Origin of the sequence: Roseibium sp. Sym1, from assembly GCF_027359675.1 — a bacterium.
Taxonomy (GTDB): domain Bacteria; phylum Pseudomonadota; class Alphaproteobacteria; order Rhizobiales; family Stappiaceae; genus Roseibium.
In genome coordinates this window covers 57672-114190 of sequence record NZ_CP114789.1, presented here as the reverse complement: position 1 = coordinate 114190, position 56519 = coordinate 57672, and the positions used below count along the sequence as shown (strand labels likewise).

The following is a 56519-nucleotide window of genomic DNA, read 5'->3' as shown; positions in this document are numbered from 1 at the left end:
GACGTCGGTCACCGTGAGCCGATGCTCCCAGCTGTCACCGAAGTCATAGAGGTAATTGATCGTCGTCTTGCGAGGCTTCAGTATGTCGCGCAGACGCACCGTGGCCGCCTCCCTGCGTGGCTCCGTTCCCCAATTTTCGTCCATCGGCAGGCCGTATCTTTGCTTGTCGACGGTGAACTCCCAGAGATGGTGGTCGAACCAGCCCATCACGGCCTGGATAACGTCGTGCAGCACTTTCAGGGTGATTGAGGTCGGCACTTCGACCTCGCGCCAGATCAGGGGATCGGTGTCCTGCAATTCGATGCGGACCGTTGCGATCTCGTTTATGCTGTCGGATGCGGCGGTTTTTGGTGATTTGCTCATGCCGCCGATCTCGCAGATTTCGTCTGCCAGTTCCAGGGTAGCAGTTCCTCGACCTGGGATACGGGCGTTTCGGCGATGCGGCCGAGGACATCGGCAAGCCAGGCTTGCGGGTCGACATCGTTGAGCTTTGCCGTGTTGAGCAGCGTCGCCATGAAGGCGGCGCGGTCGGCACCGCGATCCGATCCCGCGAACAGCCATGACTTCCTTCCGAGGGCAAAGCCTCGCAAGGCCCGTTCGGCCGCATTGTTCGTCAGGCAGATCCGGCCGTCGTGAAGGAAGGTGGTGAAGCCGTCCCAACGCTTGAGTATGTAATCAATTGCCTCGGCAACCGAGGAGCTGCGCGACAGCTTGCTCCGCTCAGACCGCAGCCATTCCTCAAGACCTTCAGCAAGCGGAACGCTGTCCCCGCGCCGCCGCTCCAGGCGTTCGCCTGCGTTGAGCCCGTTGATCTCGCGCTCGATGTCGAACAGGGCATCGATGCGCTTGACCGCCTCCAGCGCTATCGGTGAGATCGGTGCAGCGTTCTTCCTGCGCCTGGCGTTGGCGGCGATATCGGCAAGCACGAAGAACTTGCGGCGCGCATGTGACCAACACAGCGCCTGGGTCAGCGGACCAGGATCACGGTCCACCTTGAACAGCGGATTGTAGCCGCTGTAGGCGTCAGCTTGCAGAATACCGGTGAAGCTCTTCAGATGGCGCTCGGGATGTTCCTGGCGCCGGTTGCGAGAGGCATAATAAAGGGCTGCCGGCGGAGCCGTCCCTTTGGCATTCGGGCCGCCGAATGGGCGATCGTCGCGGACATAGGTCCAGATGCGGCCGGTATCGGCCTTGCCCTTGGCCAGGATCGGCACGGTGGTGTCGTCGCCGTGCAACCTCTCGGCACTCAGCACATGCGCTTCGATCAGCGAATGGATCGGCTTGAGTGCCCCCGCGCAGGCGCCGACCTGGTCGGCCAGCGTCGACAGGCTGAGATCGATGCCCTCGCGCCAATAACGCTCACTTTGCCGGTTCAGCGGCTGATGCTGTGCAAACTTCTCAAACAAGATCATCGCCAGGAGGTTCGGACCGGCAAAGCCGCGCGGCGTCACATGGAACGGAGCCGGTGGCTGGGTGATCTTCTCGCACTCCCGGCAGGTGAACTTCTCCCGCACGGTCTGGATCACCTTCCACTGGCGCGGGATCACTTCCAGCGTCTCGGTGACATCCTCACCGAGCTTCGCCAGCTTTGCGGACCCGCAGCACGGGCAACTCTCCGGTGCGGCGACAACAACACGCTCGCGCGGCAGATGCTCCGGAAACGGTTTCTTTGACGGACGTCGGCGTTCAAACGCTTTGATGGTCGATGTTCGCGCCGAGACCTCAGCCGCCAGCTCGTCCTGGGCTGCATCGGCCTCCAGCTCTTCGAGCTGTAATTCCAACTGTTCCAGAAGACGGGCCTTGCGCTCAGAACGGTGTCCGTGGATCTCCCGCTTGAGCTTCTCGATCTCCAGCTTCAGCCGGGCGATCAGGACTTCCGAGTGCGAGTTCACCGCCTGCGCACGGGTGGCGAGTGCCTCAGCTTCACGGCGAGCCGCACGCTCTGCGAGGATCATCGCGTGTGCACTGGCAAGGTCGTCGGGAAGGTCTTCGGCCGCATCGAGCATGGCTGGATGGAATCACATTCGTACCCACCACGCCAGCGCTTTCCACTATCCGGCCGAGCTCGGCCGCCAGGTTTTTTGCGGCATCCGCCAATCGATGCCTTCCAGCAGATATCCGAGTTGGGCCGGGGTGATGGACACCGTGCCGTCCGTCGCCGATGGCCAGATGAACCGGCCGCGTTCCAGCTTCTTCGTGAACAGGCAGGCCCCTTGTCCATCGTGCCAGATCACCTTGATCAAGCCGCCGCTCCGGCCGCGGAAGACAAACAGGTGGCCGCTCATAGGATCATGCCTCAGTGTCTCCTGAACCATCAGCGACAGGCCGGGAAAGCCTCTGCGCATATCCGTATGGCCTGTCGCGAGCCAGACCTTCACACCGCTCGGGACCGGGATCATCGCCGCTCCAGGAGATCGAGAATGCGTCCCAGAGCTTCCGTGTCGATATCACTGTCGACCCGGACCCGTTTACCCCGGCCCAGATCGATCGTTACAACGCTCGGCTTGCGACGCGCACGTTGCGGCGGTGTCGGTTCCGGCGACTGATCCGGAGCCAACAGAGACCGCGCATCGGAAATTGTCACCGGGATAAATTGCGGAGCAGGCGAAGGTGCGGGTGTTGCACGGTCCGTCGACGCCCGACCGTCGGAGATCGTGCAGAGTTGTTTGCGCCACCTAAATAACTGGCTCACGTGGCAACCCGCCGCCCGGGCAATCTCCGACACGCTTGCTCCAGGTTCAAGGCACGCCGCGACAAGCCGCTCCTTATCTTCCTGCGACCACCGCCGGCGGCGCTCCACCGACGTGATCACCTCAATATGCTGATTGGTCATATGACTACTCCTCTTATGTTCGTTTACAAGAGGTGGAGACACAACTTCCCCGCCGCCTTGAGGCGGATGCGGCTAATCAACACCGTTGAACAAAGCAGGAGGCAAGGCATTTCGACGACGGTTGGCATACTCTTATTCGCGGGTTGATTACCGCATTTCCGTTTGTTCGTCTGGGGCTGCCTCGGTCTAGTGTCGGGCGTAGAATAAATCTGCCACATAGGAGTATCGAGGGTTCCCCACCGCGGCCCTGCCTCCAACTTTGATCAACAGATAATGTTTTCCAAGAGGACCTGATCGGACGTGCAGCAGGCCTGTTTCAAGGTTTACTGAGGGGCTCTACTTCTTGCCCGATCGCCCATATGAAGGCGGCCATTTCTCGCGCGATGGCTGTCACGGCGACTGTCTTGGCCTTGCCGGCACTTATCAGTCTTCGATATCGAGTGCACAGCCTCACTTGCCCTTTCCAAGCAATCACGCAGACCGACTTCGGCAGGCCTGCCAGTCTCGCGCTGATTGTGGGGCTGATCCGTGCTGGATAACGGTATGTCCAGGCCCCCTCAATCAGCGCTCGGCGCGCCCGAGCATTGCCTGCTTTAGTGATCCCTCCGCGTCTGACGCGATCGCCCGTTGAACTTTCTGTAGGGACGAGTCCGAGATAAGCCATCAACTGCCGTGGGCTGTCGAACCGACGGACATCTCCAATTTCGACCACCAACGTAACGGCTGTCATGAACGCCACCCCGCGCATCGCCTGGTACGCGGCGACCACTGGGGCCATTGACCACGAGGAAGAAGTTTCTCCAATCAGTTTGTTCAGTCGATCAAGACGAACTCCGGCGTCCTCAACGGTCTGACAATATTCGGCGAGCAATATTTGATGCGCGGGATGATCGAACGCTTGAGATGCCAGCCACCGTCCATGCGCGCGGGTCCAGGCTTTCCGTCCTGCATAGTATCGGCCATGGCGGAGTAAGAACGAATTGAGTTGTTGTCGCGCCTGTTTTTGTGCCTCGAAAGCCGCGTCGCGGGCACGGACGAGGTCGCGAACTGCTTCATGCGCTTCATCCGGCACCCAGACAGGTGTCAACTCGCCAGCTCGATGGAGCCTCGCAAGACTGATAGCATCGCGACGATTGGTTTTTACGCGATCACCGGCACGCTTTGGTACCAATGACGGCGCGACAACACTGCATTCGTGACCCAATTCAACGATTTGCCTATAGAGCCCATACCCGGTAGGGCCGGCTTCATAGCAGAAGTGGAGCTTTGCCCCACGCTTAGCCAATTTCTTGACCATTGCTGCTACCGAAGATGGTTCCGAGGATATGTCGCCCAGAAACCGTACCTCGCCATTGCGCTCGCCGTCGGCAATCGCCACCGAAATCTTCAACTTTGATGTGTCTAGGCCGATGAAAGCTGCGTGCTCGTTTGTCATGTCTTCCCTCGCTGGTCGGTAGGTCGCCCTGGCCAATTCCAGAGCCCACACAATCTACAGCGTGGGTAAGCGGCCCTCGCCAACGAACATACGGTCTAGTGCTATCACTAGGACTGGCAGTCTTCAGCCTACGCCAGCAAGACGGCCTTCACCGGAGGGGTACTGAGCGGTGGACGATCGGGGATAAGCAACTTCAGAACGAACACAGCAACACAAGTAGTCGCAACCACCTGAACGAGAAATATGCCGAGATACCTTACGTCTCTGAGAAACGCCATGTTCTTCGCCCAGAAACCGAAAACTTCTGAATAAAACAATCCGGTCGACCAAATATCGGCACCGGGAAAGATAAAGAAAAACAGCGACACGGCACAGACATACAACCCGACCGAAATCATCGGATGTGAAACACAGGAGTCGGTCAGCTTCTTTAGAATCGGCTTTGGGCTGTTTTCAATAGGTACTTTGTTCTTCATCGCCGGTATTTTGATCGAACTTCGAGGATTGATCCTATGCATCTAGAAGGTGTCCGAGGTGTTTCACAGGTGTCAAAATGCCGCCCGCTCCAACAAACCGGAGATGTGTTCAAGCGGACTTTCTGGGTTAACCGTCAACCTGTTGTTGGATGTCTCAATCCGGTTCATTCGAACGTCGATTGCTCGCGCTGGCCTTCTGCGTTGGAGCTGATCTTGCGTCGTCAGCTGTACAACTTGCGATTAGAGTTTCTGGCCGATCAAGGGTAAGTCGCTGCACGACCCACCGCGGGGTTCCAATTAGTTTTGTGGCTTCGCGTTGAGTGCACAGGTTGGTCCCATTCTACTCAATATGCTCTTTGCTGGGTTTAGAAGATTGATTTGACGAAATGTTACCACCAACTCGAGCCGTGCTCAGTCGGTGCCGGGCGCGTTTCTTTTCACGAAATCTTGAAACACTTTCAGCGTCTCTTCGCTGACATGATGCTCGATACCCTCCGCGTCTTGCTCGGCCACTTCTGCGGAAATTCCTAGTGTAACCAGGAAATCGACGACAATCCTGTGCCTCTTGCGGCAGGCTTCCGCCAGTTGGCGGCCCGCCTCAGTCAAACGTATATCGCGGTAGCGCTCCTTAAGGATAAGACCTTCTCGCTTCAGCCTAGCAAGATTTTTCGATACCGTCGGCTGCGCAACGCCAAGCCGTTCGGCAATTTCTACCGGACGCGCAGACCCGTTCAGGTGGATCAGTTCCGCGATGAGTTCCACATAGTCCTCGACCATTTCACTCTGGTGCGCGGTGCGCACAGCCTCGAACCCGCTGGCCTGTTCATCGACACTTCTATCGGACACCTTGGGTGAAGGACCGGTCATGAATGGAACACATCCTCTTTGTTTTCATGGTGATTGTGTATGCCGTGAAATTAGTCACTTGACAATGCGTTAGATCATCCTAAGAAATTTAGCCTAGTCTAAATATAATAGGCGCAGCTATGAAAACTCTCCTTGCCAGCGCAGCGATCTGCCTTGTTCCGCTAACCGCGCAAGCCACCGCAATCAAAGAAGCCCCCTGGGCTCCACGTGCAGCCGCTTATCGGCACACCTTGTTTCTGGGAAACCTTTCCCCAGTCCCCTGGGAGAAAATTGAAGCCAGCTGGAACCGCGCCGTTCCAGGCAGCTCACTGCCGTATGCCGCGGTTTCCAGAGCAAGTGACGAGGAAGCCGCTGCTCTTAACAGTGCTCTTCAAGTGCAGGACAGGCAGGCGCTGTTTGAAGCGGCAACGGTCATCGTTGCTCAGGGGATACTGCGTCACCTGGAAAATGCGGATGCCAGGCTCGGAACTCCAGAAGCAGCCACTGAGTTGGCCAAGGCCGAAACGCTTTACCGCGCCTTTGAAGATGCTATTCGCGCCGCCGATGAGCCTGCCGCTCGCCAGCTTGGCAGGGCATGGCTCATCCTAAACTCGTCCCTGGGCAGTGGCGGCGTTCTGGGCCAAGGCGGACAGGAAAGCAACAAGGCAGAATTCGCAAACGCCCGCAAAGATGTTTCCGATTACATTCGTACCAACTACTTGCCGGCAGAATTTGCAACTCGTGACAAGCTGGCTCCTGTTCCGGAAACGGTTTTCCTTTCTGGACCGGAAGTGAAACTGCCCGCAACATTGCCTCCGGGATCAAACATCGCCGATCAAAGCGAGCTGCCGCGCCTTATTCTTCAATTCGAGGAAGCCGGTGAAGACGAAGCCAACCTGCCGCTTGTCGCTTATGGCGACATGCTGTTTGACAGTCCTGAGATCTTCGGCGGTCCGGCGCAGGAACTTGGGATTGCCTGTTCCACCTGCCATAACAGATCTGACATCAACAGGGAGTTCTTCATTCCGGGCCTCAGCTATCGCCCCGGGGGGATGGATGTCGACGGTGCTTTCTTCAATCCGATGTTCAATGACCGGAAGGACGATCACCTCGATACGCCGTCGATGCGCGGTATACGGTTCACCGCGCCTTATGGCCGTGACGGACGCGAACCCAGTCTTCGCCGTTTCATCCGCAACGTGATCGTAACCGAATTTGCCGGCAAGGAGCCGACCCCGTTCCAGCTTGATGCGCTAGTCGCCTATGTCCGTGAGTTCGACTGGCTGCCGAATCCGCAAATCGACCGGGCAGGCCGGCTGACCGGCAAGGCCTCCGACGCGGCGAAGCAGGGTGAAGCCATCTTCAACACAGATTTTCCAGGACTGAACGGCAAGTCCTGCGCGTCCTGCCACACGCCGGATCAGAATTTCACGGATGGTCTGACACACGATATCGGCAGCTCAGAGCCGCCTTTCCCCGGAGGCACAGCCACAGCCTTCGAAACGCCAACGCTGCGCAACATTAACTTCACCGCCCCCTATATGCATGACGGTTCGCTGCCGACGCTGGCCAGCGTTGTGGATTGGTTCAACGACACCAGGAATCTTGGGTTGGACGAAGAGCAACGAGCAGACCTGACGGCGTATCTGGAAGCCATCGGCGATGGCGAAGAGCCCTATCAGCGCTTTGAAGGCCGTGACAGTGTCTTCCGCCTGTCCTGGGAAGAGCTGACTACTTTCGCGTCAACCCTGGACACTCTTCTGCCCGCCCATGATGCCCAGAATATCGCGTTGCTCATCGATACGGTTGCGCCGGATCTTGCAGCCGACGCCAGCGTGATGACCAATCAGGCGGCAAAATCCGAAATCTATGAACTCAGCGCCATCCTAAGGACCGTGGGCGATGCCAGCGCTGAAGGTGACTGGGGCGAGGCGGAACAGCAATGGCAAAAGTTCAAGACCATGCAGGCCGCAATTGACGAGAGGATGTTTTGATGCTGAACCGCCGCACGTTCTTGGCCGCTGCCTCCGCCAGCTTCGTCCTGCCGGCTTTTGCCGCCGAGGAGGGTCTGACCTTGGCCTTCATACCGCAGGAGAACCCGGAAAAGCTTCTGGGAGATATCAAAGTCATCACCGGCTGGCTTTCGGAGCAAATGGGTGTCCCCGTCACCGGTTTCGTCACTTTTGACCATGCAGCCGCCGTCGAGGCGCTCCGAAACGGCGATGCAGACATTTCCTTCATGGGCGCCCTGCCATTTGTTCTCGCGGAAGATCAGCTCGGAGCGGTACCGCTTTTGTCGGAAGTCTACCGGGGTCAGCCCAGCTACTCCGGACGAGTCTTCGTCCGCAAGGACAGCGGCATTGAAACCCTTGCCGATCTCAAGGGGCGTGACATTGCCTTCGCAGACCCTGTATCGGAATCCGGTTATATCTATCCGCTGGATCTGTTTGTCCGCGAGGGCATGATTGCCGATGCGGCGGATGCCGACAGCTTCTTCGGCAGGAAATTCTTTGCCGGTGGATACCAGCAGGCGATGCAGGCCATGGCAAACGGATTGGTCGATGCCGCCGGAGCGAGCCAATATGCGGACCTCTTTTTAACACCGGACCAGCAGGCAGAAGTCAGGGTTCTGGCGGAATCGGAACAGATCCCGAGTCATGCGGTCATTGCACGCCCCGGCCTTGATGCCGGATTGCAGGCAAAGTTCGTTAAGGTGATGCTCAGCCTGAACGATCCGGAAAACCGCTACCTGCTGGCCTATCTCTACGGCCCGGACGGTTACGTTACCGCTGACCCGGAAGTCTATGAAGGCGTTCGCGAAACCGCGCGGCGCTATGGTTTCCTGAAATGAGTGTTGCCGCCGCCCTTTGCGATGTTACGCATCAGTTCGATGAGCAACCAGCCCTGTCGAATATCTCCCTGACCCTGAAGGAAGGAGAGACCGTTGCATTTCTGGGGCCGTCAGGGGCGGGAAAGTCAACCCTGCTGGCACTTCTCGACGGGCGGTTGCGGAACTGGCGCGGTACCGCAGAAGTTCTGGAGACACCTTACTCTGCGACAGCACGTCCCCCGAGAGATGCAAGATCGGAAGTCGGCTTCATTTTCCAGGAATTCGCGCTGGTTGACCGGTTGAGCGTTTACCAGAACGTGATGAACGGAAGGCTTGGCCGGATGCGGACCTGGCAATCGCTCTGGAGCCGCTTCGGTGAACGCGATCACCTTGTCGTCTCCGGTGTTCTGGAGGATACCGGATTGACCGATCTGGCCGCGCGCCGCGCGGACAAACTCTCCGGCGGACAACGGCAACGCACCGCCATCGCACGGTGTCTGGCGCAGGAACCGAAACTGATCCTGGCAGACGAACCGGTCAGCAATCTCGACCCGGCCAATGCCGAGAAAATTCTCGGCCTGATTACAGGTGCTGCCCGCAAACGCGGCATTACCGTCGTTTTCAGCTCGCATCAGCCGGAGCTGTCGCAGCGATTTGCAGACCGCGTCATTGGCCTGCGTGACGGCAAGCTTCTCTTCGACTGTCCTTCGGCTCAGGTGAGTGCAGCCGACATTTCCGAGCTTTATCACGGGACAGCTCCGGGCGCCGAACTGCGTGTGGTGAGCTAATGTCACGCGCCGTGACCTGGTTGGTTCTGGCCGCGGCCATCTTGTGGTCTCTTGGAAGCGCCGATATGGGATTGGAAAAGCTCCCCGGTGCAATGGCGCGACTGAGCGAATTCCTTGGCCGTATGCTGCCGCCAGACATGTCCATTTGGCCGGAAGTTCTTCAAGGCTTGGCAGAGACCCTGCGCATTGCCATTCTAGGTACCTTCTTCGCCGTCCTGTTTTCCGTAGTTCTTGGCATTTTGGCAGCGGAAACACTGGTTCCGTCGGCGATCTGGCGGCCCGTCCGATCGCTGCTTGCGATCGTGCGGGCAATTCCGCTGATCCTGGTTGCCATGCTGATGGTCGGTGCAGTCGGCCTTGGACCGTTGCCCGGTATCCTGGCAGTGACATTTCACGCAACGGGCATGCTGGCGAAATTTTACGCTGAGGCGATCGATACCGTCTCGCCCGAACCGGTGAAGGCACTGGAAAGCGCGGGCGCCAACAGATTACAGCAACTGCGCTGGGGGATCTGGCCGCAAATGGCGCCGGTGGTTCTGCGCGATACCGTCTTCCGGTTCGAACTGAATTTGCGCGAGAGCCTGATCCTCGGCGTCGTCGGCGCAGGCGGCATCGGTCTATATATTCAGACCTACGTCCGCTCGTTTCAGTACGACAAGGCAGCGACGGTGACGCTGGCGATCATCATTCTTGTGCTGCTATCAGAAGCCGTGAACACCGCTTTGCAGAAACGCTTCTCCTGATTAGATGTGCAGCTTTTCGAACTGATCATGATGTCCAAAGAAGCTGCGACCCTAAAAACGCAACTAATTCCGAAGCCTAATCAGCGGGCTCCTTCCTCACTGTTCTGCGCATCAATTAAGACCGCGGTCCCAGAGGAAGGCTCCAGGACGTCTAGAGTAAACCGTTACTTCCTTGGTACGCTGGCAACAGTGGTCACGCGGGCGTCGTCAATCCCGGTCCAAAGCGCGGCGGAATACGGAGATTGACGTTTAATGTATCGGTACGGCGTCGAATACCAAGGCAGAACTGTTTCAGCTTGGTTGTCCAATATCATGTCCCCGTAGTCCGTGCGGACTGTCAGCACAGCATGACCACCATTCTGGAGGTCCTTTGCGACGGTGATTAGCAGAGTGCTGCGCGGCCATCCCGCATTTAGAAGCTCTCGTTGCTTTTCAAGGACATATTCCTCACAATCTCCATATCCGTCGTCTGGGTAGGTCCAATACTCTGGTTTGCCATAGAGATCGTCATCGGTCATTGGCCGAACACGACGATTTACATCCGTGTTAATCGCGAGCAATTCCTGCCATCTTTCTTCCGTCAATTTTACGACGACCGGCTCATAGCGTTCATTTGAACAAGCACCAATGTTGTCTCGGCAAAACTGTACGTATCCGATGGGTGCTTTGACGTCTTGTTTCATGTCCATAAAGCGCCCGGTATCGGCTGACGCAGACGCGGAAGAAGTTACCAACAATGCCAGAAAAGTTGTTGGCAGAAGTATATTTTGTAGTCTTTTCATCCCAAAGCCCTCCCTTAAGGCTGGCTTCACGATGTCATCTTGAATTTTATTTTAATAAAAGCTTCTCAGTAAGTATTGAGTCAAATAAAAAGAAATATAAACTAATATTTGAATTACATTTTACTATAATTCTAATTAGACTTGTCTAAAATTTTATCTTTCTCCTGCAACAAACTGATATGCTTACATTTCTTCCGTTGATGGTCCTTGAATTAAATAAAGGAGGATTTGGCGTGCACCCTGACAATCGAGAGCTTAAAAAGAAATCCAGAAGGCAATTCAGGTGAATATTTCGGCAAGTTTTTTGAAGGCAGAGCAACCCATTGATTGGATCGCCGCGACCAAACGAGGTTCCACAGCATACGTCCAACAACTACAGGCGGCCTGATCCCGCTCGTGACAATTCAACCTTTTTGAGAATGGCCTTACGGCCGAAAAAGACGGCCCTCGCAGAGGGCCTCTCACTGCTACCTTGGAAAAACAATCCAACACAGTTCCAACGTCGTATGTACAGTACCGATATGTTGGCTGGGTATAGTCGATGGACGCACTTGAAGAATGGATCAGAGTAAATTCGTACTTGGTATACGGGATACTATTTTTTTATTGTGCGATGAAAAGTGGGGCTCTGCCGCTGTTTGCTGCTATCTTTGCCAGCACTGATGATCTTTCGATATTTGCAGTATCTGCGGCATCCTTTCTTGGCGGATACTTAGGTGATGAAGCACGGTTTTATCTTGCGCGGCGATATGGTGACTATTTGACAAGCCGGCTGCCAAGATTAGGTGTGATTGTCAAACGAGCTGAAGGCTTGCTTGCGAGGCACGGAGCCAAATACATTTTTTTGTACCGATATCCAAAAGGTATGCGAACGATCGGCGCATTTCCGGTCGGGTTAAGCAATATGTCCTGGTTGCGTTTCACTGTTTTCAACGCAGGATCCGCTGCCTTGTGGACCACGTTGCTAGTTGCGTTTGGATATGTGTTTGGTGTTGCGATAGTAGAGACTGTAGAACGTAATTGGGGCTGGCTTAGCGTTGTCGCGATAGGGGTATTCGCACCTTTGGTTTGGCTTGTGTATCGCAATAATTTGACGAGTGCGCAAAAGGGATTAAGAACTCCCTAGTGTCAAAAACAAAAAATAACCACTTTTCCGGACAATCAAATGTACGGTCGATGTGCTCGCATTTGTAACAGCTCTGTTCTGTCCTTGTTGCGAGAGAACCAGAAGACCTCAACGATTCCTATTGCGAGGAAACCGAACAATGAACGTTGCCCTCCTGAGATGCGAGTATTCTAGCGAAATGTCAGGTAGTTATGCGTCCGGAGATATTTGAACCGGCACAATTCGCCCGGAGGATCCTGAGTGTGAGCATGACAATTTTCATGCTTCTGCTCGCGGGATGTGTAGGTTCGTCAATTGAAATGGAATCGCGCGGAGAAATTGCAATTCCACATGAGGTCAAGGCGTTGATGCGCAACAAAGGGGTCGAGGGATCAGATCCCGTCTTCATCCGAATTTTCAAACAGGAAAGTGAGCTTGAGGTTTGGAAAAAAAGGCGCGCCGGTGATTATGTTCTTCTAAAAACATACGAGATGTGTCGTTGGTCCGGCGATCTGGGTCCCAAACGAGCCGAGGGTGATCGCCAGGCACCTGAAGGCATATATGAAGTCACGCTGGGGAGGCTTAATCCCAACTCTAAGTATTTCCTTTCATTTGATTTGGGGTATCCGAACAAACTTGAACGCGCGAAGGGTTACTCTGGAACTGCGCTCATGGTCCACGGAGCCTGCTCGTCTTCCGGGTGCTTCGCAATCACAGACGAGCAAATCACCGAAGTGTATGCTCTAGTTCGGGACGCATTGCGCGCCGGGCAACCTTCCGTGCAGGTGCAATCACTCCCTTTTCGTATGACACCTGAAAATCTTGCGAGGCACTACGACAATCCAAACCTCAGTTTCTGGCTGGATCTCAAAGAAGCTTCCACCACGTTCGAAGTCCTGCGGCGTCCGCCAGAATTCCGGTTTTGTGAAGGAAGATATCGTTTTGGCGCAGCAAAAAACCCAGGAGCTGACTACGGCCCCCTTGGACAGTGCCCGCAGTTGGAACCACCACCGCAAAAAGTTTCAGAAAAGATCGCTGCTGACCTAAGCTCAGTTGAACAACTTCGGGAAGGGGGCGGCAATATCGTAAGTTCTTACGCCGACGGTGGAATGCACTCTAGGTTTCGAAATGTTCTTTTGGAAAAGGGAGCTGAATTCCTCGCGAGGAAAACATCGAGTAGCGCCGTACCGGTTAGCAGACCAAAGGCAGCACTGTCCGACCCATACAGACCTTTGCTGTCTCAGCAATGACTTTTTGGTGTTGTGAAGGATGTAATCGGAGCCTCGGCCTTAGCGAAGCATTCGCGCAACGGGCAGAATGATAACGAGGAGCAATGGCTGGTGAACCAAGTATATCAATAAACTGTTTCGCCCCATCCAAGACAGGATCCTGGTCAGTTTGGTATTGTGCAGATCAGGAAATGAGCGTGAATCGCCGTTTTTGATATAAAAAATCTTGGCTAGAAAAATGCCGATCAAGGTCAATCCGGCCCATGGCAGAATTGGAACGAAATCGTTGCTGGGTGGGGGGGAACTAGACACGCCAATCCATGCGAGCCACCGGGTGTTGAACAGTTCCAATTTTACGAACTGCGGCAGGATGAGTAAGCCGGTTCCCGAGATTAGTGAGACCAGGGCGGGCAAATTTAGAAATAAAACACCAAAAAGAGAAGAAACCGCAATCGCGTGCAAGATGCCGAAAAAAATGTAAGTCTGCGGAAACGCGATCCACGTGACCAATGAAATCGAAATCGCAGCTGCACCGATCATCGTCACACGTCTTACAAATCTGCTAAACTTGAGCCCTTTTCTGTGCGCAAGGACAAGGCTCACGCCGACCAGAAACATGAAGGTTCCGGCGAGCAAGCGGCCGAATGCAAGCCATACAGGATGGAACGCGAATCCGTCGATTAATCCCGAAAACTCCAGATCCCAAACAATATGAAAAAGCACAACGCCAAAAATAGCGATACCTCGCACGGTATCGATCAGCAAAACTCGCTGATTTGATAGACTTTCGTCATCATTGTCTGGACTAATCATTTCGCTCGTAGTTAAACCTTTTTCGGCCTCAGAAAACGTGCGTAGTTAATCATTTTTCCTAACCGGGAAGACCTGCAATCCCAGTTTGGTGGACCGACTCAGAATTCTAAGTCAACGAGTGGTGCTGAAAAACCCCGATCAATTTTTGCTACGATTGCTTAACTATTCTGGGTCGTCAAAGTCCACCAAGCACCTGACGATGGCCAAAGATACAGTTTTGTCGCAAAGTTTTCTTCTGCGGTTTTATCTAGTCTGATAACCTGTATGGCGTTCATATTGTCTCAGCAATATCGGTTAGAGTTGATTTAGTCGTCCAAAATGCAGCGCATCCAGCTCCAGCTCGCTCGAGTTCAGGTTTCCCCTTTCCATGCCAGAAGCCGCATAGCATTTGCGGTGACGAGTACTGTTGCGCCTGTGTCGGCAAGGATTGCTGGCCAAAGACCGGTTACACCTGCGACGGTCGTCACCAAAAACAACGCTTTCAGGCCCAGAGCCATCCCCACGTTCAGTTTAATGTTCCTCATCACCGCATGAGACAGGCTTATCATCTGGGCAACGTCCATCACCCGCCCATGCAATATGGCTGCGTCGGCAGTTTCAAGTGCCACATCCGTGCCGCCTCCCATGGCGATACCGATATCCGCGGCGGCCAGAGCCGGCGCGTCGTTGATGCCGTCTCCCACTTTGGCAACTTTCAGGCCGTCCGCGCGTAGTTCATCGACGATCCGTTGCTTGTCCTGCGGTAGAAGGTCCGCGCGCGGCTCGATGCCGAGAGCGTCTGCAATCGCCGTGGCCGTTCGGGTGTTATCACCCGTCAGCATCAGCGTGCGAATTCCCCGCGCCTTTAAGGAAGCGAGGCCGTCTATCGCATCTGTCCTTGGTTCGTCACGCATGGCGAAAAGAGCGGAAACCTTGTTGTCTACAAGCAGCACTGAAACAGTTTTGCCCTCGGCATTGAACGCATCGGCAACCGCAATCTGATTGTCAGTCATGCTGACCCGGTCGCGAGCAGCGGTCGCGGATCCAAGAAAAACCGACACACCGCCGACTCGGCCTTCGACGCCCTTTCCGGGGACCGCGCGTGCTTGGGATGCAGGCGGAATGGGTGCCTTCTCGGAGTCAGCCTTTTGCAGAATTGCGAGAGCAAGCGGATGGTTCGATCCTTGCTCCAACGCGGCTGCAAGGCTCAGCGACCGCTGATCGCTGCTCCCAAACGACCTGATGTCGGTAACCACCGGCCGGCCTTCTGTGAGGGTTCCGGTTTTGTCGAAAGCCACCGCCGTTATCGCTGAAAAACCCTCAAGCACGGCGCCGCCTTTCATCAGCAGGCCGCGCCGGGCCCCGCTCGCCAGACCGGCGGCAACCGCCGCAGGGGTGGAAATGACCAGGGCGCAAGGGCAGCCAATCAGGAGAATGGCGAGCCCCTTGTAGATCCAGTCGCTCCAGTCGGCGCCGGCCAAGACCGGCGGCACGGACGCAATCAACGCTCCCAGGACAAGAACTCCTGGCGTGTAGTAGCGCGAGAAACGCTCAATGAACCGCTCGGTCGGCGCCTTGCTTTCCTGCGCCTCCTCGACCAGCCGGACCACCCGGGCGATCGTATTGTCCTCGGCGGTGGCGGCGACCCTGACGCGCAACACTCCGTCAATGCTGATCGTGCCAGCAAAAACCGTGTCACCCTCCGCCTTGCGCCCGGGCACACTCTCGCCGGTAACCGGCGCCTCGTTTATCTCGGACGAACCCTCAAGGATTTTCCCGTCTGCGGGAATTCGATCGCCTGGCCTCACAACGATGACGTCGCCAACCGAAAGACTATCTGCGGGCACTTCCGAGATCGCATTGCCCTGTTCGAGTTGGGCAGTCTTCGGCACCAAATCGGCGAGGTCAGCGATACTCGCGCGCGCACGCCCGGCGGCAACGCCCTCCAGCATCTCACCGACCAGAAACAACAAGACGACAACGGCAGCTTCCTCGGTGGCCCCAATTAGCACCGCTCCAACCGCCGCGACAGTCATCAGCGTTTCGATTGAAAACGGGCTGCCCAAGGTCGCGGCCACATACGCACGGCGCGCCACCGGGACGAGGCCGACTAGCATGGCCAGCAGGAAAGCCCAGGGCCCCGCTGCCGGTATGAGTCGCCCGATAGAAAAAGCGGCGACAAGGAGAATGCCGCAGGCCATCGTCAGCAAGGCCTTGCGCGTCCGCCACCATGGCCGCTCTGTGTTGTGGCTCGCATGGTTCCGCGAAACGGCTTCTACCGTCGGCGCCTCGGGGTCTACGTCCCTTAAAGCCGGGGATTCGTCAAACGGCGTGATGCCGTAGCCGAGGCGTCTCACTCGTTGCATGACCTGATTGTCGGAAACCGTGCCGTCATGGCTGATCACCAAACTTGCTCCAGGCACGGACACGGCCACCTCCCCGATGCCGGGCAAGCGGCGTAAAGCGGTGTCGATCTTTGACGCACACGAGGCACAATCCATGCCCTCGACTCGGAAACGGGTTATCAGATTTGAACTGTCGGGGGTAATAGTCATTTTCGACCTCTTGCATTTTCGCTCTACAAGATAGTCTCTCTAGTAGCTAGAGCTTCAAGAGGTGTAGACGGACTTTTCTCAATCAGTCAGCTTTGTCAAAGTGCTGGCGTTTCAAATTTCATTTTCCGTTTTCGCAGTTATGGATTTCTTGAGAATTTATCTGTAAGTATTGCGAATGCGTAACTGGGTCTTAACCATACTGATTGTGTTTTATACGGGGCTTCATTCCGCCGCCGCAGTTGGTGCTGCCCAGACAGCCGGGGAGCCGGTGCTTCCAGACCAAAAAGCAGTTCAAAACGCCTCGATCGTGTCCGAAACACTCACGTCGCATAACCTCAGGTGCTGCAATCGAACGAGCAACCAAGCAAAGTCTCAAAAACTAGCCAAGTGTGGAGTCGATTGCGTGTCAATTGCGGGTTCGTTGGAACCGAGATTTTTGAAGGCGGAATTGGTTTTGGAAGATACTGTATTGCTTGGCCTTTTTTCCAAAGATCCAAAGCCAGAAGACAGGCCTCCAAGAATTTACTGACACGTGGCAGCTTTATCGCTGCAAAGCTTCCTGCGATCGTTAGTAATTTTTTGGAGAAAAGCGATGATTACTCGTCGTAATTTACTCATTGGCTCCGTCGGAGCAGTTGGAGCCTTTGTCATGCCTGCTTATGCACATGACAAGAAACAGTTCAAGATCGACCCCAAATTCGAACCGCAATCCGTACGATACTTTTCCTATCCTCCTGGGACGATAGTTGTCGATACGAAAAATCATTTCCTCTACCTCGTTCAGAGTTTCGGCAGGGCGCGCCGCTATGGAATTGGTGTCGGCAAAGCGGGATTGTCGCTGAAAGGGGAGGCGGTAATAAAACGCAAGGCGGAGTGGCCAAGCTGGCGTCCCACCGCAAACATGATACGTCGTAACCCCGGCAAATATCGGAAATACGCAAATGGTGTCCCTGGTGGACCGAATAACCCTCTTGGATCAAGAGCGCTTTACCTTTATCGAAACGGCCGGGACACCATGTACCGGATCCATGGAACCACCGAACCTTCCTCTATCGGTCGATCCGTCTCTAACGGCTGCGTTCGGATGATCAATACTCATGTTGAAGATCTCTATGAACGCGTGCCTTTAGGCACAAGAGTGGTCGTTTTGTGAGTACCCAATAGCCGAAAACTCTGGTCAGGCACGTGGCTGCATCCGGCGCGTGCCTTTACAAATGAGGGCTGCATTAGCCCAAGAAGACAGAAACCCAAGTACGAGCTTTGGACGATCATTTGTCGAGCGTTTCATCTGACCGCTTTGATCGACTTTTACGTATGGAGAGAAAGGGGCTCCGTGGGAATCTCTGCAATATTACCCGCTAAGAGATTTTTGGTGTGACGGAAAACAGATGATTTCCGCGTAGCGGTTCGGCGGGTCGAAATCGACGGGGTGACTGGGCAATTATTTGCGCGACAAACCCTGTCGGAATGTGAGACTGTGCGGCAACACGGAATTTGAGGTTTGTCGTGCATGTTGATCGGTTACATGCGGGTATCGAGCGGTGATGAGCGGCAGTCGGTTGCCTTGCAGCGCGACGCCCTGCTCGCGGCCGGGGTCGATCAGCGTCACCTGCATCAGGATCGCGCTTCGGGCGCGCGCGACGATCGGCCGGGGCTGAAGGCTTGCCTTGCGGAATTGTGCGAGGGTGACGTGCTGGTCGTTTGGAAGCTCGACCGTCTGGGCCGATCACTCTCCCACCTGATCAGAATCGTTGAGGATCTGAAGATGCGCGGGGTCGCCTTCCGCTCTTTGACGGAAGCTATCGACACGACGAATTCGCACGGTGCGTTCCTGTTCAACCTGTTTGGCACGCTCGCCGAATACGAGAGAGTGCTGATCACGGAGCGGGTCAACGCTGGACTGGCGGCGGCACGCCGGCGCGGTCGCAAGGGCGGTAGGCCACCGACGATCGACACCGAAAAGGTTGAGCAGATTCTGGCGGCGCTGGAAGCCGGCGCCAGCAAGGCGTCGGTGTGTCGGACATTCAAGGTGCCGCGCTCGACTCTCATCGATACATTGCGGCGAACCGGATGGACCGGACCGGGCAAAGAAGATGAGCCTGCTCCCCCAGTTTGAGAGCGGGTGTGACCGATGGCCTTCCTCGACGCGCAGTCGCGCACCGTTCTGTTCGACCCACCCGATGTTTATGAAGAGGCCCTCGCGCGCTATGCGCTGTCCGCTGAGGACATCGCTTTCGCCAGGGCGCATCGCCGATCGCATAATCGTCTGGGTTTTGCCATCCAACTCGCCCTGGTGCGTGATCTCGGTCGTCCGCTCCGCGCTGGGGAAGTTCCGCCTCAGGCAGTCGTCTCCGTTGTCGCCGACCAGTTGGGCATCGACGCTGCGGTGTTCGCACTCTATGCCCAGCGGGAGGAAACCCGTCGAGAACATACGCGGGAGATTGTCGTCGCACTGGATCTCCGGCCCGTCCGGGCGAGCGATTATCGATCCCTGATCACCGCGGCGGCACGCGAGGCAGCCGCTACCGAACAAGGCGAGCCGATCACCAAGGCCGTGATCGAAGCCCTGAAGGAGAGGAAGCTGCTCGTTCCTGTGCCGGAACTGCTGATACGTCTGGCGATGGCGGGCCGGGCGGCAGCGCGACGACAGGCTTATCGCGGCTTGATCCGGGGCATGGAGCAACCGTCCATCGAGGCGCTTGATCAGCTTCTCATCGATCGGTCCGGCGATCGGAGCCATCTCGGCTGGATTGCGGAAGCGCCGGAGGGGACGAAACTGAAAAACCTCAAGGGCCTGATTGCCCGGCTTGAGGTTCTGCGTTCGGCGGCGATTTCCGATGAGCGACGTAAAACGATCCATGCCAACCGCTATGGCATCATCGCCCGGGACGCCCGCATTCTGCATGCCCGTGAGATACGACGCCTTACATCCGAGCGCCGCTACGCCACGCTGACGGCGTTCGTCATCGAGAGGCAGGCGGCAATCACCGACCTTGCGATCGACATGTTCTGCAAACTGATCGGCAGCACCCGGCGCAAGGCTGAACTGAGCCGCACAGAACGCCGGCTGAAAGAAGCCGAGATTCTTGATGGGGTGGCGCTCGATCATCTCAAGCTTGGCGAGGCGCTTCTGGCCGCCCGTGAGAACAACACCGATCTCGCATCCGCAATTGCAGTCTCACTCGGCTGGGACGGATTGACCGCCAGCGTGGCCGCAGCCAGGTCCGTCGTGCGCCCCGATCGCAGCGACGAATTCGATGAGCTCATAGAGCGGCACAAATCGCTGCGAAAGCTGGGCAGGCTCATGTTCGGCGCGTTCTCTTTCCGGTCGTTTCGTCCCGATGATCCGGTTTTGAAGGCAGTGGATCATCTGCGTGCGCTCTACAGTGGCAGGAAACTACCCGCGCAGGTGCCGTTCGCGTTCATGACGCGCAAGTGGCGGCGACGTGTGCGCTCGGACGGTGTCACCATCGACCTTCGGGCTTGGGAAGTGGCGGTACTCGTTCACCTTCGGGAGCGCCTGCGGGCCGGTGACATATGGGTTGATGGCAGCCGAGCATGGCGCAGTTTCGAGGATTATCTTCTGCCTCGACCGATCTTTGCCCTGATGCGCGCCGAAGGCCGGCTCGGGCTTGCCATCCCTGACAGCTTTGCCGAATGGCGAGCCGAACGCACCGCCACGCTCGACGCGAAACTCAAAGAGCTGGCAAGGGCGGCGGCCGCCAACGCCATTCCGGATGCGGCTATTTCCGACAAGGGTTTGTCGGTCTCCCCGATCCGCGAGGAGGAGCGTGACGGGATCGTCGCGCTCAGCCGGCGTCTTTACATCCTCGTTCCCCGGATCAGGATCACCAGCCTGCTTGCCGAGGTCCACAGCTGGACCAGGTTCCTTGACAGCTTCACACACTATCGCACCGGCGAGACGGCGAACGACGAGCCGGCGCTGATGGCCGCTATCCTTGCCGACGCCACCAACGCCGGTGCTGAACGCATGGCGGAAAGCTCACGCGGCGTCACGATCCACCAGATGATGCTGATGGTAGATAGGCATCTGCGCTCGGAAACCTATGCTACGGCGACCGCCGTGCTGGTCGATGCGCAGCAGGCTCATCCCTTCGCCGCGGTCTGGGGCGACGGTCATATCTCCTCCTCGGACGGGCAGTTCTTTCCGGCAGGCGGGCGCGGTGAAGCCAGCCTCGAATACAATGCAAAATACGGCAAAAGACCAGGTGCTTCGGTCTATGGCTTCCTGTCCAATCGTTTCGCCTCCTTCTTCTCCCGGATGATCCAGGCGTCCGAGAGCGAAGCGCCCTACGTGCTCGACGGCCTCCTTCACAACGAAAGCTCCGTCGAAATCCATGAGCATGCAACCGATACCGCCGGCGCGACCGAAACGACATTCGCTATGTTCCATGGCTTCGGCTATAGGCTCATTCCTCGTATCCGCAATCTCGGCAATCGCAGGCTCTTCGTCATCGATCCCGACGCGGCGTACGACCCGCTCGGGGCGCTGATCTCGGGAGCCGTCAACATGGATGTCATCGAGCAGCACTGGGATGAGGTCTTGCGGCTGAAGTCATCGATTGGCGCGGGCCTCGTGCCGCCGTCCGTCATCCTCAAGAAGCTTGCCGCATCGCCTCGGCAAAATCGGCTCAATCAGGCGCTACGCGAAATGGGCCGGATTGAACGCTCGATCTTCATCTGCGACTGGTTGCTCGACACCAAGCTCCGGCGCAGATCGCATGCCATCCTCAACAAGGGTGAAAGCCGTCACGCCCTTGCCCGGGCGGTCTTCCTCCACCAGCTTGGCGAGCTGCGCAACCGCGTGGCGGAAACCATGGCCTATCGGGCGTCAGGTCTCAACCTCGTCGTCAACGCCATTATCCTGTGGAACACCGTCTATCTCAGCCGCGCTGTCGATTATGTCCGCACCCAGGGCATCGATATTCCCGCCGAGCTGCTCTCCCAAGTCGCACCACTTCCCTGGGCTCATATCGCACTCACCGGCGACTATCTCTGGAACGAAATTGACCGACCCCTCGAACGCTTCAGGCCGATCCGCGCTAACCGTTTCAATCCAAACAACTTCGCTTTCCCTTAGCGGGTATTATTGCAGAAATGCCCACGGAGCCCCTTCGCGCGGAGCAGCGGGGGAGAGGGTGGCAAGGGGATAAAAACGGAGGGGGTTCGCCCGCCCGAGGCAAAGCCGAAAGGGCGTCGTGTCAGCGGCGCTCCTGCACAAAGCGCTGCCCCAAGGCTGCGCGAAGGAAGGACGGGGAGACCGTTTTTTCCCCTTGTGAGGGAGAGGGGGCAGCGCTCCTCTTTCCCTCATCAAAGAAACAGACAGGACGCCTCCGGCGTCACTGCTTTATCCTGGCCTAGGCCGGCAAACCGCTGATGCTGATTACTGTGAAGAGCAGTAGGGGAGGGGAAAGGCCGCCCCGATACGAGGCAGGGCGGCCTCCGTAGGCACGCGACAAGAAAGGGCTAGAGACTTGCCACGACCTGACTTGATCAACAGCCAATATGGGTCGATCGGGCGAGGCTGTAAATGTTCCGAACGGATTTTGCCTGCGATGAAACTGATTTGAGGCGAAGCCGCAGCGCAACCGATCGTCACCCGAATGGGCGGAGACAGTGTCTGCTGGCTCCGTGCCGAAGGCATAGAGCGGGGTCGCAAAGCGATGCGCCAAAGCAGCTATCCAGGGTAGACTTTCGAGGCACCATCTTTAATTGTCCCGGAGGAACAACGATGAAATTCCAGTGTGGTTGGTGGCAATGGCAGGTTTCGGACTCGAGCAGTGGGTAAGCTATCTCGGACTTGAACGCGTTGTAGACCCAGACAAAGATCATCCGGTTTATCGCAAGCCGCTCGACGGAAATATCATCGATCTCAGCCAACTGGATCTGCTGGTCGCGCAAAGGCTGCGTGACCTGCGAACCGACAGACAACTTGCGCAAGCCAAAGTGGCCATGCTGCTAGGGGTGAAGGAGGCAACCTACGCCCGCTACGAAAACGCCTCATCCTTGATGACCGTCGGACGCCTGCTCCACGTTTTCGAAGTCCTGAATATCACCCCGGAAGAGTTCTTCGATCCTCTCGTCAACGAACAGCCCTCTCACTCCAAAGCCGAGTCACGCGAAGCCCTGAGAGACCAGCTGATGGAGGAAACGGTCGACCACCTGAAAAAGCTCGACGATACGACCTTGAAGATGGTGCATGATCTTGTGCTTGCGATGGAGCCCCGGACGATCGAGAAGCAGAAAGGGAATGGCGCGGCGAAAGCCGCGCCATAACTTGCACTCAATGGGTTGGCTCTGGTTTCCACCGCGCGCCGGCCGCCATTGGCGAATAGCCGGCGCTCATGCGGCGTCCTTCCCCCCTTCTGGCGAAGGCACCGCTCGGATCGATCGGCGCCAGTCCGAGATCCGAGAAGGACAATGAAGAACATCGGAGCTTTCAGCATAGCGCCGCCCCTCTTTAAAGGGCGGGAAAGCGGGAATTCTCGACACAGTTTTGACGGATAATGGGAAGCCGCAGGAGGCTTAGCATAGCGCCGCGAAGCGGAAGCCGGGGCCGACTTCCCCCGCCAAAACCGTTCCGCATCACCAGGCCAAAAGCAATGTCTAACCATCGGATGTGTGCCGGACCTGACTGCATTCAGTGAAGCGTCGGGGCAGGGTCCGACAGGAGCTTCACCGCGTTCTTCACGACCTTGCGAAGCTTTCGCCAATCGGGAAGGTCGCCTTCATTGACGCGTTCCTCGATCGCCGTCAGGATCCAGCCAACGCAGGCGATATCTTCGAAAGCGCGGTATTTATCCGAGCGATGGAAGCAAGCGACAATACGAGGCCGTGCGCCTTCGTCGGTTTTGGGGATCTGCGCAACCAGGTCCTGCGCTTCGCGATAAGCATTGACTACTCTCTTACGTTCATCAGGACCGGCTTGCGTGATCATTCCGACAGTCCAAACCAGCGTTTTCGAAAGGTCGACTACTTCGTCTATCATGGCGTGATCATCCTTCCCGTTGCAACGGATTCAGAAGGGTACCATCCTCTTTCTAGACGCGCAAAGAGCAGATCTGCAGCTTTTGATCGCGTCGCCTGACGCCTTCATCTGGGAAAGTCCTGATTTGCCGACGGGCTCGCTCTGCGCTATATTCTTTCCTTAGGAGACCGCAAATGCTCTTGAAGAAGTTTGACGAGAACAAGGAAGCCCTGAAGCAGATCGGCCGCGAAGCGATTGCCGAGAGCCGTCGCTTGGGACTGCCGATCTCCGCTCGTGACCTCCAGAATGAGGCCGAGGATCAGGCAACATTTGAGCAGAGAAAGCGCATTTCTGCCGCCTGAGGTCGTCACTCTTTGTCCCAGCCAACCTGTATCGTTCTCGGCGGTCCCAACGGATCGGGCAAGTCATCGGCGTATGCCAAGCTGCAGCTCGACGGTGCTTGGGTCAACGCTGATGAGATTGCCAAACAGCTCACAGGATCCAGGGATGGCCGGGCAGCCGCCATGGCAGCGGGGAGGGCGGCACTCATGAAGATCCGTGAGATGATCGAGACCCGGCAGTCGTTCGTCTTTGAGACCACCTTGAGCAGCCAACAGTCAATCAATCTGATGAGCCGAGCCCAGGCGACTGGGTACTATGTCGGCCTCTACTACGTCGCCCTGGATTCAGTTGAGCTCAACATCGAACGTGTTCAGCGTCGGGTAGAGAAGGGCGGCCACGACATTCCGGAAGACATCATCCGACGGCGCCATGAAGGATCGCTGCGGATGCTGTCTAGCGCCCTCAGATACGCTGATGAGGCGCTGCTGATAGACAACAGCGGTATCGAGCCCCGGGAGATTTTCCGCGTCTGTGCTGGCGTGATCGTCGGGTCTGACGTTGATCGTCGCAATCCGCTGCACAGGCTTTTCGAAGGTCGGGTTATGGAAGCCTATGACGTCGTAAGGGTAGGGGAGACGTACCGTCTTCGAACCGCGATCGAGTAGGGGCTGGTGCCCTGGATGAAGGGTACCGTGTAACAGCGCAATAATACCCAACGCGCCGGGCATTGGAACGAGCCGCCCTAGTGGGGCGGCTCGGCGCTGATCAGCGCATCGAATGCGGCCTCTTCTTCGGCAAGCTTCGCTTTGGCCGCCGCCAGCTCGGCTGCGATCTGCTGACGCTCGGCCTGGTCGATGGACGCTGCAAGCTCGGCGCGCAGTTCGTTGATGTGGTCGTAAGTGGTCATCGTCAGCTCCTTTGAATGAAAACAAAGGTGCGGGACCGACAAGGGAGGGTTTGGGTCAATGACCGCCGGAGGGGGCCTGCGGGGCGGGGGGGGAGCCGATTTCGTTGCGCAGCGGCGAAATTGGGGGGACCGCGCATCATTGACGCAAACCCTGCCTTGTCGGTGAAATTGGATGATGTTGAGAGAGAATAAACCTCTCCGTATTCGTCGGCTCCTTTCTTTCGGAACCGGTGACTCCGCTCAGCGTTCTGGCGGCGGAGGGGCAGCGATGACAGATAATTCTCACGTATTCAGGCAGCTCGCCTGTAGCGACATGGTTCGCAAGGCGGCACAGGCCAATCATCAACCGATACTGAATGACGGCCGCATCGACGCCCTGTTACAGCGGCTTTCTCACGCTGAACAGGATCCACACGGAAAGCAACAAAAAGAAGTCCGTACCGAAACTCGGACTAGTCGCCTTGCGGGCCGTGTTACGGGGACCCATATAGCTTGGTAGTTGACGTGCGTACCCCTCCTCCCAGTCCGCGCGTCGGCTGTTCCCCTCTGGAGGTTATTGACCCCCACACCTTAAGGGCCGCGGCTTTCCGCTGGCCCTTTTTCTTTAAGGAACAGCCAATCATCCATAGGCTCGGTTTCACCCTTGGGCAGAAGGAGGTTCAGCCTGCAGTATTCCCTCTCCACGAGCGTGTTGAGGCAGCGAAAATCACGCCAGATGGAGGCGAGGAAGGCAGCGCTCGCAATGGGCCGGTCAATGACTTGTTCCAGCTTCCTCGTCAAAGCCGCGCTTGTGCGTTTCAAATGCGATGAAGCATAGGGATCTTCGCATATTGCGGTGGTGATTGTGTGTATCTGCCTGACTGATCTGACTGTCTGCGCAGTTTTCAGATAAGCAGAAAAGCTCTGTCCCATAGATAGCTCCATACCGCCCCCCGAAGCTAACGCAAAAGCCCCCCGATTCTATGGGGGCGACTGCCCTCGTGGTTAAGCAGCAGTTACCATGACCCGCGTAGCTTAATCAGCCGCAGGTGGCTCCAACAACACGACCAGATGCGGGATCCGTCTCGATCGTCACCCGATCTTCTCGGAAGTCCTGGGTCACCATGTCGCCTAGCTGGATCTGACGAACGGTCTTCGCGCCGGAAAGCTGCATGGCCTCTGCGTCCGTCGGCTTGGGCTTGCCTACGAGGGCTCCAGCGGCTTCAGCATTGCATGGTGCTGAAGCCGTGGAGGGGGCGCTTCCGTCTGCGCTGCAGGCGTATAAGGCCAAAGCTACGCCGGCGATGATCAATGGCGCGGAATAGGGCAGTGACTTCATTGGGGCTCTCCTTGCTATCAAGCTCTACAAGGAGTTCAGAATTGGCTTTTTCGTGTCACTGCCGTCATAGCGAGATGAATTAACCTCACGGCCGATACGATAAAACTCGAGCTGGCTGTCCATCTGGTTTTCAAGAAGGAAGGCTTTCGCGTCAGCACCCTGAACAGAGGCATCCAACCAGGTCTTGTAGACCGATGGATCCAGCATGACGGGCATCCGCGTATGAATGTGCGCAATGTGGTCGACGGCTGGCGCTGTGATGATCGTGCAGCTGGTGACGCCTAGCTTGTCGTTATGCGCCCATAGTCCGGCGAAGGAGAAAGGCTTTCCGTCAGGGAGCTGCAACAGCCAGGGGTCTTTCTTGCCGTCCTCTTCGCTTGTGGTCCATTCGAAATAGCCATCGGCGGGGATGAGGCAGCGCTTCGACTTGAAGGGTCCGCGGAATGCCCCTGAAGTGTCGACGGTCTCGATCCTCGCATTGAACATCGCGGCCTTCGGCAATTCCTTGGCGAAGAAGGGCACGAGCCACCAGCGCCCGCAGTCGATTTCGAGGTCACCGGCTTTGTCCTTGTGGGCGAAATGGACGTTCTGTGTCGGCGCGATGTTGTAGCGCGCCGGCATGTTCGACGGAGGCGGGGCCTCAGCGTGGATATTGTAAAGGGCGTGGATTTCGGCCCAGGTCATCGTATTGGTGAAGCGGCCACACATGCCACTGTCCCTTGCTGCTGATATCGACGCCGACGGCGTTGTAGCACATACAGCTATAACGCTTGGTGCCCACAATTGCGGTGAGAGGAGCAAATCTCAATGGGTGAAGCATGGACCATAGAGGTTCAAGAGCTGGCCTCATGAGTGGCCAGATTTAATTTAATCCACATCCATATACGGGCTTCAGGTTAAGTGGAGAAAGGGCTCAACCCGCCCATCTGAAAGTCTATTTTCTCTTTTATATCAACATGTTAGTAAAAATCGCATAAGCATAATTATGGAATATTTTTGACTATTTGGTCAATTTCCTACTGCTGGATTGGCTCGCCAAACGGGACGACAGGGCCGTGAACGGCCAGGCCCCCCAAAAAACCTAACTACACAAGCCGCTGTTCGCTCTTCGACGCTTTCGGCCCAAACCTGTCTTCCATGCATTGCTTGAATGCTACAGGGCAGCTTTCTCATATCTGCCGTTCGTTATCTTGCAGCAACCTCTGCTCGGGCCACCGCAGGCAACATCCGGCGTCAATGTCGCATAAGAGAGATCAGAACTCCGGCCGGCATGCTAACTTGCGGGGGCAAGACCTATTTGAATGGCCCAAAATGACATCCATATCGACGCGCGCTCATAGTGCGGATGCCCACAAGCACGGTGTGCTTTTCGTCTTTGCGGCCGGGGTTCTGTGGTCGACAGTCGGCATTGGTATTCGCATGATCGACGATGCCGTTGTGTGGCAGATTCTGCTGTATAGGTCGATCAGCATGTCGCTGTTTCTTTACATTCTTATTCGAATGCGGTCGGGCGAAAGCCCCTTTGTTCAAATCCGCCGAATTGGTTCCCCCGTTGTTGTCGCAGGGCTTTCACTGGTTGCGGCCTATAGCGGTGGGATCTACTCAATTCAGAACACGTCAGTCGCGAATGCCATGCTGCTTTTTGCGACAGCACCGTTTATGGCAGCTGTTCTGGGATGGATCGTTCTGCGTGAACGTGTGCGCTTTGCAACCTGGATTGCGATTGTTGTTGCCATTGGAGGGATCGCGATCATGGTTGCCGACAAATCCGGCAGCGTCGCCCTTAAGGGCAGTCTGGCGGCCCTTGGATCGGCGTTCGGTTTCGCTGCCTTCACCGTGGCGTTACGATGGGGCCGAACAGGTGAGATGCTGCCGGCGGTCTTCCTTTCGGGCCTCTTCGCGTTCGCCATCACCCTGGCGATCTGCTTTGGCCTCGGGCTCTCCGTCGTTTTGAGCCCGAATGACGGCTTCATTTCCATGGGAATGGGGGGGGCAAGTCGGTGCCGGTCTGATCCTCTACACGCTGGGCTCACGTAGCCTCCCGGCAGCAGAGCTTGCCTTGTTGTCTCTGGCTGAAGTCCTGCTCGGTCCTCTTTGGGTTTGGCTCTTTCTGGGCGAAACGGCGAGCGTCAACACTCTGATCGGCGGCCTGGTTCTCCTCGTGGCCATCGCTGGGAACGCCTTGTCAGGCAAGCGACGAAAACCTCCGCCTATCACCGCTCCATAGCGACAGCGGGAATCGGGGCCTGACGGCACGCACAGGTATCACCCAACGCTGGCACTTTCTCGCCGTTTGCCCGGGCAAGCTTCCAATGGCCGTGCATCACGATCAGGGTTTCGTGGGCTTGGATTGGTTGGATCCAAAGCGCCGGTGACTTTTCCCATCTCCGGCAAGGCGTTGATGGCAATTTGAACTGTAATTCCGCCTTCAGACTAAATGTTAAGAAAGCAATAACAAAGAAAGTATGCATATTGTCGAAAAATGTTAAAAAGTTGACATTTTACGCAATTCCTATCGAAAGAGCATTGGCGACTAGAGAAAAGTCGTGCAAAAACTCTACCAAATCACACAATTATTGGTTGCAATCAACTTTATATTGAAATCCAAAGATTAAATACGATAAAACTGCCACGCTTTTTTTGTGATAACGGCGGCTTATTTGATTTTTACTGACAAAATTCACCTAAAGTAATTTTTCATTAATTTCACTTGGTGTATTTGATTGTTTATGGGCATTTTTTGAGATCAGGGAGGCTTGGGGTCAATACGCTCCTTTTCAGCTTTCCCTTGGAGCATCTCAGAGATTGATATTTAGTAACCGAGCAAAATATTGAAGGCGGCTGCAAATAAACGGCCTTCAACGTCAAGTGAAACCGGTCTAGTCGAATTACTTTTCATTCGGTGAGAGGACACAATGAGCATTACGGCAAATCAACCAAGCGGAAACCAGGCATCCAGCAGGTCTTTCGGCATTGGAACCAAGATCTTATCTGTGGTGGGCATATGTCTAGTCGGATTAGTCCTTGTGGCGGCAATCGGTCTTTGGCAGCTGAACCAGATCGGCTTGCTCATCAACAATGTTGCCAACAAAGACATCCCGCTTACCAGTGCGGTAACTCAAATCACTACCCACCAGTTGGACCAATCCATCAATCTGGAGCGAGCCTTTCGGGCCGGAGTGATGATGAAGGAGCACGCAAAAGCCCGCGCAGATTTTGACAAGGCACGCATGACTTTTCTGAAATACGCCGAGATGGTTGATCGCGAAATTCTGGAAGCTCAGGACCTGGCGATGACCGCTGAACAAGCCTCGCACTCCGAAAAGCTGAAGTCCGAATTTCAAATGGTTTATGAGGCATTCGATCAAATAGGCGCTGAGCACAAGGCATATGACAAGCATGCTCTTGAAGCCTTCGAACTGGTCGAGGCTGGAGAGATAGACCTTGCGCTTGCGCTGCTGCCAGGGATTGAAAAAGAAGAAAACAACTTGAACCATGAGCTTGAAGCCCTGGTGCAGGAACTGCAATCGTTCACCTTGGACGCGGCGCGCGAGGCGCTTGAAGCTGAAAAAACAGCGTTAAAAGCCATTCTAGCTATAGCGGTTTTTGTCTTCGTGGCCGCGCTCGGCATCGCCTCCTTCGTTATTCGAAAAGCCATCACGCGACCGCTGAATGAAGTTGTCCTAGGCATAAACGCCTTGACGGCGGGTGACTTCACAATGGACGTCAAAGTCCATGCCAAGGATGAAATTGGAGCCGTGGCGACAGCCTATCAAACGTTCCGGGAAACGATGATCCGCTCAAAGGAACTGGAAGAAGAGCAACGGCGCCAAAGCCAGATTGAGCAAGACCGTCAGAAAAGGATGACCGACGCCTCCAGCCGATTTGCCGCAAATATTGGCACCATCGTGGAAACGGTGTCCTCAGCGTCAACCGAACTGCAAACCACGGCCCAGTCGATGTCCAGCATCGCAGAAGAAACCAGCAGCCAGGCAACATCCGTGGCAGCCGCCACCGAGGAGGCCACGACGAACGTGGCGACGGTTTCCTCTGCAACCGAGGAACTTTCTAGCTCAATCGGAGAAATCAACTCTCGTATTTCTCAAGCAACTGACATTTCCAAACAAGCCGTAGACGAAGTGTCAAAGACCGAGGGGCAAATCGGTCAGCTTGCCGAGACCGCTGAAAAGATCGGCGAAGTGATCTCAATGATCTCGGACATTGCGGAGCAGACGAACCTCTTGGCACTGAACGCGACAATCGAATCTGCCCGGGCAGGCGAAGCTGGCAAAGGGTTCGCAGTGGTCGCAAGCGAGGTGAAGGTCCTGGCCGGTCAAACAGCGAAGGCGACCGAAAATATTGCCGGCCTCATTAAAGAAATTCAGGACCAGACTAACACTTCTGTGGCTTCCGTCACTGATATCGGCCGTATCATTTCGCAGATCAACGAAACGTCGATTGAAATTGCTGCTGCGATGGATCAGCAGGACATGGCAACACGGGAAATCGCCCAAAACGTCACGGAAGCGGCAGCAGGAACGCAGGCCGTATCTGAAAACATTGCCGGGGTCACTCAAGCATCACAGGAAACCGGGGCCGCAGCGAGCCAGGTGACAATGGCAGCAGGGGAACTTTCAAATCAATCGTCCCGACTTAAGATAGAGGTAGACGGCTTTCTCGCAGAGATTCAGTCGGCCTAAATCGACGAGGCGCATGTAAGCTAAAACGACTCCGGGCCAAGAAATAGAATTCTGAATATAATCATTGGCGAAACCAGTTTCAGCATAATGAACAATTAGACCCCAAATGTTTATCTGGAGTTTGGACAAATAAATGTCATTTCTTTAATTAAGAAACACAAAAAAATTCTACTCAATTGAAGCCGGCATGAATTCCAGATTGTTTAGGCAGGTAGAAATGGGCAGGAAAAAACTCAACATCATGATTATTGACGGTAACAACGAGGACCTCAAACTCCTTTGCAACGAGATACCTCGCTATTCCGAACGTCACAGGTTCGAATTCAGAACGCGTGTAGCCTCGCATGGGAAAGCCGGTCTGCAAATCGTTTCGTCCTTGCTGGGAACTCCAGATCAGATAGACATAATTCTTTTTGACATAAGCACGACACGACAAGAGGATTTAGATGCTCTTGAACGCTTAAGTAGCATCGCTTTAACCGAAAAAATGTTCGTTTTTCTTATGTCAAATAATCTTGACGATGATATACTATGCATAGCCAAAGCAAACAGAGCCATTGCCATCGAGAAAAAGCCAAATTCTCAATATAAAATCGACCTTGTAATTGACCGAATGGTGAGTGTCTGTACGGAAATTACTACAGAATCCTATGTTTTAGATTGTTAGCGTGGCGCTTAATCTTTTCGGCAAAGTCGAGGGGCTGCTTTTCCTTAACGTTTTCTTGGCTAGGCCGTGTGGGCAAAGAGCAGGCTGTGTAATCAAAATTGCATTAATAGTTGCACCCAGTGCAAGCGTGCCATTTTTTGGCGTCCGCTTGGCGTCTGACCTGAGACCCGAGTTTCTTCCGGCTTAGCGCGGAGTCCTTCGGTTGAGTGGAGTGCGACCCAACATGCCCTCAGCCATCGGAACATCTCTTTCCTAATTCAATCGCCTTCCTGTGTTTCAGCATAGTCAGCCATACGATCCCGGAAAGATGATGTCCTGATCGACCAGAATATTGAAATTGTATCCCGGCCGGATCTGAAGTGTCGGCTGGACATCGAGGTTCTTGTTGATAGTCCGCTCCACCACCCGGCCGAACACTTCCGCGAAGTTGCGGCGGGCGGCATCTGAGGCCGTGTCCTGGGTGGAAAGCGTAGAGCTCTCCGGAACAGCCATATCAATTCCAGTTCCGATAATTGCGAGAAGCGCTGCGGACCCAAAGGTGCGCAGGTAATGGTTGTTCACCTTGTCCTTGAAACCGCCATAACCTTCGCCGTCAACGCCCCCCATGGAGCCGATCTGCAAGGTAGCTCCATTTGGGAAGATGATATCTGTCCAGACGACGAGCACGCGCTTCTGACCGAACGACACATCGGAATCATACCGGCCGAACAGTTTGGTTCCTTGAGGGATCAAAAGCAGATGGCCGGTTGCGCTATCATAGACGTTCTGTCTGACCTGGCCGGTGATACGGCCGGGAAGGTCCGAATTGATGCCTGTGATGAGCGTTGCCGGGATCACCGAGCCACGCTTCAATTCATAGGGTGACTGCTGCGGAACAACGCGGTTCGCCAGATATCCGGCTTCCGAGATGTCCTGATTGAAGAAGTCCTGTTTGCCGAATTGTCCGTTTGGATCCGCATTGGCAGACCCGCCTTGCGCCGCCTGCAGGGCAGCGGACAGAAGATCCGGAGAAGACGGGCTGCGCGTAAAGGCCCCGTTTCCTGTCTGATTGCCCTGGATGGTCTGCGATCCTTGCCCCTGCCCCTCCAGGTCATCGATATTCACGACGATTGGACTGTCATAAGCCGCGTCAATTGATTGCAGCCGCTTCATCCGTTGCCGCTGCAACTCCTGCATTTCCTGCTCTTCGTTGCGGCGCTTCATCCTTTCGCGCCAATCTATCTCCGTTTCCTGCGGTTCGATTACAGCGTCCGGTGAGGCGGGTCGCTGCTGAAACGGATTGCTATACGGCTTCTGCGCTTGCACGATTTCCGGTTTGGCAACTTCAACTGGTTCCGGCCGAACCGGCGTTATTGGTTGCCCTGGGGGATCGATCACGCCGTTGCTGATGCCGGCCTTGAGCTGATCCGCAAAACCGCTCGCCGGCGATCCACCTCCATCCTCAACAACGCTGCCGCCGGACGTGATGCCACGGGTCGCAAGGCCATAGATGATCACGACGCCGAAAACGACAACGAGTCCGATGAATAGAAATATCGGCAGCCGGTTTAAGCGACGAATCTTGGGAGCCTCATCGTCGGCGCGAATGTCGTCGCCCGCCAGATGCACATTGGAATCCGAATTGCTCATGAGTGCACGCCTCTAGACTGTTCTGGTCAAAACGGAAACCGGACTTGTCGGAGACGCGCCGGTTGCCGTTGCCTGATAAGTCCTCGCCAGCTCGATGGTTGGCGTGGTGAGGCGAACGAAGATCTGCCCGGCATCGGAATCGACCGTGTAAGCAAGGGGAATGATCGTGTCGCCCGATGGCTGTTGGTCGGCCTCGGCGACCGCGTAACCCCATCCGCGCAGAGAGCTTTCGAGGGCAAGGCCGAACTGGGAATTGTCAGCCTTGAGGAATATGGTTCCCGTTCCAGCTCCGACATGTTCAGAGAGTTTTGCAACCATGTCGCCGGCGACGATGCTTGCAGCGGAAGGCGACAGATTGGCAGCGTCAACGCTTGTAGTCGGGTTGAACCAGCCACTTTGCGTCATGCAGCCGGCCATGGGAGTGACCAGCGCCGAAATGCCGATGGCTTTCAGAATTGAGCGGCGAGTGTGCAACATGATCAGCCTCCCCTATTGATGCGAACTTTTTGCTGGCTGTAACCAACACCGGACACGAGCACCGCCTGGTCGATCGTGTAGTCCACGATCATGAGGGTGCCCTTCAGGCGATAGTTGACGATCTGGTTCTGTCCCCCGGAGGTGATGTAAAGAACCGGTGCATCCCCGGACGCCATTCCTGAGGGAAACTGGATGTAAGTTTTGGTGCCGTCCGAATAGACACGTGTCGGCCGCCAGCGGGCTTGCCCGTGAACGTGGTATTTGAAGTCCAGGTTTTCGGCAGGGACGCCGGCGCCGGGGATGATGCTTGCTTCAAGCTGGCGATTGGCCGCTTCGAATTTGGCCTGTATGTCTTCAGGGTAATCGAAGCCCACCCGGGCCATGTAACGGTGACTGTCGCTTTGAAGTTTGATCTGATAGGTGCGCCTCGATGTCGTCACCACCATGGATGTGACAAGCCCGGGTTCAGTCGGCTTGATGATCAAGTGAACTGAATTTCCCCCCGGTCCCCCCGATGTTGCCGGATCCACCTTCCAGCGAACCGTATCCCCGACCATGACGTTGCGAACGGCTTCCCCAGGCTGCAGCTCCACGTCGCAGACCTGCAGGGGAGCGCAAACCACTGTTGGCTGGACCTGGCCGTAGAGATAGATCACCTTGCCGTCCGGACCTTTGGTAATGACGCCGCGGCCGTTGCGCCAGTCGCTTGAAAGCCCGAGGGCGCGCAGCTCCTTTGCCGTGTAGTCGGCAGCCAAAGCTTGAACAGGTAGGACGGTGCCAGCGGCCGCAGCCACGAACATGCACACGCCCGCGTGCAGTCTGATTTTCTGGAACATAACTTTCACTCTCTGAGCGTGTGATTTGCTTACAATTGCGCGGTCCAATCGAAGTCCTTGAGATAAAGACCGATTGGATTTAGCCTGATGATAGCTTCATCCTGTGGTGGCGATAGAGTCACGGCCGCAACTCCGCGCCAGCGCTTCGTCTGAAGCTCTTTGCCCTTCCTGTCCCGTTCGATCTCGGTCCAGTCGATCTGATAGGATTGATTGGAGAGGGGCACGATGCTCGTCACCTCGACTGACACGGTGCGGGATTGCGCCCGATCGAACGGAGAGTTCGTCCGGTAGAAGTTGTTGACCTTTTGGGTGGCAACGTCCGTCTGCCGCAGCATCGCGTAAACTCGGTCGATGTATCCTTTGGCGACAACCGTGTCCGGCGTAACAGAGCGGAAATTAGTGATCCAGGCTCCGAGCATGGAACGGACAACGCGCTCATCGGCGTATTCAATCTGAGCAGGGAAGCCACCGATCGCGGGTGTGCCGAGCTTGTCCACCTCTACGATATAAGGAACGAGCTTGACTTGCGTGCTCTGGTAGAGCGCGAACCCAAAGCCGATGATCGCCATCGCCATAGCGAGCAGGCCGATACCCTGCCAAACGCGAGCGGTGCGTACGTATGATCCGTAGCGCTCGTTCCATTCCATCCGAGCGGCAAGATAGGGATTATCGATTGGAGTATGTTTTGCCATCTAGGTGCCTATTGCTCAGGAGGATTTGGGCGAAGACCCGCCGCCAGTTGGTTTGTTTGGAAGGGATTGCTTCAGCTTGTGATTGGCGAGACCTAGCGTTGAAGACCCGTGAGCGCTCGGCGCTCCGGTCAACTTGTCCGCGGCTGCGGAGGCTAGGGCTTTTCCGCCTGTGCCAAATGCAGCCGCAACACTGCGGGCTGGCGAGTGCCCGGCATCGGACGCTGCTCTCCCAGCTTGATAAGAACTCGACGCCAATCCGGCCGCGCCGATCCCGGCTCCGGCAATTCCCCCCGCCACGCTGGCAGTTTGCCGGAATGCCGCGCCAGCGTAGTAGGATGTCCCTTGTCCGGATCTAATGACTTCCATACCGCTGCCGGCAGACACTCCTTGAACCACGCCCTGGACGATGTTCGGAACGAAGATTGAAAGCGCGAACATCGCCAACGCAATAGCTGCCAGCATGCCGGGACCAGATGCGGTTGTCGTCATGGTCGGATCCGCCGCCAGGTTCGTCAAAAGACTTGAACCGGTCTTGGCGATGATGCTGAGGGCCATCAATTTCATGCCGATGCTGAACGCGTAGATCAGATAGCGAACGGCAAAGTCTTTAGTGTAGGACGAGCCGCCCAAACCGAGCATGATCATGCCGGCGATAAGCCCGATGTACATTTCTACGATGACAGAGAGCAAAACTGCCGCAAACAACGCCATGCAAAGGAGAACGATGAGGCCGGAGCCGGCAAGCATCAATGCTTGAGCAATGGCAGTCCAATCCAGATTTTGAATTTGCTCATTCAGGATGCCGTTGACCTGCAAACCTGTATCGAAGAGGTCGGCAGGGGAGAGTTTACCCGAGACACTTCCGCTTCCGATCCCCCAAAGGCTATCAACGATGTCCTTTGCTAGCTGTGGGCCTTGGGTCAGCACGAATGCGAAAAAGCCGATAAAAATGATCCGTTTGACCAATTCTGTCGCCCAGACCTCCAGAGAGGCTGCGTTCACGCCTAGCCAGACAGCCGCCAAGCCGATCTCGATCGTGGCAAGCAGCCAGAAGAGAGATGTTGCGCCGCTAATGAGCGTGGACTCCCAGCTCTTTGCGGCGTTTGCCAAACTGTTTTGAACAGTATCCAGCGCCCCGCCGCTCTGGGCAAATCCAGTCGAGGCGAATATGCTTGCGAACACCATTCCCAAAACGAGTGTTCCCAAAAGTGGTCCGAACTTTCCCCTGGCCATAGTCACAGCCCCCTACTTACTTACCACTGAGGTTTGAAATCCTGCCCGCTGCCCGGTTCAATATCGGGCGCCTTGAAGAATTCTTTGGCGGCCTTCTGGGAAGCTTCACGCTTTGCTTTTGCTTCCTCCGCCAACTCAACTTGGCGTCTCAGCAGTTCGGTAACTTCGGGATCGGTTTTCGGTACGATCACGTATGTTGCGCCCGCACCGGCAACAGCCGCGAGAAGCGCGATCAACACAACGATAGGAAGTTTGAATGTCATATGTTTACCACTGAGGTTTGAAGTCTTGCCCGTTCCCAGAAGAGACGTTCGGGTTTTTGAAGAACTGATCTGAGGCTGCTTTGGTGTGATCGCGTGCCGTCTGTTCAGACTGGTACCAGGTCCCCATCATGGTCATCTGCTGTGAGACAAGACCGCGAAGCTTCTGCATCTGTTCAACTTGCTGAGCGGCAATCTCGTGGCCAACCTGCAGGGCCTGCTTTTGTCCCTCGGCCGACTGAGAATGCTGCCGTAGCTGGCGCATGGTGTCCTCTTCGGTCGCGAATTGATCGGAGGTGTATCCGGCCGCCTTCAGCGTCGAGGAGATCGTGTCCCGGTTCGTATCCGACCAGCCTTGATACATGGTCGAGAACGACTGCCCATCCGGCAGGCCGTTCTTCGCGAACTCCGCGTAGCTCTGGAACCGCTGTTTCAGCGTGTCGTCCAGATTGCCCATTGAGAACGCCATGGCCTGACCCTTTTGAACCAGGCTCTGCAGTTGACCGAGGTTTTGCTCAACCTCGCCCCATACCTGCATCGGCAGCGACAACGTGTTCTGCAGCATGTTTTCGTAGATCGAGATCTGGTTTTCGATCATCTGGATCTGGTTGCCGATTTGCTGCACCTGATTGGCGATCTGCTCGGCGTTCTGACCGCCGAGTGCAATGAGCTCGCTGTTGTTGAGGATCTGCGTGAACTCGGTCGCGCCGGTGATACCGCCGCCGCCGGCATGGGCCGGTCCTGCAAGGCCGATCACACAAAGAACGCTGGCGAGCGATTTAGACAAGAAGCTGTTCGGCATTGTCGATTCCTCTTTGCTTGAGCCATTCGGCGGGCCATTTTTCGCCGTAGTGGAGGTGAAGTTCATCGATCCGCTTGAGATCGTCCTTAGCTGATGCGCCGACGAAGGACAGTGTGATCGGGCCGAGCGCCATGTTGAACAGCCGGCGACCGTCTGGGGACGTGACGTAGTATTCTCGCTTCGGGATCGCCGAGGCGATGATTTCGATCTGCTGTTCGTTGAAGCCGAGCTTTTCGTAGAATTCGCGCGTTCCGGACACCCGGGCTTCGCCGTTGGGCAGGCAAACTTTGGTCGGGCAGCTTTCCTTCAGAACGTCGATGATGCCGGAACGATCGGCATCCGAGATCGATTGCGTTGCCAGGACCACCGCGCAATTGGCCTTGCGCAGAACCTTCAGCCATTCCCGGATCTTGTCGCGGAAGACCGGATGGCCAAGCATCAGCCAGGCCTCGTCCAGGATGAGCAGACTTGGGTTCCCAGTCAGGCGTTTTTCGATCCGGCGGAAGAGATAAAGCAGGACCGGGATCAGGTTCCGGTCGCCCATGTTCATCAGCTCTTCGATCTCGAAGGTCTGGAACCTGGAGAGGGACAGGCCGTCCGCTTCGGCATCGAGGAGCGCGCCCATCGGGCCGTCCACAGTGTAATATTGCAGCGCGTCCTTGATTTCCCGGTTCTGGACGCCCGACACGAAGTCGGTCAACGACCGGCGCTGAGACTTCGACATCAAGTCGATCTGCGTGGTGATGGCGTTGCGGTGCTCCGGCAAAACCTTCACGCCCTGCATTTCGATCAGGGTTTCCAGCCACTCGGCAGCAAACGCCTTGTCGGTATCGTCCTCAAGGGATGAGAGCGGTGCAAAGGCCAGCGTCTCCGACTTGCCGACGTCATAGTGATCCGCGCCAACGGCAAGCGTGAGCGGATACATCGACTTGCCCTTGTCGAAGACGAACACCTGCGCATTCAGATAGCGAAAGAATTGAGCTACGATCAGCGCGAGAAGCGTCGATTTACCTGAACCTGTCGGTCCGAAGATCAGCGTATGCCCCAAATCCCCGACATGAAGATTGAAGCGGAAGGGCGATGAGCCGGACGCTACCTGCATGAGCGGCGGGCATCCAATCGGATAAAACGGGCACGGCGCTTCCGGCGATCCGGCCCAGACCGAATTCAGCGGAGCCAGGTCCGCGAGATTGCGCGTGCTCACCAGAGGTTCGCGAACGTTGGCATAGGAAACGCCCGGCAGGCTTCCCAGGAACGCTTCGGTCGTATTCAGGGTTTCGATGCGACTGCCAAACCCTTCGTTCTGGATAAGCCGGCGCACCGCCTCGCATTTCTCCTGAAGCCGCGCCTGGTTCGTGTCGAAGAGCACGATGACAGGCGTGTAATGGCCGAAGGCGACGAGCTGCGAGCTTGCCTCGGCAATCGCGTCTTCGGTTTCCCCGACCATCATCATGGCATCCTGGTCGAGCGATCCGGAGTTTGTCTTGAAGAGCTGGTCCATCAGCGGCCGCACCTTCTGAAGCCACTTCTTGCGCGTCTTTTCCAGAACAGCTCGCGCCTCGATCGGATCCAGGAAGATGAAACGGCTGGACCAACGATAGGTGATCGGCATCAGATCGAGGGCGTTGAGGATCCCCGGCCAGCTTTCAGCCGGAAACCCGTCGATCGCCACCACGCCGACATAACGACCATCGATGATGGGGTTGAGGCCGTGATGGAATTCCGCCGTCACCAGATAGTCGAGATACATCGCAATGTCCGGCAACCTGATCGGATGGTTTTCTCCGATCAGCGCGAAGCGGGCGAACTGCAGCAGATCATCATACCGGCCGCGCCTCTCCCCTTCCCTCCCCACTTCTCTTTCTGGCACTTCATGCGTTTCCATGCGCCGGATCGAGACGACATTGGCCATGTACTGCTCGAACTCGCGGATGGTGGTCTTGAAATACTCAAGCGTCCGGGAGGCAAAAGACGTGTTCCGGCTGGCTTCGTCCGAATAGATGTACTTCACCAGCTTGGACTTGTTTTTCTCCGGCGGTCGGTAGGTCAATATGAGGGCATGCTGGCTTTCGAAATGCCCCTCCCCGGCTTCGAAATGTCGGCGGCGCTCGTCATCGATCAAGGCAGTGATCGGGTCCGGAAAATGCGAGCTTTCCTTGGCCGGATATCCAGTTGAGGGAATGCGAACCGCTTCCATCTGGATCATCCAGCCGTTGCCGAGGCGAGCCAGAACCGAGTTGATCTGCCTGGAGACTTCGTTCCGCTCAAACGCAGTAGAGCTTTCGCTGTCCGGCCCGGCAAAATACCAGCCGGCCATCAGGCCCCCGTCCTTCAGGAGCACAATGCCGTTGTCGACCAGCGCCGCGTAAGGGAGCAGGTCGGAAAAGGACGGTGCGACATGCCGGAATTTTTTGAGGGCTACCATGTTCAGTATTTCCGCCAGGGCGTGGATGTCGGCCGGTAGTAAGCGCGGTATCTGACGTGTCGCAGATAGACAGCGCGCATCCGCGGGTCCGCCTTGGCCATCATCCGCAGCACGCCAACCACCACGATCCAGATCGCTACGCCGAGCACGGCGGCATAGGGTTTCAGGATCACGAAAATCAGAATGACCGAGGCAAGACCGGTCACGAGCACCAGCTCCCGGTCTGCCCCGAACAACAGTGTCGGGCGTGAAAGAGCGCGGTGGATCCGCGCTCTGTTGAGGCCCGGCGCATCAGTCACGAGCCGGGTCCACGGTTGCCGCTTTCCCTTCCGGAGCGATGCCGATGGAAGCGCCGGAAGAGCCGAACAGGCCGACGATCGTGGACGCGCCAAGAAGGATCCCGAGAACCAGAACCACGTAGGCCATGCGGCGGGCGAAGTCGTTGAGCTCGCCGCCGAAGATCAGCATGCCGCCGGCGATCGCGACCGCGATCAGGCCAACGGCGCCAGCGACAGGACCGTTGATGGAGGCCTGGATCTGCTGAAGCGGACCTTCCCAGGGAAGCGAACCGCCACCAGAGGCAAAGGCTGGTTCAATTAGGTACAGTCCTGCACCGGCGAGAAAGAGAAGAAATACAAAATTACGCGACATGAAGGGTCCCTTGTCTGTCGTTGGAATTCTTGTTGAGGAACTGTGATGCAACGGCTGAGCGGACGTCATAAGTGCCGTCCCGAAAGCCGGAGACGGACACAATGTCCCGAACGATGCGTCCCTTCTCCGGGGAGCGCTCGATTGAGACAATCAGGTCAACAGCTTCCGCAATCACTTGGCTCATGGGCTGCTGAGACACTTCCGCGATGAGCTGTTCGAGCCGCGTCAGTGCGGTATAGGCATTATCGGAGTGAACCGTGGCGATGCCGCCCGGGTGACCCGTGTTCCATGCCTTAAGGAGCGTCAGCGCCGCTCCGTCACGCACTTCGCCGACAATGATCCTGTCGGGACGCAAGCGCATCGTCGATTTCAGGAGCCGCTGCATGTCCACGGTGTCGGACGTGTGCAGGATCACGGCGTTCCTGGCGGCACACTGGATTTCCGCCGTGTCCTCCAGAATGACGAGACGGTGATCCGGTGCAACGGAAACCATTTCGCCAATGATCGCGTTCGTCAGGGTCGTTTTGCCCGTGCCGGTGCCGCCCGAGACAAGAATGTTCTTGCGGCCCGCAACTGCATCGCGGATCACGGCGGTCTGGCCGTCCGTCATCACGCCATCCTCGACATACTTGGAAAGCGGGATGAGCAGCGATGCCTTCTTGCGGATCGTGAAGGACGGCTTGGAAACGACCGGTGGCAGAAGACCCTCAAAACGATGACCGCCTATCGGCAGCTCACCGGAAATGATCGGCTTGTCAGAGGTGATCTCGGTACCTAGCGCATGAGCGACCTTGCCCATGATGATCTGGGCGTCATGGGGTGTCATCTCGCCCGAGGGCTCCATGCCCTTGCCGACACGCTCGATGAACAACTGTCCGTCCGGGTTGAGCATGATCTCAACGACGGCCTCGTCCGACAGCGCCGACAGGACCGTAGACCCCAGCGTGTCTTCCAGCCCGGCGATAAGCCTGCGGCGGCTTTCACCACCTTTAACGGCCACCATGACCACCCCTTGATTTGTCTAAACGGGCTGAGTTTTAACCGCTCAGTAACACTCTATAAAGCGATATCAAACGGTATCTATAATCTTTTCCGCGTGTTCGTGCCCTGGCTGCAACAATTCCGTGTCGCGTTGTAATCGCTTTTGACTCTGCTGCAAGCCTTTTAAAGACCCTACAATGAGGAATTGATGCCCATCCTTCTGCATGTGTCTCGAAATGGAGGTTACAAGGATGATAAATCCGCGCTAGTCCCTGATAGTACAATTAAAAATGTGCAGCGAGAGTTTCAAAAGTGTGCAGCGGGAGGTCCAAAAATGTGGAGCGGCACGTTCAAAATTGTGCAGCGGCAGAAACGCTAGATAGACCTTCTTCAAACTTGATTGGAGGCGATTCCAAGACTAGCTTGAGCGAAATTTGATGAATCAATCAACACCGAAAAAAATGGTATCAAAAGGAAGATTGAGCCAAACCTAAAAAGAAAAAAGCTCCCGTAGCCGAAGCGACGGAAGCTCTGTCCTCAAAATCCTCGAGCGCCAACTCGAAGATCAGTTCTGAAATGTGATCTGAGGATAGGGATCTCCGGACAATCAGTCAACGCAAAACGCCACCTCGGCGCACGGGAAAGTCGTGCCTAAAAAAGGATATTCCCTATGCCGAAGCCAAGGCCGTCCGGGCTGCGAAAGATCACGCCTGCCATAAACGATGCCATGTCGCTTGCCGACGAATGGGGCACTCAGACTGCCGTCGATAAAAGACGCGCCGTCACCGCATTCAACCGCGTTACCCATCTCCTGCGGCTCAATTCCCAGGCGATCGAACTCATGAACAAACTCCTCAGTTTCAGCCAGGAACAGGACTGGACAGGGGCAAGCCGGCCAATCGTCTGGCCCGATAATTCCCGCCTTGTCTGCGAGTGTTCTTTCGAGCTGTCCGCTCTCCGCCGCAATTTTCGTAAGCTTGCCGAAGCGGGCCTGATCAGCTTCAAAGACAGTCCCAAAGGGCAGCGCTTCGGAAAGCGCGATCAGAACGGCAAGATCGTGCTGGCGTCGTCCTTCGGTATCGACCTCTCCCCTCTCGGTCTGAAAACGCCCGAACTGGAGGATCTATTCGAGCGGGACAAACAACGGGCCGTTCAGCACCGCGAGCACAGTCGCAAGTTCACGATTTCCCGCAGGCTGATTGCCAGCATCATCGAAACCGCGTCCGACCATCAGATCGCTGGTCCCTGGGAGACATGCGCTCGTAATCTTCAGGCGATCGTTCAACGGCGCCGGCCGAATACTCCGCTCCACGAGCTGGCCGAGCTGTGCGACGCCTTGGAAACTCTGTTGGAGCGCGTCAAAACCGCTTATGCCGCCGCGAGCGAGAAGTTTTCCCATAGGGACTGCGATGTTGATAACGCTGAAGAAAAGTTCCCCAGGGTATCAAAAATGGCACCCATGGGTCCCACTAGCGGCACCTTCATACAGAGTACAGTCCAGAAAACAGATTCTTCATTGTACACGAAACGGCGTTCGGCTCCCGCCGAACAACAGTTCCCTTCTGACATCGGCTCCGCCGATGAAAATGGCTCTGAGAAAGAGCCTTTGCGACGCCCGGGTCCAAAACAACCGGAAAAGCTTGCAGCAAGACCCGTGGATCCAAAAACTTTGCTTTTGCTTTGCCCACAATTTAAGGAATGGGTGGTTTCTGACAAAACTCCGACCTGGGCGGACATAATAAACACGGTCGAAACTGTGATGAGAGGACACCTGTTGATCGCGGATTCCACTTGGAACGCAGCAACCCTTGCGCTCGGCCGAGAACAGGCCGCGGTCGCCGTCGCCCTCATTTTCGAAAAACACGAAGCCGGACTGATCCAGTCTCCAGGCGCATATCTGAACGGCATCATCACGAAGGCGAAGAACGGGCAGCTTGCCCTATCCAAATCGCTCTTCCACTGGAACAAGGCCAAGGACGGCAATCGGCCGGAAGGGCCGGCCGCATGGAATTAAAGTAGATGCGACTTTCAAGCCATTCTGACCTGGCCGTCAGGCTCTTCCTCTACCTCGACGCTCAGGAGGACAAAGAACGCCGGGTTTTGACGCCCGAACTCTGTCAGGTTCTCGACACCAAACGATCGACGGTGAATGAAACAACGTCGAGCTTGGCGAAGGTCGGACTCTTGGATACCCGCAGCGGAAAGTACGGAGGCATCATCCTCTCTCGCCCGATCAGCGACATTCTTGTCTCGGAAGTCATCTCGATTTGCGAGCAGCGAAGTGGCTGGCAGTTCGCGCAGTGCGACAATCCCGCAGGCTGCGATTGTTACATGAAAGGCCATTGCGCGGTGCAGCCCATGTACCAGCAAGCGCTTCACGAATTTATTCGCATTTTTGACAAGTTCTGTTTGGCTGACCTGCAAACTGACGTGAACGTAAAAGTCGCCCGTAGAGCCGCAGAAAAATATATCAGCGGCAACGGTTTGGTTAGCGGTGACCTTGAGCGGTACAGCAAGCGGCGCAAAGAAAATCGGTCGCTTACCGATGCGTCATAGTATTATCGATATTTGCCGACGGGTTCTTGCGCAACCTTACGTGTAGGATAGCGCCTAGATCCGTTCTAAAGCACTCAATTGCTTGACCATCTAGTCAAATCACTACCATCACACAAATTGATCTACTGAAGACTTGTTTGCGAGAGAATGAGCTGTCATATGGCACTCATGTCACGCAAAAAGTGTATTGCCTTCGGTATATTCCTCCTAAACGTGCTGCTGCCCGCCGGTGCACAGGCGGATTCCATCGAAGGAAAAGTCAGCGTTATCGACGGATCCAGTTTCCAGATCGTGGAGAGTGGTCTCACCGTCAAACTTTTTGGCGTGTCTGCGTGTGCCCTCACCCAACGCGCTCACTATCAAGGAATTTCGTGGCCTTGCGGAGCCGTCGCCGCGGGTTGGCTGACGGAAAACACGCTCGGCTACACTATTCGTTGCATCAAGGAAGGATCGGGCGGATACGCAACCGTTCTTGGCCGCTGCTTCCTGCCGGACGGGTCCGATGTCGCAAAAAAAGCGTTGACTGAAGGTATGGCGATCGCCGCCAGGGCCGAAGGTACTCTGATTGTCCCGGAATATGGGTCTTTCGAAAAAATCGCCCGCTCAAAATCCCTCGGAATCTGGTCGTCCACGTTCAAACTCGACGGCCACACATATCGAAAGTCATTTACCCAATGAGTAAGGAGCCGGGGCGGCCGCGTTCGATGGGCCGCGACGGGAGCGGGGCTTGCACGAAGCGTTCGCAGCACGAGCAGGTCAACCGGGGCCGGACGATGCGGTTCACGATAAACCTACCGGGGACGTATTCCAGTTCCTCGGTCACATCCTCACCGATCCGACGCAAGCGCCCGCCGCAATCGGCACAGGCATCTGCGCCCGGCGTCAATTCGACCTCCATCCGGGGGATGTGGTCCGGGATCGGGCGGCGCTTTGGCTTGTCCCTCTCCTCGATGTCCGGCAGCTTCATCCGCGCCGTCATGGCCGCGGCGGCAATCTCGCTGGTCTCGAGCGCGAGCTGAAGCTGCTCGGCCGTCTCGGACGAGGCCCCGAACCGGTGCGCCCGGTGCCCAGCCAGTTGATGGCGCAGCTTCTCGATCAGTACCGCCTGCGCCTTGACCTCGGCCAGCAGCCGCGCGGTGAAGCTGCGCAACTCCTCGGGGTCTTTCGGCAAGGTCAGGGTTTGATCGAGCATGCAAGAAGTTTATCCCACTGTATTCCTCGTGGGAATCCTTCTCTTGCAGGACAGCCAGATTATCCCGCGGCCAAGGGTTGCCACGTCCGCTGTGGCGCTCGCCAGTCGATCCCTTCCAGCAGCATCGACAACTGTGCAGGCGACAGCGCCACCTTGCCCTCCTTGGCCGAGGGCCAGACGAACCGCCCCTTCTCCAGTCGCTTCAGGAACATGCAGGCCCCCTGGCCATCCCACCAGATGACCTTGACCAGATCACCCCGGCGACCTCGGAAGACAAACAGGTGCCCGGTGAAGGGGTCCTGCTTCAGCACCGCCTCGGCCTGCGCTGCCAAAGCCGCGAAGCCCTTGCGCATGTCCGTCACCCCGGCCGCCAGCCAGACTCGCGTAGTGGCCGGAACCGGGATCAAACCGACAGTCCCCGGATCAGGCGGGCCAGAGATTCCGGGTCGTAGCTGCCGCTGATGCGCATCCGGTGACCGCCAGCCAACTCGATCTCGATGCAGTTGTCGGGAACGGGTGCGGCCACAGGCACCTTACCCTCCGCGACGATCTCCACTGGCAGAAAGCGCGCGATATCGGCCGCGTCGGCATCTGCAAACCGCGGATCGCGCAACCAGGCAAAGACCAGGTTGGCATTCACGTCATAGCGCCGGGCAACCTGACTCACCGATACACCGGGCACGCGCGTCTGCCCGCAGATCATCCGCTTCTCGTCGTCAGACCAGACCCGCCGCTTCCTTCGCTTCGTCACAAGCCACCCCGATAGTGTCCATTATCCGATAGTGGACACTATCCTCTACGCACCAACCTCGGCAGAGCGGCCAGCCCGGACGGTTACTGCAGAGGCCCCCATGGCCGGTGCGGATAGTCGTCGTCACGACCCTCACAGCACCAACTCGTAATGCGTGTTGCGCCCGCCGCCTTCGCCCTTCCGGAGCAGACCGAGGTCCAGTAGAGCCGCGATGTCACGGTTCGCCGTATCCTGCGAGCACTTGGCGATCACCGCCCAATTCGACGAGGTCATCTTGCCTTCGAACCCATCGAGCAGGCGGTTCAGTACCTTGATCTGGCGTTCGTTCAGCGGCAGTGCCGCTGCGCGCTCCCAGAACTGCCCCTTGGCGACGACCGCCGCCAAGACGCCATCGGCACCGTGAATCGCGCGGCCGAGGCAGTCGAGGAACCACAGGATCCACAACGTGACGTCCGTGCCGCCTTTCTGGGTGCGCTCGAGCTGGTCGTAGTAGGCGTTCCTATCGGCCCTGATCTGCGCGGACATGCTGTAGAACCGCTGCGAGCTTCCCTCCGACCGGGCAAGCGCCAGGTCAGCAATGGCGCGGGCGATGCGGCCGTTGCCGTCCTCGAAGGGGTGGATCGTCACGAACCACAGATGCGCTAGCGCCGCCTTGATCACCGGGTCGGTGGTCAGGGGTGCGTTGAACCATGTGAGGAAGGCTTCCATCTCCGCCGCGACCCGCGGTGCGGGTGGGGCCGAGTAGTGAACCTTCTCCCGGCCATATGGCCCGGAAACAACCTGCATCGGGCCGGTACTGTCATCGCGCCAGTCCCCGACGATGATCTTCGTCATGCCGCTGCGGCCGGTGGGAAACAAAGCCGCATGCCATCCGAAAAGGCGCTCGGCGGTGAGCGGGGCCTGAAAGTTCCGCGTCGCGTCCAGCATCACCTCGACGATGCCTTCCACATTGCGATCGGTCGGGGGCAGGGCGCCGATGTCGATGCCAAGCCGTCGGGCGAGGGATGACCGCACCTGTGTGGCATCCAGCTGCTCGCCCTCGATCTCGCTTGTCTTGACGACGTCCTGCGTCAGCGTCTGCAGGACCGCCTCTTCGCGCAGCTTGAAGCCCAGCGCCTGCATCCGACCGATCAGTCGCCCCTGGTCGTGACGGACTGTAGCCAGGGGCGCAGCAATGCTGCCATCCTTCCAAGACAGCTTCGGCCAGTCTGGTTGCTCCCAGATGTACATCCCGATCTCCGCATAATGCGCGGTGATTGTGGGTCGTATTCTCCGCAAGCGCAAGAACAAACGCCGCAAGGTATGCGTAGAATAGCGAGCCTATTCTCCGCAACCGTTGACCGGGGCTTGGCGCATGACGCGTCCCTGCACATCGACGCGGCTCATCTGATCTGGCGCACCGAAGCGGTTTCCGGCGATGATGCCGCCAACCGGAGACACCATCATGCATGCCGATTCCATCCTGCCGAACCTTTTGTCGCCGCCAAGGTTTCTATTCTTCACCGGAAAGGGCGGGGTGGGAAAGACGTCGCTCAGCTGCGCCATCGCCCTTCGCTTGGCGGACAGCGGCAAAAGGGTTCTTCTGGTCAGCACAGATCCGGCCTCCAACCTTGACGAGATGCTGGGCGTTCCGCTTGGTCCGCTGCCAACGCCGGTTCCCGGCACGGCGAACCTCAGCGCCCTGAACGTAGATCCGGAACGGGCGGCGGATGACTACCGGCGGCGCGTTCTCGACCAGATGGGCCCTGCCTCGACCGAGACCGAGCGGTCCACCGTCCGAGAACAGCTTTCGGGCGCCTGCACCACCGAGATCGCGGCATTCGACGAGTTCGTGGGTCTGCTGCTGGAGGACGGACAGGGTTTCGATCATGTGATCTTCGATACCGCACCAACCGGGCATACCCTGCGGCTCCTGAGCCTGCCGAAGGCCTGGACGGGTTTTCTGAAGGACAACGACCGTGGCGCTTCCTGCCTTGGCCCGCATTCGGGCCTGAAGATGCAGGAAGACCGGTTCCGCGCGGCGCTCGCAGCCCTCGGGGACGCAGGCCGGACCAGCATCGTGCTTATGACGCGCCCGGATGCAGGCGCGATCCGCGAAGCCGCCCGCACCTCGGCCGAACTGCGGGAGCTGGGGCTTGCCAACCAGCTGCTTGCGATCAACGGCGTCCTGCAAGTGCCCGTGGGCGCCGATCCCGTCGCCGCGCGGCTGGCCGCGGACCAGGCCGATGTCGTGGGCCGCATGCCGCAGGACCTTGCGGCCTTGCCAAGGTTCGAGGTTCCGCTCCGGCCCTATGACATGGTCGGGCTCGACACCCTGCGGGCGCTTCTCGCGCCCGAGAGCGAGCAGCACGCAGCACCGACCGTGCCGGTCGCGCAGGTCCCGCCTCTCGAGGGGCTGAGCGCGCTGGTGGATGGCCTGGCCGCAACAGGGCACGGATTGATCATGGTGATGGGCAAGGGCGGTGTCGGCAAGACCACGATCGCTGCGGCCATTGCCGTGGGGCTGGCCAAACGGGGGCACGCGGTTCACCTGACCACCACGGACCCTGCCGCGCATGTCGCCTTCGTGGTGGATGGCACCATGCCCGGTCTCACCGTCGACCGCATCGACCCCGAGGCCGAGACGAAGCGCTATGTCGACAAGATCATGTCCAGCAAGGGCCGGGATCTGGATGAACAGGGGCGGGCGTTGCTGCTCGAGGATCTGGCCTCACCCTGTACCGAGGAAGTGGCGGTCTTTCATGCCTTTTCCCGCACGGTGGCGGAGGCGCGGAGCGCCTTTGTCGTGATGGACACCGCGCCGACCGGGCATACCCTTCTTCTGCTGGATGCGACGGGCGCCTATCACCGGCAGATGACGCGGCATCTGGCACCAGATGCGCCGGGGAAGGTGACGACACCGCTGATGCGTCTGCAGGATCCGGACTACACGCGGGTCATCCTGGTCACGCTGCCCGAAACCACACCGGTGTCGGAAGCGGCCGCCCTGCAGGAGGACCTGCGCCGCGCGAGGATCGAACCATACGCCTGGGTGATCAACCGCGCCATGGCGGCATCGGGCACGCAGCACCCGCTCCTGCTGCGCCGGATCGCGGGCGAGGCCCGGCAGATTGCCCGGGTGAAAGACGGGTTGGCACGGCGGGTGTATCTGTTGCCTTTCTCGCCTGCGCCCCTTGTCGGGATAGATGCGCTCGGAAAGCTGAGCTGAGGCATAGCTTGCGGCGGTCCAGAGGTCCGATCCGACTGCCGCAGGAGCACGAACAACGCTGGCTGCCGAATGCCTGGCGCCCGTCAGAAATCGGTTTCCAGGTAGACCCCGGCGCAGTCGTAGGCGACGGCCGCGGCCGTCGCGCCGGTGTTGAGAAACAGCCGCGGCGACAGGAACTGCGTCGCGGCGGGCAGGTCGGCGGTGATCTCCTGCTCGAAGACCTCGTCGACCACACGGACCCATACAGAACTGCCACTCGGCGGCGCCGCCATGCACAGGGTCAAGACACCACCCGTTGTGATGCCGAAGCTTGCGTCTATCTCTCGGTCACGGTCGGCGAGCCGGTGCCGAAGCAGTTAACGGCTGCGTGCAGCGCAAGGGACGTGGCCAGAGCTGCTGTCGATCCGTAAAGCCCAAGCCCGGATCGCCAGACAGTGTTCTCAATCTGACGGCAATCTCACGGTCGTTCAGGCTGTTGGGATCTGCATTCATTCGCGCTCACAGAAGCGCCAACGCTGCAAATGATATCCGTGGCGACAATCATGCTTCGTTCTGGTACTGGGCGGGTGTTACGCCCACGATCTTCCGAAAGGTCCGGCAAAGATGACTTTGGTCGGAGAAACCGCAGTCGAGCGCGACCGACTTCAGCGGTATGCGCCCGCGCCGAAGCATCTCCTGTGCCTTGCTGACACGTTTCTGGATTACAAAGGCGTATGGGGCGATCCCGAAGTCGGCCTTGAACTGGCGCGCAAAGTGAAACGGGCTGATGCCGACGGCAGCTGCTAGATCGTCAAGACTGATGTTTTCGCTTAGCTGGTCTTCGATGAGGTCAATGATGCGTTTGCGTTGGGCCGGGCTGAAGGCGGAGCCGGTATCATCGGCAAGCCGGATCCGGGCATAGCGTCGAAGCAGATGCACCGCAATTTGGTTGCGCAGCGCGTCGATCATCAGGCGCTGCCCCATGCCACCGTTGCGCAGTTCGTTTTCAAGCATCTGGAAGCAGTTGAGCAGAACCGGATCGTCGGCCGAAACCTGATCTTCTATCTCGACGGATTGCGGGTCGCGGCCAAACACGGTCTGCGCCGTGGCCTCGAGGCAGTCATGACCGATGTAGATATGCCTGACCTGGATCGATTCTGCCCAGCACCATGTGGATTGCTCTGCCCGTGTCAAAAGCGAGATCCTGCCCCTGCCAACGGGCGCGCTTTGCCATGATCCGCCACTTGTTCGGCGCATGGTGGTCGGATTTCCGTCGTAGGCTACGATCATGTAATCGCGCATCGCGGGGATGGCGGCGTCCTGGCGATCGTAGTGGTAGCCTTTCATCGTGATGCCCTTCCAGTCCCGACCGGAACTGTCCATCGTGATGGTGCCGGGAATCCACTCGGGGATCCGGTCTGGCGTCACGAGTGCTTTCTGCATCTGGCTCCCCCTCTATTGGCGGTCGGGCCGAGTTGGCGGCCCGGCTTTTCGTGTCATGTCTGAACGGTGTCCGTCTGTTCTTCCAGAACGACGCCCGACCGAGTCAGATCGTCGATCTGCCGTTCCGAAAAACCCGCCTCCTTCAGCAGGGCGCGGCTATGCTGCGCGAACCGTGGCGGGGCGGCGCGAACTGCTCCTGGGGTCCGCGACAGACGTGCTGGAACGCCCGTGCCCTTGTAGCTGCCCACTGACACCACCATTCCACGATGCCGTGTGTGCGGGTGGTCGAGCGCCTCGTTCACGTTGCGCACCACGCCTGCCGGGACACCGGCGCGCAAGAGCACGGGTTCAAGCGCCTGGGCGTCGCTTTCCGCAAGGCGCGCGGACAGGATTTTCGTGATCTCGGCGCGGTGGGCCAGCCGGGCCGCGTTGTCGGCAAAGCGGGGGTCGCGCGGCACGTCGGACAGGCCGAGCACCTCGCAGAGCTTGGCGAATTGGCCATTGTTGCCGACCGCGAGATAGAGTTTGCCGGTACGGGTTTCGAACATGTCGTAGGGCACGATGTTGGGATGTCCGTTGCCGGTGGCAACCGGGACCTTGCCCGACATGAGGCTGTTGGCGGCCTGCGGGTGCATCATGCTGATGGCGCAGTCGTAAAGCGGCACTTCGATGGCTTGGCCCAGCCCGGAGCGGTACCGTTCGATGATGGCCGCCAGAACCGCATTGCAGGCGATGAGCCCGGTGCCGATATCCACGATGGGCGTGCCCATCCGCGTCGGGCCGTTCGCCGGGTTGCCGTTGATGCTCATCAGGCCGGTCATCGCCTGCACCACGGCATCATAGCCGGGAAAGCCGCCCAAGGGACCGTCGGCGCCAAAGCCGGTGACGTGGCAGAGGATGAGGCGGGGAAAACGGTCCTTGAGCACCGCATCATAGCCGAGGCCCCATTTTTCCAGGGCACCGGACTTGAAGTTGTGGACCAGAACGTCGGCGCCTTCCAGCAGGCGCAGGATCACGTTGCGCCCTTCGGGCTTGCCGATGTCGATGGCGATGGATCGCTTGTTGCGATTGGCGCCGGAGAAATAGGCTGAAAGCCCGTCCTTGAAAGGCGGACCCCAGCCGCGCGTCTCGTCACCTTGCGGGGGTTCGACCTTGATGATCTCGGCGCCATGGTCGGCCAGCGTCTGGGTGCAATAGGGGCCGCCCAGCACCCGGCTGAGGTCGAGGACGCGGATGCCGTCAAGCGCGCCGGGCATCACAGCACCTCGCGGTAGAGGGCTGCCACGTCGTCGGCGGACATGTCGCGCGGGTTGGTGTCCAGCAGACGGCTGATGCCTGTCACGACCTCGTTTGCCATGCCGGGAATGGCGGCCTCGGTTACACCAACCTCGGACAGGCGGGACTTGAGGCCGCTGGCTTTCAGCATCCGCTCCATCTCGTCGATCAGGGCAAGGGCGGCCGCCGCGTCGGAGTTGAAATGGCGGGTGGGCAGAAGGAGACGCGACAGGCGGGCGTATTCCACCTCGGCGACGGGCAGGTTGAAGCGCAGGACGGGGCCTGCCACCAGCGCGTTGGCATGCCCGTGGGGGACGTGAAAGCCGGTGCCAAGCGGATAGGACAGCGCGTGGATCGCGCCGACGCTGGCGTTGATGAAGGCCATGCCCGCAAGCGTCGCGCCCAGGAGCATCGCCTCTCGCGCCGCAAGGTCGGTGGGGGTATCCAGCACGCGAGGCAGGTTCTGGCCCAGAAGGACCAGCGCCTTGTCGGCCAGCCCATCCGAAATCGGGTTCTTGCGGGTGCGGCTGGTCGCGGCCTCGATGGCATGGACCATCGCATCAAGCGCGGTGGCTGCCGTGATGGAACGCGGCATCCCGAGCGTGAGCTTGGCATCCAGAAGGGCGATGTCGGGCAGAAGCTGCGGAGCATAAACCGCCTTCTTCTCGTGGCTCTCCGAGGTCAACACCGATACCCAGGTAACTTCCGACCCGGTTCCAGCCGTGGTCGGCACCTGGATCAGCGGCAGACGCCTTCCAGTCACGCGGTCAACGCCGATCATGTCGGCAATCGGCTGGCCGCTGGCCACAGCGACGGCTACGACCTTTGCGGTGTCGAGCGAACTGCCGCCACCGAGGCCGATCACTCCATCGGCACCAAACGCGCAGGCAGCCTCGACCGCCGCCTCGACGACGGCGATGGGCGGGTCGGCCTGCACCTTGTCGAAGATCTCGGCGGCGATGCCTGCGGCGTTGAGGGCCGCGACCGCTTCGGCGGCAAAGCCGCAAGCGACGATCCCCGGGTCGGTGATCACGAAGGCACGGGCAACCGACAGACCCTTCGTCAGGGTGCCAATCTGGGCGAGGCCGCCGCTCTGGCAGACGATCCGGGGGGTGCAGAGGAAGTTGAAATTCATCATGGGCTCCGGTTCGGTCAGGCGGCCGCGGCGTCGCGGATCATGTTCCGCGCGATCAGGACTTGCTGGATCTGGGTGGTGCCTTCGTAGATGCGGAACAGGCGCACATCGCGGTAGAAACGTTCGACCGCGTATTCGGCCATGTAGCCCGCACCGCCGTGGATCTGCACCGCCCGGTCTGCCACCCGGCCCACCATTTCCGAGGCATACATCTTGCAGCAGGCGGCATCGGTGGACACGTTCGCGCCCACATCCTTGCGGCGGGCGGTTTCCTCGATCATGCAGCGGGCCGCGAAGGCTTCGGTGCGGCTGTCGGCCAGCATGGCCTGGATCAGCTGCTTTTCAGCAATCGGTTCACCGAACTGCTTGCGTTCCATCGCATAGGCCAGCGCATCGCGGATAAGCCGTTCGGCGGCGCCGACGCAGACCGCCGAGATGTGCAGCCGACCCCGGTCCAGCACCTTCATCGCGGTCTTGAAGCCCTGGTTTTCCCGCGCCGGTCCGCCGATGATGTTGGCGGCGGGAACGCGGACATCTTCCAGGATCACGTCGCAGGTGTGCGAGCCTTTCTGTCCCATCTTCTTGTCGGGCTGGCCCAGCGACAGGCCCGGCGTTCCGGCCTCGACGATGAAGGCGCTGACGCCGGACGAGCCCTTCGTTTCGGAATTGGTGCGGGCGAAAACCGTAAACACATCGGCGCGCGGCGCGTTGGTGATGTAGCGCTTGGTCCCGTTCAGCACGAAATGGTCACCGTCGCGGCGGGCGGTGGTGCGCAAGCTGCCTGCGTCCGATCCCGCATCCGGTTCGGTCAGCGCGAAGGAGGCGATCATCTCGCCCGAGGCCAGCGCAGGCAGGTATTTGGCCTTCTGCTCCGGCGTGCCGTCGATGATGATGCCCTGAGACCCGATGCCGTTGTTGGTGCCGACCAGCGAGCGGAACACCGGCGAGGTCTGGCCCAGCACGAAGGCGGCCTGCACTTCTTCGGACATGGACAGGCCAAGGCCGCCATATTCCTCCGGGATCGACATGCCGAAAAGGCCCATGTCCCGGATCTCCTGCACGAGCGCGGGCGGGATCGCGTCTTCGTCGGCGACCAGCGCCTCGTTCGGGATCAGGCGTTCCTTGACGAAGCGGTCGAGCGCGTCGAGGAACTGGGCGAGGGTGTCGGAATCTAGGGCCATGGTGTTCTCTGGGGTCAGGGGGCTACGGCCGCCACGCGGCGGACAAGGTCGATCAGGCGGGGCGCGACATCGCTTTCGATCAAGTCGCGCGTCAGGGTTTGCGACGGGCCGCCACAGTTGAAGGCGACAATGGGCGAGCCGTCGTGCGGGATGAACGGCACCGCCACCGCGTTCACGTCGCGCTTCCATTCGGTGAAGGAAGTGCAGTAGCCGCGGGTCTGGTAATCCTCGATCGCCTGTTCGATGCCGGGCTGGACGTTCGGCCAGTTCTCGCCCTCATGCTCGCGCACGGCGTCGATGATCCGGGCGCGCTCGTCCTCGGGGTGGGCGGCGATGCAGGCGCGGCCGACGGCGGTCGTACCCAGCTTGATATGCGCGCCGACCTCGATCGCGAGCGTCACCGCATTGGTGCCCTTGCAGCGTTCCAGATAGACCATCGACAGCCGGTCGCGGCTGGCCATGGCCACCGGCATCCCGGTGTAATCGGCCAGTTCCTGCATGTAGGGCTTGGCGAGTTGTCGCAGGGGCATCCCGGCAAGGCAGGAAAAGCCCAGCGACAGCACCGGCGGGGCCAGCTGGTAGCGGGCGGTGTCGGGATTGTAGCTGAGGTAGCCCAGCTTGTGCAGCGTGTAGGTCAGCCGCGACACGGTGGATTTGCTCAGGGCCGTGCGCTCGGCCAGATCGCGGTTGCCCAGCGCCTCGCCCTCACGGCGAAAGGCGCGCAGAAGTTCAAGGCCACGAGCGAGAGCCACCACGAAATCGCGGTCCTGTTCGTCGTCCTCCGGTTTGTCCTTCCTTGGCCTCACGAGTGTCCCTCCCCAGGACAAATGCTGCGACTTGAATCCTGTCTAAGCCAAAGCTATGGTTCGCGTCAATAGTGCGGAAGAGTTTTCCGCATAGCGGAATACAGGTAATGCCCACCTTGTCCCGCTTGCCCCAAGGAAGAAGCGGGTGGCGCCGCCAATCGAGGACGTGAACATCATGAAAGATTTGGATTACCCGCAGATCCGCCACCTCATCGGCAAGGACTGGCTGGCCACCGCAGCCGCCGGCGACCGGGCAGTCATCAACCCCGCCAACGGGGCAGAAATCGGCCGAATCCCACAGGCCACGGCCGAGGATCTGGAGCGTGCAGTGCGCCGCGCCGAATCGGCCTTTGCGTCGTGGAAGGATCGCGCGCCCACCGATCGTGGCGCAATCCTGCGCCGGTTCGCCGATCTTCTGCGGCAGAACGATGCGATGATCGCCCGCTGGATCACGCTGGATGAAGGCAAGCCGCTGGCCGAGGCGCTTGTCGAGGTGCGGTCGTCTGCCGACCACGTTGACTGGCACGCCGAGGAATGCCGCCGCATCTATGGTCGCATCGTGCCATCGCGCAATCCGACGGTCCAGCATCTGGTGGTGCGCGAACCGGTGGGGGTTTGCCTGGCGATCACGCCCTGGAACTTCCCGCTCAGCCAGGCGGTGCGCAAGGTGGCGGCGGCGCTGGCGTCCGGCTGCACGATGATCCTGAAAGGTCCGGCCGAGGCCCCGGCGGGCTGCCTTGCCATCGCGCGCTTCCTGCAAGAGGCGGGTCTGCCCGAGGGCTGCCTGAACCTTGTCTGGGGCAATTCGGCCTTCATCTCGGAAACGCTGATCGCGCACCCTGTCGTGCGCAAGATCACCTTCACAGGGTCGGTCGAGGTGGGCAAGCATCTGGCCGCGCTGGCAGGCCAACACATGAAGCGGGCAACCATGGAACTGGGAGGCCATGCGCCGGTGCTGGTGTTCGATGATGCAGATGCCGGGGCGGCGGCGCGGGCGCTGGCGGGCAACAAGCTGCGCAATGCCGGGCAGGTCTGCATCTCGCCCACGCGGTTCTTCGTGCAGGCGGGCATTCACGAACGGTTCCTGTCGGAACTCGTGACGGCGTTCGAGGCCGTGAAGGTCGGCGACGGCCTGGCCGAGGGCACGCAGATGGGGCCGCTTTGTCATGCGGGCCGCGTCACGGCGATGGAAAAGCTGGTTGCGGATGCGCGCGAACACGGCGCCGAGGTGCTGACCGGTGGCACGCGGATCGGCAACAGCGGCAGCTTCTACGCGCCCACAATTGTCAACACCCCGGACGACAGCATCGACCTGATGCGCGAGGAACCCTTCGGGCCGGTCGCGGTCGTGTCGCCCTTCCGCGAAATCGAGGACGGACTGGCGCGCGCCAATGGCCTGCCCTTCGGCCTTGCCTCCTATATCTTCACCAACGCGCTGGACCGCGCCGATCGTGCGGCGGCGGGCCTTCAGGCGGGGATGGTCAGCATCAACCACTTCGGTCTTGCACTGCCGGAAACGCCGTTCGGAGGTGTGCGTGACAGCGGCTATGGAAGCGAGGGCGGGACCGAGACTTTTGACGGCTACCTGTCGACCAAGTTCATCTCGCGCAATTCTGCGCCGGTCCGGTGAGGTGTGACATGCCTGTTGATCTTGCACTGAGCGGTGGCACC

Annotated in this window: 56 protein-coding genes and 1 pseudogene (2 of these 57 cut by a window edge); 21 read left to right on the top strand and 36 right to left on the bottom strand. The window is 58.0% G+C overall.

The window, feature by feature from the left end; translation table 11 throughout:
- The 7 genes from O6760_RS32890 to mntR all read right to left on the bottom strand — a co-directional run.
- Positions 1–363, bottom strand: partial view of a plasmid pRiA4b ORF-3 family protein gene (locus tag O6760_RS32890; protein WP_152508072.1) — the 5' portion only. It extends 282 nt beyond the left edge of the window; 363 of the gene's 645 nt are visible here — the first part of the coding sequence; its start codon is at positions 361–363; its stop codon lies off the left edge, out of view.
- On the bottom strand, positions 360–2006 hold the full coding sequence (tnpC, locus tag O6760_RS32885; protein ID WP_152508071.1) for an IS66 family transposase: 1647 nt from the start codon (positions 2004–2006) through the stop codon (positions 360–362). The genes O6760_RS32890 and tnpC overlap by 4 nt, the downstream gene beginning before the upstream one ends.
- Positions 2007–2051: 45 nt before the next feature.
- A complete protein-coding gene (gene tnpB, locus O6760_RS32880; RefSeq protein ID WP_152508070.1) occupies positions 2052–2399 on the bottom strand; it encodes an IS66 family insertion sequence element accessory protein TnpB in 348 nt (115 codons plus the stop codon).
- Positions 2396–2833 carry an IS66-like element accessory protein TnpA gene (gene tnpA / locus O6760_RS32875; protein ID WP_152508069.1) on the bottom strand — a complete coding sequence of 146 codons (438 nt, stop codon included), beginning with the start codon at positions 2831–2833 and terminating at the stop codon, positions 2396–2398. Before tnpA (O6760_RS32875) ends, tnpB (O6760_RS32880) begins: the two co-directional genes overlap by 4 nt.
- Before the next feature lie 316 nt (positions 2834–3149).
- Positions 3150–4268, bottom strand: coding sequence for an IS110 family transposase (locus O6760_RS32870; RefSeq protein ID WP_152508068.1), 1119 nt, complete (start codon positions 4266–4268; stop codon positions 3150–3152).
- Between the two features lie 128 nt (positions 4269–4396).
- Positions 4397–4786, bottom strand: coding sequence for a hypothetical protein (locus O6760_RS32865; RefSeq protein ID WP_269586487.1), 390 nt, complete (start codon positions 4784–4786; stop codon positions 4397–4399).
- A gap of 369 nt (positions 4787–5155) precedes the next feature.
- Positions 5156–5611, bottom strand: coding sequence for a manganese-binding transcriptional regulator MntR (mntR, locus tag O6760_RS32860; RefSeq protein ID WP_040450248.1), 456 nt, complete (start codon positions 5609–5611; stop codon positions 5156–5158).
- A 119-nt stretch (positions 5612–5730) separates the two neighbouring features.
- Between mntR and O6760_RS32855 the strand changes: the two genes are divergently transcribed.
- From O6760_RS32855 to phnE, 4 genes are read left to right on the top strand one after another with little or no spacing between them, the layout of a single operon-like run.
- Positions 5731–7584: a cytochrome c peroxidase gene (locus O6760_RS32855; RefSeq protein ID WP_269586486.1), complete on the top strand. Its 1854-nt coding sequence runs from the start codon at positions 5731–5733 to the stop codon at positions 7582–7584.
- Positions 7584–8441 carry a phosphate/phosphite/phosphonate ABC transporter substrate-binding protein gene (locus O6760_RS32850; RefSeq protein ID WP_269586485.1) on the top strand — a complete coding sequence of 286 codons (858 nt, stop codon included), beginning with the start codon at positions 7584–7586 and terminating at the stop codon, positions 8439–8441. The genes O6760_RS32855 and O6760_RS32850 overlap by 1 nt, the downstream gene beginning before the upstream one ends.
- Complete coding sequence (locus O6760_RS32845) at positions 8438–9208, top strand: phosphonate ABC transporter ATP-binding protein (protein ID WP_269586484.1); 771 nt, start codon at positions 8438–8440, stop codon at positions 9206–9208. Before O6760_RS32850 ends, O6760_RS32845 begins: the two co-directional genes overlap by 4 nt.
- On the top strand, positions 9208–9951 hold the full coding sequence (gene phnE / locus O6760_RS32840; protein WP_269586483.1) for a phosphonate ABC transporter, permease protein PhnE: 744 nt from the start codon (positions 9208–9210) through the stop codon (positions 9949–9951). Before O6760_RS32845 ends, phnE begins: the two co-directional genes overlap by 1 nt.
- A gap of 164 nt (positions 9952–10115) precedes the next feature.
- Here the strand turns inward: phnE and O6760_RS32835 are convergent, their stop codons facing one another.
- Positions 10116–10733: a transglutaminase-like cysteine peptidase gene (locus O6760_RS32835; protein WP_152508051.1), complete on the bottom strand. Its 618-nt coding sequence runs from the start codon at positions 10731–10733 to the stop codon at positions 10116–10118.
- 541 nt (positions 10734–11274) lie between these two features.
- Here O6760_RS32835 and O6760_RS32830 point away from each other — a divergent pair.
- Together O6760_RS32830 and O6760_RS32825 are read left to right on the top strand one after the other, a co-directional pair.
- Entirely contained in the window at positions 11275–11859 is a 585-nt protein-coding gene (locus O6760_RS32830; RefSeq protein ID WP_082809966.1) for a DedA family protein, read from the top strand.
- A gap of 248 nt (positions 11860–12107) precedes the next feature.
- Positions 12108–13088: a L,D-transpeptidase family protein gene (locus O6760_RS32825; protein ID WP_209171781.1), complete on the top strand. Its 981-nt coding sequence runs from the start codon at positions 12108–12110 to the stop codon at positions 13086–13088.
- A gap of 39 nt (positions 13089–13127) precedes the next feature.
- On the opposite strand, the gene O6760_RS32820 is transcribed toward O6760_RS32825, so the two are convergent.
- Both O6760_RS32820 and O6760_RS32815 read right to left on the bottom strand, forming a co-directional pair.
- Complete coding sequence (locus O6760_RS32820; RefSeq protein WP_062492085.1) at positions 13128–13880, bottom strand: heparan-alpha-glucosaminide N-acetyltransferase; 753 nt, start codon at positions 13878–13880, stop codon at positions 13128–13130.
- Positions 13881–14230: 350 nt separating this feature from the next.
- A complete protein-coding gene (locus tag O6760_RS32815; RefSeq protein ID WP_077294820.1) occupies positions 14231–16414 on the bottom strand; it encodes a heavy metal translocating P-type ATPase in 2184 nt (727 codons plus the stop codon).
- 649 nt (positions 16415–17063) lie between these two features.
- Between O6760_RS32815 and O6760_RS32810 the strand changes: the two genes are divergently transcribed.
- The 4 genes from O6760_RS32810 (at position 17064) to O6760_RS32795 (ending at position 22711) form a co-directional block, all read left to right on the top strand.
- Complete coding sequence (locus tag O6760_RS32810) at positions 17064–17567, top strand: L,D-transpeptidase (RefSeq protein ID WP_077294877.1); 504 nt, start codon at positions 17064–17066, stop codon at positions 17565–17567.
- Positions 17568–17924: 357 nt separating this feature from the next.
- Entirely contained in the window at positions 17925–18530 is a 606-nt protein-coding gene (locus O6760_RS32805) for a recombinase family protein (RefSeq protein ID WP_055971942.1), read from the top strand.
- Positions 18531–18545: 15 nt separating this feature from the next.
- The gene (locus tag O6760_RS32800; RefSeq protein WP_072495413.1) at positions 18546–21515 is read left to right on the top strand and encodes a Tn3 family transposase; all 2970 of its coding nucleotides are present in this window, start codon (positions 18546–18548) and stop codon (positions 21513–21515) included.
- A gap of 677 nt (positions 21516–22192) precedes the next feature.
- Positions 22193–22711: a helix-turn-helix domain-containing protein gene (locus tag O6760_RS32795; RefSeq protein ID WP_152508049.1), complete on the top strand. Its 519-nt coding sequence runs from the start codon at positions 22193–22195 to the stop codon at positions 22709–22711.
- 364 nt (positions 22712–23075) lie between these two features.
- On the opposite strand, the gene O6760_RS32790 is transcribed toward O6760_RS32795, so the two are convergent.
- A complete protein-coding gene (locus O6760_RS32790; RefSeq protein WP_152508048.1) occupies positions 23076–23423 on the bottom strand; it encodes a hypothetical protein in 348 nt (115 codons plus the stop codon).
- Positions 23424–23602: 179 nt separating this feature from the next.
- Here O6760_RS32790 and O6760_RS32785 point away from each other — a divergent pair, with 179 nt between their 5' ends.
- Together O6760_RS32785 and O6760_RS32780 are read left to right on the top strand one after the other, a co-directional pair.
- Positions 23603–23764, top strand: a complete 162-nt coding sequence (locus tag O6760_RS32785; protein WP_269586488.1) for a hypothetical protein — start codon at positions 23603–23605, stop codon at positions 23762–23764.
- 12 nt (positions 23765–23776) lie between these two features.
- Entirely contained in the window at positions 23777–24409 is a 633-nt protein-coding gene (locus O6760_RS32780; RefSeq protein WP_152508047.1) for a zeta toxin family protein, read from the top strand.
- Positions 24410–24486: 77 nt separating this feature from the next.
- Here the strand turns inward: O6760_RS32780 and O6760_RS32775 are convergent, their stop codons facing one another.
- The 4 genes from O6760_RS32775 to O6760_RS32760 form a co-directional block, all read right to left on the bottom strand.
- Positions 24487–24651 carry a hypothetical protein gene (locus O6760_RS32775; protein ID WP_173014038.1) on the bottom strand — a complete coding sequence of 55 codons (165 nt, stop codon included), beginning with the start codon at positions 24649–24651 and terminating at the stop codon, positions 24487–24489.
- A 570-nt stretch (positions 24652–25221) separates the two neighbouring features.
- Positions 25222–25563 (bottom strand): hypothetical protein, encoded by a 342-nt coding sequence (locus O6760_RS32770; protein WP_152508046.1) that lies wholly within the window; start codon positions 25561–25563, stop codon positions 25222–25224.
- Positions 25564–25669: 106 nt separating this feature from the next.
- Positions 25670–25969, bottom strand: a complete 300-nt coding sequence (locus O6760_RS32765) for an I78 family peptidase inhibitor (RefSeq protein ID WP_152508045.1) — start codon at positions 25967–25969, stop codon at positions 25670–25672.
- A gap of 24 nt (positions 25970–25993) precedes the next feature.
- A complete protein-coding gene (locus O6760_RS32760) occupies positions 25994–26677 on the bottom strand; it encodes an SOS response-associated peptidase (RefSeq protein ID WP_152508044.1) in 684 nt (227 codons plus the stop codon).
- Between the two features lie 603 nt (positions 26678–27280).
- Between O6760_RS32760 and O6760_RS32755 the strand changes: the two are divergent.
- From O6760_RS32755 to O6760_RS32745, 3 genes and pseudogenes are all read left to right on the top strand, one after another.
- Positions 27281–28196: pseudogene (locus O6760_RS32755) on the top strand (DMT family transporter).
- Positions 28197–28884: 688 nt separating this feature from the next.
- The gene (locus O6760_RS32750) at positions 28885–30669 is read left to right on the top strand and encodes a methyl-accepting chemotaxis protein (RefSeq protein WP_152508019.1); all 1785 of its coding nucleotides are present in this window, start codon (positions 28885–28887) and stop codon (positions 30667–30669) included.
- A gap of 187 nt (positions 30670–30856) precedes the next feature.
- On the top strand, positions 30857–31336 hold the full coding sequence (locus O6760_RS32745) for a hypothetical protein (RefSeq protein ID WP_152508020.1): 480 nt from the start codon (positions 30857–30859) through the stop codon (positions 31334–31336).
- Between the two features lie 285 nt (positions 31337–31621).
- Here O6760_RS32745 and trbI read toward each other — a convergent pair whose 3' ends face one another.
- From trbI to trbB, 11 genes are read right to left on the bottom strand one after another with little or no spacing between them, the layout of a single operon-like run.
- Complete coding sequence (trbI, locus tag O6760_RS32740) at positions 31622–32965, bottom strand: IncP-type conjugal transfer protein TrbI (RefSeq protein WP_152508021.1); 1344 nt, start codon at positions 32963–32965, stop codon at positions 31622–31624.
- 12 nt (positions 32966–32977) lie between these two features.
- Entirely contained in the window at positions 32978–33442 is a 465-nt protein-coding gene (locus O6760_RS32735) for a conjugal transfer protein TrbH (protein WP_209171762.1), read from the bottom strand.
- Positions 33443–33444: 2 nt separating this feature from the next.
- Positions 33445–34278, bottom strand: coding sequence for a P-type conjugative transfer protein TrbG (gene trbG, locus O6760_RS32730; protein WP_152508023.1), 834 nt, complete (start codon positions 34276–34278; stop codon positions 33445–33447).
- Positions 34279–34307: 29 nt separating this feature from the next.
- Positions 34308–34970, bottom strand: a complete 663-nt coding sequence (gene trbF / locus O6760_RS32725) for a conjugal transfer protein TrbF (protein WP_062492203.1) — start codon at positions 34968–34970, stop codon at positions 34308–34310.
- A 15-nt stretch (positions 34971–34985) separates the two neighbouring features.
- A complete protein-coding gene (gene trbL / locus O6760_RS32720; protein WP_152508024.1) occupies positions 34986–36203 on the bottom strand; it encodes a P-type conjugative transfer protein TrbL in 1218 nt (405 codons plus the stop codon).
- 20 nt (positions 36204–36223) lie between these two features.
- The gene (locus O6760_RS32715) at positions 36224–36466 is read right to left on the bottom strand and encodes a hypothetical protein (RefSeq protein WP_152508025.1); all 243 of its coding nucleotides are present in this window, start codon (positions 36464–36466) and stop codon (positions 36224–36226) included.
- Positions 36467–36470: 4 nt separating this feature from the next.
- Positions 36471–37265: a P-type conjugative transfer protein TrbJ gene (trbJ, locus tag O6760_RS32710; protein ID WP_152508026.1), complete on the bottom strand. Its 795-nt coding sequence runs from the start codon at positions 37263–37265 to the stop codon at positions 36471–36473.
- On the bottom strand, positions 37243–39690 hold the full coding sequence (locus O6760_RS32705; RefSeq protein ID WP_152508027.1) for a conjugal transfer protein TrbE: 2448 nt from the start codon (positions 39688–39690) through the stop codon (positions 37243–37245). The genes trbJ and O6760_RS32705 overlap by 23 nt, the downstream gene beginning before the upstream one ends.
- Positions 39691–39692: 2 nt before the next feature.
- Complete coding sequence (locus O6760_RS32700) at positions 39693–39989, bottom strand: conjugal transfer protein TrbD (protein WP_077294672.1); 297 nt, start codon at positions 39987–39989, stop codon at positions 39693–39695.
- A complete protein-coding gene (locus tag O6760_RS32695; RefSeq protein ID WP_152508028.1) occupies positions 39982–40341 on the bottom strand; it encodes a TrbC/VirB2 family protein in 360 nt (119 codons plus the stop codon). The genes O6760_RS32700 and O6760_RS32695 overlap by 8 nt, the downstream gene beginning before the upstream one ends.
- Positions 40331–41344: a P-type conjugative transfer ATPase TrbB gene (gene trbB, locus O6760_RS32690; RefSeq protein WP_152508029.1), complete on the bottom strand. Its 1014-nt coding sequence runs from the start codon at positions 41342–41344 to the stop codon at positions 40331–40333. Before trbB ends, O6760_RS32695 begins: the two co-directional genes overlap by 11 nt.
- Positions 41345–41992: 648 nt before the next feature.
- Between trbB and repC the strand changes: the two genes are divergently transcribed.
- The 3 genes from repC (at position 41993) to O6760_RS32675 (ending at position 44556) form a co-directional block, all read left to right on the top strand.
- Positions 41993–43336 (top strand): plasmid replication protein RepC, encoded by a 1344-nt coding sequence (gene repC, locus O6760_RS32685; protein WP_152508030.1) that lies wholly within the window; start codon positions 41993–41995, stop codon positions 43334–43336.
- Between the two features lie 5 nt (positions 43337–43341).
- Positions 43342–43878, top strand: a complete 537-nt coding sequence (locus O6760_RS32680; protein WP_077294835.1) for an RrF2 family transcriptional regulator — start codon at positions 43342–43344, stop codon at positions 43876–43878.
- Between the two features lie 159 nt (positions 43879–44037).
- A complete protein-coding gene (locus tag O6760_RS32675) occupies positions 44038–44556 on the top strand; it encodes a thermonuclease family protein (protein ID WP_077294832.1) in 519 nt (172 codons plus the stop codon).
- Here the strand turns inward: O6760_RS32675 and O6760_RS32670 are convergent.
- From O6760_RS32670 to O6760_RS32655, 4 genes are all read right to left on the bottom strand, one after another.
- Positions 44546–45070: an IS66 family transposase zinc-finger binding domain-containing protein gene (locus O6760_RS32670; protein ID WP_152508032.1), complete on the bottom strand. Its 525-nt coding sequence runs from the start codon at positions 45068–45070 to the stop codon at positions 44546–44548. The genes O6760_RS32675 and O6760_RS32670 overlap by 11 nt on opposite strands.
- 59 nt (positions 45071–45129) lie before the next feature.
- Positions 45130–45477 carry an IS66 family insertion sequence element accessory protein TnpB gene (gene tnpB, locus O6760_RS32665; protein ID WP_152508033.1) on the bottom strand — a complete coding sequence of 116 codons (348 nt, stop codon included), beginning with the start codon at positions 45475–45477 and terminating at the stop codon, positions 45130–45132.
- Positions 45474–45821, bottom strand: coding sequence for an IS66-like element accessory protein TnpA (gene tnpA, locus O6760_RS32660; RefSeq protein WP_074556315.1), 348 nt, complete (start codon positions 45819–45821; stop codon positions 45474–45476). Before tnpA (O6760_RS32660) ends, tnpB (O6760_RS32665) begins: the two co-directional genes overlap by 4 nt.
- Positions 45822–45953: 132 nt before the next feature.
- Positions 45954–47051, bottom strand: a complete 1098-nt coding sequence (locus O6760_RS32655) for a Fic family protein (protein ID WP_152508034.1) — start codon at positions 47049–47051, stop codon at positions 45954–45956.
- A 214-nt stretch (positions 47052–47265) separates the two neighbouring features.
- On the opposite strand from O6760_RS32655, the gene arsA reads away from it, so the two are divergent.
- Positions 47266–49029, top strand: a complete 1764-nt coding sequence (gene arsA / locus O6760_RS32650) for an arsenical pump-driving ATPase (RefSeq protein WP_152508035.1) — start codon at positions 47266–47268, stop codon at positions 49027–49029.
- Positions 49030–49112: 83 nt separating this feature from the next.
- On the opposite strand, the gene O6760_RS32645 is transcribed toward arsA, so the two are convergent.
- The 6 genes from O6760_RS32645 to O6760_RS32620 all read right to left on the bottom strand — a co-directional run bounded on the left by O6760_RS32645 (position 49113) and on the right by O6760_RS32620 (position 54848).
- Positions 49113–49313 carry a hypothetical protein gene (locus O6760_RS32645; RefSeq protein WP_269586482.1) on the bottom strand — a complete coding sequence of 67 codons (201 nt, stop codon included), beginning with the start codon at positions 49311–49313 and terminating at the stop codon, positions 49113–49115.
- 256 nt (positions 49314–49569) lie between these two features.
- Positions 49570–50451, bottom strand: coding sequence for a helix-turn-helix domain-containing protein (locus O6760_RS32640; protein WP_209171763.1), 882 nt, complete (start codon positions 50449–50451; stop codon positions 49570–49572).
- Between the two features lie 53 nt (positions 50452–50504).
- A complete protein-coding gene (locus O6760_RS32635; protein WP_152508036.1) occupies positions 50505–51707 on the bottom strand; it encodes a CaiB/BaiF CoA transferase family protein in 1203 nt (400 codons plus the stop codon).
- Positions 51707–52861: an iron-containing alcohol dehydrogenase gene (locus O6760_RS32630; protein ID WP_152508055.1), complete on the bottom strand. Its 1155-nt coding sequence runs from the start codon at positions 52859–52861 to the stop codon at positions 51707–51709. Before O6760_RS32630 ends, O6760_RS32635 begins: the two co-directional genes overlap by 1 nt.
- 17 nt (positions 52862–52878) lie before the next feature.
- On the bottom strand, positions 52879–54042 hold the full coding sequence (locus O6760_RS32625; RefSeq protein WP_050474492.1) for an acyl-CoA dehydrogenase family protein: 1164 nt from the start codon (positions 54040–54042) through the stop codon (positions 52879–52881).
- Between the two features lie 14 nt (positions 54043–54056).
- The gene (locus tag O6760_RS32620) at positions 54057–54848 is read right to left on the bottom strand and encodes an IclR family transcriptional regulator (RefSeq protein ID WP_050474493.1); all 792 of its coding nucleotides are present in this window, start codon (positions 54846–54848) and stop codon (positions 54057–54059) included.
- 175 nt (positions 54849–55023) lie between these two features.
- Here O6760_RS32620 and O6760_RS32615 point away from each other — a divergent pair, with 175 nt between their 5' ends.
- Both O6760_RS32615 and O6760_RS32610 read left to right on the top strand, forming a co-directional pair.
- A complete protein-coding gene (locus O6760_RS32615; RefSeq protein WP_173014040.1) occupies positions 55024–56478 on the top strand; it encodes an NAD-dependent succinate-semialdehyde dehydrogenase in 1455 nt (484 codons plus the stop codon).
- An 8-nt stretch (positions 56479–56486) separates the two neighbouring features.
- A protein-coding gene (locus tag O6760_RS32610) for an FAD-dependent oxidoreductase (RefSeq protein WP_050474494.1) crosses the window boundary here: on the top strand, positions 56487–56519 show its 5' portion. 2043 nt of this gene lie beyond the right edge of the window; 33 of the gene's 2076 nt are visible here — the first part of the coding sequence; its start codon is at positions 56487–56489; its stop codon lies beyond the right edge, outside the window.

Bases quoted from the DNA above. Each gene is read 5' to 3' on its own strand.
- O6760_RS32745 (WP_152508020.1), top strand. From the start codon at position 30,857: ATGAATTCCAGATTGTTTAGGCAGGTAGAAATGGGCAGGAAAAAACTC.
- O6760_RS32870 (WP_152508068.1), bottom strand. From the start codon at position 4,268: ATGACAAACGAGCACGCAGCTTTCATCGGCCTAGACACATCAAAGTTG.
- O6760_RS32640 (WP_209171763.1), bottom strand. From the start codon at position 50,451: ATGCAGAAAGCACTCGTGACGCCAGACCGGATCCCCGAGTGGATTCCC.
- O6760_RS32815 (WP_077294820.1), bottom strand. From the start codon at position 16,414: ATGACTATTACCCCCGACAGTTCAAATCTGATAACCCGTTTCCGAGTC.
- O6760_RS32865 (WP_269586487.1), bottom strand. From the start codon at position 4,786: ATGCATAGGATCAATCCTCGAAGTTCGATCAAAATACCGGCGATGAAG.
- O6760_RS32800 (WP_072495413.1), top strand. From the start codon at position 18,546: ATGGCCTTCCTCGACGCGCAGTCGCGCACCGTTCTGTTCGACCCACCC.
- tnpA (WP_152508069.1), bottom strand. From the start codon at position 2,833: ATGACCAATCAGCATATTGAGGTGATCACGTCGGTGGAGCGCCGCCGG.
- O6760_RS32655 (WP_152508034.1), bottom strand. From the start codon at position 47,051: ATGTACATCTGGGAGCAACCAGACTGGCCGAAGCTGTCTTGGAAGGAT.
- O6760_RS32625 (WP_050474492.1), bottom strand. From the start codon at position 54,042: ATGGCCCTAGATTCCGACACCCTCGCCCAGTTCCTCGACGCGCTCGAC.
- O6760_RS32695 (WP_152508028.1), bottom strand. From the start codon at position 40,341: ATGTCGCGTAATTTTGTATTTCTTCTCTTTCTCGCCGGTGCAGGACTG.
- O6760_RS32775 (WP_173014038.1), bottom strand. From the start codon at position 24,651: ATGACCACTTACGACCACATCAACGAACTGCGCGCCGAGCTTGCAGCG.
- O6760_RS32635 (WP_152508036.1), bottom strand. From the start codon at position 51,707: ATGCCCGGCGCGCTTGACGGCATCCGCGTCCTCGACCTCAGCCGGGTG.
- O6760_RS32850 (WP_269586485.1), top strand. From the start codon at position 7,584: ATGCTGAACCGCCGCACGTTCTTGGCCGCTGCCTCCGCCAGCTTCGTC.
- O6760_RS32845 (WP_269586484.1), top strand. From the start codon at position 8,438: ATGAGTGTTGCCGCCGCCCTTTGCGATGTTACGCATCAGTTCGATGAG.
- O6760_RS32705 (WP_152508027.1), bottom strand. From the start codon at position 39,690: ATGGTAGCCCTCAAAAAATTCCGGCATGTCGCACCGTCCTTTTCCGAC.
- O6760_RS32615 (WP_173014040.1), top strand. From the start codon at position 55,024: ATGAAAGATTTGGATTACCCGCAGATCCGCCACCTCATCGGCAAGGAC.
- trbI (WP_152508021.1), bottom strand. From the start codon at position 32,965: ATGAGCAATTCGGATTCCAATGTGCATCTGGCGGGCGACGACATTCGC.
- O6760_RS32670 (WP_152508032.1), bottom strand. From the start codon at position 45,070: ATGCTCGATCAAACCCTGACCTTGCCGAAAGACCCCGAGGAGTTGCGC.
- O6760_RS32750 (WP_152508019.1), top strand. From the start codon at position 28,885: ATGAGCATTACGGCAAATCAACCAAGCGGAAACCAGGCATCCAGCAGG.
- O6760_RS32805 (WP_055971942.1), top strand. From the start codon at position 17,925: ATGTTGATCGGTTACATGCGGGTATCGAGCGGTGATGAGCGGCAGTCG.
- arsA (WP_152508035.1), top strand. From the start codon at position 47,266: ATGCATGCCGATTCCATCCTGCCGAACCTTTTGTCGCCGCCAAGGTTT.
- trbL (WP_152508024.1), bottom strand. From the start codon at position 36,203: ATGGCCAGGGGAAAGTTCGGACCACTTTTGGGAACACTCGTTTTGGGA.
- O6760_RS32675 (WP_077294832.1), top strand. From the start codon at position 44,038: ATGGCACTCATGTCACGCAAAAAGTGTATTGCCTTCGGTATATTCCTC.
- O6760_RS32820 (WP_062492085.1), bottom strand. From the start codon at position 13,880: ATGATTAGTCCAGACAATGATGACGAAAGTCTATCAAATCAGCGAGTT.
- phnE (WP_269586483.1), top strand. From the start codon at position 9,208: ATGTCACGCGCCGTGACCTGGTTGGTTCTGGCCGCGGCCATCTTGTGG.
- O6760_RS32765 (WP_152508045.1), bottom strand. From the start codon at position 25,969: ATGAAGTCACTGCCCTATTCCGCGCCATTGATCATCGCCGGCGTAGCT.
- trbB (WP_152508029.1), bottom strand. From the start codon at position 41,344: ATGGTGGCCGTTAAAGGTGGTGAAAGCCGCCGCAGGCTTATCGCCGGG.
- trbF (WP_062492203.1), bottom strand. From the start codon at position 34,970: ATGGCAAAACATACTCCAATCGATAATCCCTATCTTGCCGCTCGGATG.
- trbJ (WP_152508026.1), bottom strand. From the start codon at position 37,265: ATGCCGAACAGCTTCTTGTCTAAATCGCTCGCCAGCGTTCTTTGTGTG.
- O6760_RS32810 (WP_077294877.1), top strand. From the start codon at position 17,064: ATGCCTGCTTATGCACATGACAAGAAACAGTTCAAGATCGACCCCAAA.
- O6760_RS32790 (WP_152508048.1), bottom strand. From the start codon at position 23,423: ATGATAGACGAAGTAGTCGACCTTTCGAAAACGCTGGTTTGGACTGTC.
- repC (WP_152508030.1), top strand. From the start codon at position 41,993: ATGCCGAAGCCAAGGCCGTCCGGGCTGCGAAAGATCACGCCTGCCATA.
- O6760_RS32760 (WP_152508044.1), bottom strand. From the start codon at position 26,677: ATGTGTGGCCGCTTCACCAATACGATGACCTGGGCCGAAATCCACGCC.
- tnpB (WP_152508070.1), bottom strand. From the start codon at position 2,399: ATGATCCCGGTCCCGAGCGGTGTGAAGGTCTGGCTCGCGACAGGCCAT.
- O6760_RS32830 (WP_082809966.1), top strand. From the start codon at position 11,275: ATGGACGCACTTGAAGAATGGATCAGAGTAAATTCGTACTTGGTATAC.
- O6760_RS32715 (WP_152508025.1), bottom strand. From the start codon at position 36,466: ATGACATTCAAACTTCCTATCGTTGTGTTGATCGCGCTTCTCGCGGCT.
- trbG (WP_152508023.1), bottom strand. From the start codon at position 34,278: ATGTTCCAGAAAATCAGACTGCACGCGGGCGTGTGCATGTTCGTGGCT.
- O6760_RS32795 (WP_152508049.1), top strand. From the start codon at position 22,193: ATGGCAGGTTTCGGACTCGAGCAGTGGGTAAGCTATCTCGGACTTGAA.
- O6760_RS32855 (WP_269586486.1), top strand. From the start codon at position 5,731: ATGAAAACTCTCCTTGCCAGCGCAGCGATCTGCCTTGTTCCGCTAACC.
- O6760_RS32835 (WP_152508051.1), bottom strand. From the start codon at position 10,733: ATGAAAAGACTACAAAATATACTTCTGCCAACAACTTTTCTGGCATTG.
- O6760_RS32735 (WP_209171762.1), bottom strand. From the start codon at position 33,442: ATGTTGCACACTCGCCGCTCAATTCTGAAAGCCATCGGCATTTCGGCG.
- mntR (WP_040450248.1), bottom strand. From the start codon at position 5,611: ATGACCGGTCCTTCACCCAAGGTGTCCGATAGAAGTGTCGATGAACAG.
- O6760_RS32770 (WP_152508046.1), bottom strand. From the start codon at position 25,563: ATGGGACAGAGCTTTTCTGCTTATCTGAAAACTGCGCAGACAGTCAGA.
- O6760_RS32630 (WP_152508055.1), bottom strand. From the start codon at position 52,861: ATGAATTTCAACTTCCTCTGCACCCCCCGGATCGTCTGCCAGAGCGGC.
- O6760_RS32825 (WP_209171781.1), top strand. From the start codon at position 12,108: ATGACAATTTTCATGCTTCTGCTCGCGGGATGTGTAGGTTCGTCAATT.
- O6760_RS32680 (WP_077294835.1), top strand. From the start codon at position 43,342: ATGCGACTTTCAAGCCATTCTGACCTGGCCGTCAGGCTCTTCCTCTAC.
- tnpC (WP_152508071.1), bottom strand. From the start codon at position 2,006: ATGCTCGATGCGGCCGAAGACCTTCCCGACGACCTTGCCAGTGCACAC.